The sequence below is a fragment of the Paenibacillus sp. EKM206P genome, from assembly GCF_011066155.1.
Classification (GTDB): Bacteria; Bacillota; Bacilli; order Paenibacillales; family Paenibacillaceae; genus Paenibacillus; species Paenibacillus polymyxa_D.
Map to the genome: position 1 here is coordinate 288,358 of NZ_JAAMNQ010000003.1, position 57,671 is coordinate 346,028.

General features: G+C 44.0%; 51 protein-coding genes and 3 pseudogenes (2 of these 54 only partly in view). 10 read left to right on the forward strand and 44 right to left on the reverse strand.

Annotated features, from left to right (window positions below):
- Together G9G53_RS08020 and G9G53_RS08025 are read left to right on the forward strand one after the other, a co-directional pair.
- On the forward strand, positions 1-834 hold the 3' portion of the coding sequence (locus G9G53_RS08020; RefSeq protein ID WP_029517852.1) for a Ger(x)C family spore germination protein. 393 nt of this gene lie to the left of the window's left edge; the window shows 834 of its 1,227 coding nt (coding positions 394-1,227); its start codon lies beyond the left edge, outside the window; it ends in the stop codon at positions 832-834.
- Positions 835-863: 29 nt separating this feature from the next.
- The gene (locus tag G9G53_RS08025) at positions 864-1,961 is read left to right on the forward strand and encodes a GerAB/ArcD/ProY family transporter (RefSeq protein WP_165146704.1); all 1,098 of its coding nucleotides are present in this window, start codon (positions 864-866) and stop codon (positions 1,959-1,961) included.
- Between the two features lie 895 nt (positions 1,962-2,856).
- On the opposite strand, the gene G9G53_RS08030 is transcribed toward G9G53_RS08025, so the two are convergent.
- The gene (locus G9G53_RS08030) at positions 2,857-3,609 is read right to left on the reverse strand and encodes a BclA C-terminal domain-containing protein (protein WP_165146707.1); all 753 of its coding nucleotides are present in this window, start codon (positions 3,607-3,609) and stop codon (positions 2,857-2,859) included.
- A 239-nt stretch (positions 3,610-3,848) separates the two neighbouring features.
- Between G9G53_RS08030 and G9G53_RS08035 the strand changes: the two genes are divergently transcribed.
- Positions 3,849-4,283, forward strand: a complete 435-nt coding sequence (locus tag G9G53_RS08035) for a hypothetical protein (RefSeq protein ID WP_029517855.1) — start codon at positions 3,849-3,851, stop codon at positions 4,281-4,283.
- A 714-nt stretch (positions 4,284-4,997) separates the two neighbouring features.
- Here G9G53_RS08035 and G9G53_RS08045 read toward each other — a convergent pair.
- The 9 genes and pseudogenes from G9G53_RS08045 to G9G53_RS08085 form a co-directional block, all read right to left on the reverse strand.
- A pseudogene (locus G9G53_RS08045) lies at positions 4,998-6,076 on the reverse strand (IS3 family transposase).
- Between the two features lie 376 nt (positions 6,077-6,452).
- Positions 6,453-6,896 (reverse strand): hypothetical protein, encoded by a 444-nt coding sequence (locus G9G53_RS08050; protein ID WP_165146710.1) that lies wholly within the window; start codon positions 6,894-6,896, stop codon positions 6,453-6,455.
- Positions 6,886-7,275: a hypothetical protein gene (locus tag G9G53_RS08055; RefSeq protein ID WP_165146713.1), complete on the reverse strand. Its 390-nt coding sequence runs from the start codon at positions 7,273-7,275 to the stop codon at positions 6,886-6,888. Before G9G53_RS08055 ends, G9G53_RS08050 begins: the two co-directional genes overlap by 11 nt.
- 17 nt (positions 7,276-7,292) lie before the next feature.
- Positions 7,293-8,306, reverse strand: coding sequence for a major capsid protein (locus G9G53_RS08060; RefSeq protein ID WP_165146716.1), 1,014 nt, complete (start codon positions 8,304-8,306; stop codon positions 7,293-7,295).
- A gap of 15 nt (positions 8,307-8,321) precedes the next feature.
- Complete coding sequence (locus G9G53_RS08065) at positions 8,322-8,699, reverse strand: head decoration protein (RefSeq protein WP_238794826.1); 378 nt, start codon at positions 8,697-8,699, stop codon at positions 8,322-8,324.
- 5 nt (positions 8,700-8,704) lie between these two features.
- On the reverse strand, positions 8,705-10,009 hold the full coding sequence (locus tag G9G53_RS08070) for a hypothetical protein (RefSeq protein WP_165146719.1): 1,305 nt from the start codon (positions 10,007-10,009) through the stop codon (positions 8,705-8,707).
- 5 nt (positions 10,010-10,014) lie between these two features.
- On the reverse strand, positions 10,015-11,475 hold the full coding sequence (locus G9G53_RS08075) for a hypothetical protein (protein WP_165146722.1): 1,461 nt from the start codon (positions 11,473-11,475) through the stop codon (positions 10,015-10,017).
- Positions 11,476-11,685: 210 nt separating this feature from the next.
- Positions 11,686-14,112: an S-layer homology domain-containing protein gene (locus G9G53_RS08080; protein ID WP_165146725.1), complete on the reverse strand. Its 2,427-nt coding sequence runs from the start codon at positions 14,110-14,112 to the stop codon at positions 11,686-11,688.
- Positions 14,113-14,959: 847 nt separating this feature from the next.
- Positions 14,960-15,136 (reverse strand): hypothetical protein, encoded by a 177-nt coding sequence (locus G9G53_RS08085; RefSeq protein WP_165146728.1) that lies wholly within the window; start codon positions 15,134-15,136, stop codon positions 14,960-14,962.
- A gap of 43 nt (positions 15,137-15,179) precedes the next feature.
- On the opposite strand from G9G53_RS08085, the gene G9G53_RS08090 reads away from it, so the two are divergent.
- Complete coding sequence (locus G9G53_RS08090) at positions 15,180-16,433, forward strand: hypothetical protein (protein WP_165146731.1); 1,254 nt, start codon at positions 15,180-15,182, stop codon at positions 16,431-16,433.
- Positions 16,434-16,702: 269 nt separating this feature from the next.
- Here the strand turns inward: G9G53_RS08090 and G9G53_RS08095 are convergent, their stop codons facing one another.
- From G9G53_RS08095 to G9G53_RS08140, 10 genes are all read right to left on the reverse strand, one after another.
- Positions 16,703-17,329 carry a hypothetical protein gene (locus tag G9G53_RS08095; RefSeq protein WP_165146734.1) on the reverse strand — a complete coding sequence of 209 codons (627 nt, stop codon included), beginning with the start codon at positions 17,327-17,329 and terminating at the stop codon, positions 16,703-16,705.
- A gap of 74 nt (positions 17,330-17,403) precedes the next feature.
- Entirely contained in the window at positions 17,404-17,763 is a 360-nt protein-coding gene (locus tag G9G53_RS08100; protein ID WP_165147162.1) for an ArpU family phage packaging/lysis transcriptional regulator, read from the reverse strand.
- Positions 17,764-19,221 carry a DEAD/DEAH box helicase family protein gene (locus G9G53_RS08105; protein WP_165147165.1) on the reverse strand — a complete coding sequence of 486 codons (1,458 nt, stop codon included), beginning with the start codon at positions 19,219-19,221 and terminating at the stop codon, positions 17,764-17,766. It lies immediately after the preceding gene.
- A complete protein-coding gene (locus tag G9G53_RS08110) occupies positions 19,157-20,446 on the reverse strand; it encodes a terminase small subunit (RefSeq protein ID WP_165146737.1) in 1,290 nt (429 codons plus the stop codon). Before G9G53_RS08110 ends, G9G53_RS08105 begins: the two co-directional genes overlap by 65 nt.
- Positions 20,447-20,535: 89 nt before the next feature.
- Positions 20,536-20,748: a hypothetical protein gene (locus G9G53_RS08115; RefSeq protein ID WP_165146740.1), complete on the reverse strand. Its 213-nt coding sequence runs from the start codon at positions 20,746-20,748 to the stop codon at positions 20,536-20,538.
- Positions 20,749-21,175: 427 nt separating this feature from the next.
- A complete protein-coding gene (locus G9G53_RS08120; protein ID WP_165146743.1) occupies positions 21,176-21,883 on the reverse strand; it encodes a stalk domain-containing protein in 708 nt (235 codons plus the stop codon).
- Positions 21,884-22,039: 156 nt separating this feature from the next.
- The gene (locus G9G53_RS08125) at positions 22,040-22,756 is read right to left on the reverse strand and encodes an NPCBM/NEW2 domain-containing protein (RefSeq protein WP_165146746.1); all 717 of its coding nucleotides are present in this window, start codon (positions 22,754-22,756) and stop codon (positions 22,040-22,042) included.
- Positions 22,757-22,959: 203 nt separating this feature from the next.
- Positions 22,960-23,211, reverse strand: coding sequence for a hypothetical protein (locus G9G53_RS08130; protein ID WP_165146749.1), 252 nt, complete (start codon positions 23,209-23,211; stop codon positions 22,960-22,962).
- 361 nt (positions 23,212-23,572) lie between these two features.
- Positions 23,573-23,827: a hypothetical protein gene (locus G9G53_RS08135; RefSeq protein ID WP_165146752.1), complete on the reverse strand. Its 255-nt coding sequence runs from the start codon at positions 23,825-23,827 to the stop codon at positions 23,573-23,575.
- A gap of 329 nt (positions 23,828-24,156) precedes the next feature.
- Positions 24,157-24,663, reverse strand: a complete 507-nt coding sequence (locus tag G9G53_RS08140; protein ID WP_165146755.1) for a MerR family transcriptional regulator — start codon at positions 24,661-24,663, stop codon at positions 24,157-24,159.
- Positions 24,664-24,837: 174 nt separating this feature from the next.
- On the opposite strand from G9G53_RS08140, the gene G9G53_RS08145 reads away from it, so the two are divergent.
- Positions 24,838-25,695, forward strand: coding sequence for an SDR family NAD(P)-dependent oxidoreductase (locus tag G9G53_RS08145; protein WP_165146758.1), 858 nt, complete (start codon positions 24,838-24,840; stop codon positions 25,693-25,695).
- Positions 25,696-25,893: 198 nt separating this feature from the next.
- On the opposite strand, the pseudogene G9G53_RS08150 reads toward G9G53_RS08145, so the two are convergent.
- The 3 genes and pseudogenes from G9G53_RS08150 to G9G53_RS08160 all read right to left on the reverse strand — a co-directional run bounded on the left by G9G53_RS08150 (position 25,894) and on the right by G9G53_RS08160 (position 27,673).
- Positions 25,894-26,522, reverse strand: a pseudogene (locus tag G9G53_RS08150) (hypothetical protein).
- Positions 26,523-26,715: 193 nt separating this feature from the next.
- Positions 26,716-27,327: a DUF421 domain-containing protein gene (locus G9G53_RS08155; RefSeq protein ID WP_165146761.1), complete on the reverse strand. Its 612-nt coding sequence runs from the start codon at positions 27,325-27,327 to the stop codon at positions 26,716-26,718.
- A 199-nt stretch (positions 27,328-27,526) separates the two neighbouring features.
- Complete coding sequence (locus G9G53_RS08160) at positions 27,527-27,673, reverse strand: hypothetical protein (RefSeq protein ID WP_165146764.1); 147 nt, start codon at positions 27,671-27,673, stop codon at positions 27,527-27,529.
- Between the two features lie 613 nt (positions 27,674-28,286).
- On the opposite strand from G9G53_RS08160, the gene G9G53_RS08165 reads away from it, so the two are divergent.
- The 3 genes and pseudogenes from G9G53_RS08165 to G9G53_RS08175 all read left to right on the forward strand — a co-directional run bounded on the left by G9G53_RS08165 (position 28,287) and on the right by G9G53_RS08175 (position 30,088).
- Positions 28,287-28,436: a hypothetical protein gene (locus G9G53_RS08165; RefSeq protein ID WP_202984580.1), complete on the forward strand. Its 150-nt coding sequence runs from the start codon at positions 28,287-28,289 to the stop codon at positions 28,434-28,436.
- A gap of 70 nt (positions 28,437-28,506) precedes the next feature.
- Positions 28,507-28,845 (forward strand): ImmA/IrrE family metallo-endopeptidase, encoded by a 339-nt coding sequence (locus G9G53_RS08170; protein ID WP_165146782.1) that lies wholly within the window; start codon positions 28,507-28,509, stop codon positions 28,843-28,845.
- A 78-nt stretch (positions 28,846-28,923) separates the two neighbouring features.
- A pseudogene (locus G9G53_RS08175) lies at positions 28,924-30,088 on the forward strand (tyrosine-type recombinase/integrase).
- A gap of 66 nt (positions 30,089-30,154) precedes the next feature.
- Here G9G53_RS08175 and glnA read toward each other — a convergent pair.
- The 16 genes from glnA to G9G53_RS08255 all read right to left on the reverse strand — a co-directional run bounded on the left by glnA (position 30,155) and on the right by G9G53_RS08255 (position 50,430).
- On the reverse strand, positions 30,155-31,483 hold the full coding sequence (gene glnA, locus G9G53_RS08180) for a type I glutamate--ammonia ligase (RefSeq protein WP_013310575.1): 1,329 nt from the start codon (positions 31,481-31,483) through the stop codon (positions 30,155-30,157).
- Between the two features lie 117 nt (positions 31,484-31,600).
- Positions 31,601-32,014 (reverse strand): MerR family transcriptional regulator, encoded by a 414-nt coding sequence (locus tag G9G53_RS08185; RefSeq protein WP_007430683.1) that lies wholly within the window; start codon positions 32,012-32,014, stop codon positions 31,601-31,603.
- An 83-nt stretch (positions 32,015-32,097) separates the two neighbouring features.
- The gene (locus tag G9G53_RS08190; protein WP_165146785.1) at positions 32,098-33,351 is read right to left on the reverse strand and encodes a methionine gamma-lyase family protein; all 1,254 of its coding nucleotides are present in this window, start codon (positions 33,349-33,351) and stop codon (positions 32,098-32,100) included.
- Positions 33,352-33,462: 111 nt separating this feature from the next.
- Positions 33,463-34,749: a GTPase HflX gene (gene hflX / locus G9G53_RS08195; RefSeq protein ID WP_029517891.1), complete on the reverse strand. Its 1,287-nt coding sequence runs from the start codon at positions 34,747-34,749 to the stop codon at positions 33,463-33,465.
- A 113-nt stretch (positions 34,750-34,862) separates the two neighbouring features.
- A complete protein-coding gene (locus G9G53_RS08200; RefSeq protein ID WP_039271232.1) occupies positions 34,863-35,846 on the reverse strand; it encodes an AAA family ATPase in 984 nt (327 codons plus the stop codon).
- A gap of 115 nt (positions 35,847-35,961) precedes the next feature.
- The gene (locus tag G9G53_RS08205) at positions 35,962-36,657 is read right to left on the reverse strand and encodes a YdcF family protein (RefSeq protein WP_029518114.1); all 696 of its coding nucleotides are present in this window, start codon (positions 36,655-36,657) and stop codon (positions 35,962-35,964) included.
- The gene (locus tag G9G53_RS08210; RefSeq protein WP_069010609.1) at positions 36,654-37,211 is read right to left on the reverse strand and encodes a DUF402 domain-containing protein; all 558 of its coding nucleotides are present in this window, start codon (positions 37,209-37,211) and stop codon (positions 36,654-36,656) included. Before G9G53_RS08210 ends, G9G53_RS08205 begins: the two co-directional genes overlap by 4 nt.
- A gap of 165 nt (positions 37,212-37,376) precedes the next feature.
- Positions 37,377-40,037 (reverse strand): PBP1A family penicillin-binding protein, encoded by a 2,661-nt coding sequence (locus tag G9G53_RS08215; RefSeq protein WP_165146788.1) that lies wholly within the window; start codon positions 40,035-40,037, stop codon positions 37,377-37,379.
- Between the two features lie 190 nt (positions 40,038-40,227).
- Positions 40,228-40,473 carry an RNA chaperone Hfq gene (gene hfq, locus G9G53_RS08220; RefSeq protein ID WP_029518117.1) on the reverse strand — a complete coding sequence of 82 codons (246 nt, stop codon included), beginning with the start codon at positions 40,471-40,473 and terminating at the stop codon, positions 40,228-40,230.
- A gap of 20 nt (positions 40,474-40,493) precedes the next feature.
- Entirely contained in the window at positions 40,494-41,474 is a 981-nt protein-coding gene (gene miaA / locus G9G53_RS08225) for a tRNA (adenosine(37)-N6)-dimethylallyltransferase MiaA (protein WP_069010611.1), read from the reverse strand.
- Positions 41,458-42,306, reverse strand: coding sequence for a class I SAM-dependent methyltransferase (locus tag G9G53_RS08230; RefSeq protein WP_165146791.1), 849 nt, complete (start codon positions 42,304-42,306; stop codon positions 41,458-41,460). Before G9G53_RS08230 ends, miaA begins: the two co-directional genes overlap by 17 nt.
- Positions 42,307-42,318: 12 nt before the next feature.
- Positions 42,319-44,490 carry a DNA mismatch repair endonuclease MutL gene (gene mutL / locus G9G53_RS08235; protein ID WP_165146794.1) on the reverse strand — a complete coding sequence of 724 codons (2,172 nt, stop codon included), beginning with the start codon at positions 44,488-44,490 and terminating at the stop codon, positions 42,319-42,321.
- 63 nt (positions 44,491-44,553) lie between these two features.
- Positions 44,554-47,373 carry a DNA mismatch repair protein MutS gene (mutS, locus tag G9G53_RS08240; RefSeq protein ID WP_165146797.1) on the reverse strand — a complete coding sequence of 940 codons (2,820 nt, stop codon included), beginning with the start codon at positions 47,371-47,373 and terminating at the stop codon, positions 44,554-44,556.
- Between the two features lie 110 nt (positions 47,374-47,483).
- A complete protein-coding gene (locus tag G9G53_RS08245; protein ID WP_185156335.1) occupies positions 47,484-48,716 on the reverse strand; it encodes a putative amidoligase domain-containing protein in 1,233 nt (410 codons plus the stop codon).
- A 133-nt stretch (positions 48,717-48,849) separates the two neighbouring features.
- Positions 48,850-49,407, reverse strand: coding sequence for an outer spore coat protein CotE (locus G9G53_RS08250; RefSeq protein ID WP_013310588.1), 558 nt, complete (start codon positions 49,405-49,407; stop codon positions 48,850-48,852).
- A gap of 126 nt (positions 49,408-49,533) precedes the next feature.
- Entirely contained in the window at positions 49,534-50,430 is an 897-nt protein-coding gene (locus G9G53_RS08255) for a LysR family transcriptional regulator (protein ID WP_029518123.1), read from the reverse strand.
- A gap of 115 nt (positions 50,431-50,545) precedes the next feature.
- Between G9G53_RS08255 and G9G53_RS08260 the strand changes: the two genes are divergently transcribed.
- On the forward strand, positions 50,546-51,862 hold the full coding sequence (locus tag G9G53_RS08260; protein ID WP_029518124.1) for an amino acid permease: 1,317 nt from the start codon (positions 50,546-50,548) through the stop codon (positions 51,860-51,862).
- A 21-nt stretch (positions 51,863-51,883) separates the two neighbouring features.
- Here G9G53_RS08260 and G9G53_RS08265 read toward each other — a convergent pair whose 3' ends face one another.
- From G9G53_RS08265 to G9G53_RS08285, 5 genes are all read right to left on the reverse strand, one after another.
- Positions 51,884-52,840 (reverse strand): aromatic acid exporter family protein, encoded by a 957-nt coding sequence (locus tag G9G53_RS08265; RefSeq protein WP_029518125.1) that lies wholly within the window; start codon positions 52,838-52,840, stop codon positions 51,884-51,886.
- Positions 52,841-52,959: 119 nt separating this feature from the next.
- Positions 52,960-53,793, reverse strand: a complete 834-nt coding sequence (locus G9G53_RS08270) for an ABC transporter permease (protein WP_013310592.1) — start codon at positions 53,791-53,793, stop codon at positions 52,960-52,962.
- Between the two features lie 8 nt (positions 53,794-53,801).
- The gene (locus G9G53_RS08275) at positions 53,802-54,614 is read right to left on the reverse strand and encodes an ABC transporter ATP-binding protein (RefSeq protein WP_165146800.1); all 813 of its coding nucleotides are present in this window, start codon (positions 54,612-54,614) and stop codon (positions 53,802-53,804) included.
- Positions 54,611-55,702: an ABC transporter substrate-binding protein gene (locus G9G53_RS08280; protein WP_165146803.1), complete on the reverse strand. Its 1,092-nt coding sequence runs from the start codon at positions 55,700-55,702 to the stop codon at positions 54,611-54,613. The genes G9G53_RS08275 and G9G53_RS08280 overlap by 4 nt, the downstream gene beginning before the upstream one ends.
- A gap of 127 nt (positions 55,703-55,829) precedes the next feature.
- Positions 55,830-57,347 carry a carboxypeptidase M32 gene (locus G9G53_RS08285; RefSeq protein ID WP_165146806.1) on the reverse strand — a complete coding sequence of 506 codons (1,518 nt, stop codon included), beginning with the start codon at positions 57,345-57,347 and terminating at the stop codon, positions 55,830-55,832.
- Positions 57,348-57,520: 173 nt separating this feature from the next.
- Here G9G53_RS08285 and G9G53_RS08290 point away from each other — a divergent pair, with 173 nt between their 5' ends.
- Positions 57,521-57,671, forward strand: partial view of a beta-class carbonic anhydrase gene (locus G9G53_RS08290; RefSeq protein WP_029518130.1) — the beginning only. Its footprint extends 413 nt past the window's final position; 151 of the gene's 564 nt are visible here — the first part of the coding sequence; the start codon lies at positions 57,521-57,523; the stop codon falls past the right edge of the window.

Here is a 57,671-nt window from a genome sequence, read left to right on the forward strand (position 1 = left end):
GAGATGGTAACTATGATTGTAACGGACGGCTTAGCATCCGATCTATTAAAGAAATTACTGCCGCCTGAAAAACTTCAAGGCGTCGCCATGGCTGAATTAGTCGACAAAGAGAGTGATATTTTATCGGTGTTTCCGAAAGTTAGGGTTTATGATTTCGTATTAAGCATGAACTCGGATTCCAAATCTATTGGAGTACCGGTCGCCGAGTTGACCGGAGAAGGGGACTATCAGGATGTGAAGGAAGCAGAGAGTCTGGATGTCTTCAAAAAAACCTCGGCCCCGCTCAAACTGGCATTGACTAAATTGGCGGTATTCCAAAAAGGAAAGCTCAAAGGGTTTCTCAACAAGGAAGAGAGTCTGGGTGTATCTTATCTGTCTCAAAAGATTAACAACAGCGAAATTTCGTTCCCATGCAGCAAACAGCCCGGTAGGGAAATGTACTCTTCCATACTAGTAAACTCTGCTAATGTAAAGCTTACACCCAGAAAAACCAGTTCTCATTACACTATGCAGGTTGGAGTGAAAATTAATGGGACTTTAAATGAAACTACATGCACTAAGGATATTTCCAAGACGAAGACCATACATGATCTGGAAGAAGAGATTGCAAAAGAAGTGACCAGTACGATAAATAAGGGCTGGGCTAAACTTCAGGAACTTGGTGTAGACGCAACTGGTTTTGCTGACCGGATTCACCGGAGGTTCCCAAGGGAGTGGGGAACGGTGAAAAAAGACTGGGATCAGGAATTCAAGAAGATAGAACTGGACATTCGAGTGGATGCACGGATTCAGCGTCCTGGCCTCCTACAGAAGCATATCGGAAGTCAAACCTAACCCATTTTGTATAAAGGGGCTTAAAAAGTATGAATAAAACCGTCACCAGGGTATCCGGGTTAGCTATCGCTTTTTCCTTGTTTCAGGTTGGCAGTACAACCTTATTCCTCTTGGGAGCTACAGCCAAGCAGGATGCATGGCTAGCCATGCTGATCGGCGCACTTGTAGGCTTCGTCTTGCTAATCATGTATTTATACATGCATAAACTTGATCCACATCGAGATTTGTACGAGCTCCTATGCCGTTATTGGGGAAAATGGATAGGTAGTCTGGGTGGTCTTCTGTTCATCAGTTACTTTGCTTATGAAGCTTCCAGGAGTGTCAGGGACATTGGTGAGCTCGGCGCATTGACATTACTTAACAGAACTCCTACCGAAGTTATTACGTTTATAGCGTTAATTGTCTGTGCCGATGTAGTGTGGTTTGGACCGAGGGTCTGGTTCCTTCTATGTCATATCTTCCTTCTTCTATTGGTTTTTGGTTATGGCATTTTATTATTGCTTACTCCTTTTACAGGACTCATTCACTTTGAATTTTTATTTCCTGTATTGGAGAATGGTCTAACTCCCGTAGTGAAGGCTGCCATTCCCGAGATCGTGTCTTTTCCCTTCGGGCAGACGGTTCTTTTTCTTGTGCTGTTCAAGATTGTTACGGATAAACGTAAATTACAGCGGTCAATCGTCATTGTTTACTGGATCACTGCTGTGTTCCTCATTGTAATGAATGAACTAACAATCCTGGTTTTAGGTCCGGAATGGGCAGCATCAAGCACCTATCCCTTATTTGAGGTTACACAACTAATTCAGCTACCGAAGATCGTTGAGAGAGCTGATGTCCTGTTTTCGATGATTCTATTTATTGGAATCGGAATCAAAACGGCTGGTTTTATGTTTGGTGCCGTCATTGGGCTTCAAACGATAACCCCCTTTAGATATAAGCCTGCTTTACTGTTGCTAAGTATCATCATATACGCCCTTACGTTTCTCTCCTCTAGGTTAACCGAATTTTTGTGGTTCGGTCTTCATGTAGCCTTGGTTCGAGTTTGGCCTATCTTTCAGATTGCTCTGCCTGTCCTCCTTTTCCTGACCATGCTAATTCGGAAGAAAAAGAGAAGGACTTATAGTTAGCTATAGCCTTCTCAACACTGTCTAATTTCTTCTTTGTCTTAGCCACATTGGATTCTCTAATGACTAATGTTGAAGAACTTACTGATGTTTTCGACAATTTGTCAGCAATCTTTAGCTTCATGATTCGATTGCCTTTGCTGTTTTACTATGCTGTGCCTTTACGCTTACCACTATGGCATTTTCAGAAAGAGAATTTCCATTTACCTTGAAGGTGTCTTGGTTTATCTCACCAATGGGCCATATCCCCTAGAGCCCCAAGGGGTTTCACTATTTAGTAAAGTACAGATATTGATCACGTTCCCACTGGTGAACTTGTGTGCGATACAGATACAAGTAGCTCCGGCAAATCTCCATTAGTGTGATTCAGGTCAATTATTTACGCCCGCTGATGCTTTTTTGACAGCCAGTTAAAAATGCCTCACTGATTGGAGTTACTTGGAACTGTTCGCCCTACCAATGTCCATCTTTGACGCTAACCGATGCCGGATGGACTACATTCGCAAACTACTATAAATACAGAATAACGTCTGACTTATCCAGATTTACTATTGATCTTCGTGCGAATAAATTTCTTTTTTAAATGCCACAACAAAAAGAAGGTAGGAAAAGTTTCCTAACCTTCTTAGCATTCATATTTCAATGTTTGAATAATATCATTGTTTTTTTACAATGTTACTGCGGATTTACCATTTTAACTTTAAAGATAGGCTTTGGAGTAGTGATAGTGTTTAATGGATCTTATTACTGCCACTACGTTCTCTTGCCATGCTATACAATCCCTCCCCCATAAATTCGTCTGCTTACTATAAGTGAATTAGACAAACTGACGATATGAAATCGTACAGTCTTTTCTAAAGCGGCTACATATAATGTTCTATATATCATTAAAAATGGCTTAAACGGTCAACTTTAATATAGTAAGAGTAGTATTGGTAAAGTTATGAAGTTGGGCTGGGGTTGCATTTGCATTTACCAATTGAATAGTTGTAGGAACGACCCCTACAGTAATAATGACTTCTGCCGAAATTGGTCCGCCACCGTTACCCGTGAAGGGAACAGGAGTAACAGGGATTCCATTTACGGTAAGGTTAAAGGCAGCATCACCTTGGTTATGAATTGTAAAATCTATTAGATAGCTTCCCGTTTCGTTGATTGTTATCGTTGTAGATGGAGGAGTGAAAGTAAATGCACCACCAACATTAGCCAAAACTCCAGTAAAGGTAATTGGTGAGTTACCCGGAACTGTGTCCGTTCCCGTACCAGGATCTGCTCGGAAGACACTTAAGAAGTCTGATATCCCGCCGCCTGCTGGCCCTGCTGGCCCTGCTGCCCCCGTTGCTCCTGCGGGTCCTACCGCTCCTGCCGGTCCCACTGGTCCTGCTGGCCCCACTGCTCCTGCTGGCCCTACTGCTCCTGCGGGTCCTGTTGGTCCGGGAATTCCTTGAAAACCTTGTAGCCCTTGCTGGCCTTGAGCACCTGGAACTCCCTGTGGACCCGGCAGTCCCTGCGCTCCCTGCGGTCCCTGAGGTCCTTGAGGTCCTCGGATCCCTTTAACAATAACTTTCGGTAAAACTTTGACTTTTTTAACTACACATCTTCTAAATTTTCTCCGATGCATTTTCTTTTGCCAATAATAATGTCTAAACATAATTAATGATCACCTCCAAAGTCTAGTCAAAGTAGCTTATTGTGCAATTAACCAAAAAGATTGGGCTGTTGACTTGATCTTGGGAAAATAGGCATAGGTCTGACCCTATCGTGTTAGATTATTACTGCTTATCCTTCTAAAGCTTAATAGCCCTACTATCAACCGATCCAGCCCCTGCACAGTATGTATCTTTCTATTTCCAGCTTGCAAAATCTTTACCCAAAAAAGGAGATGAGATAATGACTAGATTGTTAGATGCTCGAACATCTCAAAACGCAAGTTACGGTAATACGATCTCAATCTCCATGCCAGCCAATACTCCTGTTGCCATCGCAGAGCTTGGCTTAGACGTGACGGGCGCTGGGGAAAATATGCGTGTACAATTATCAGGGATTGCTGAGCTTTCATTTCCCACTACTCCACCTTTTGACTCCGTTATTGCTATTTCTATTGTTAGAGGCACTCTCGACTCTCCTGTTGCATACGCCCTTTACTCTGTTAGTGTCTCCGAAGCAAACCCAAACGCTGTACAGGTCGTTACCATTAATGCATCCGATTACAATGTCCCTCTACCACCATCAAATGAATTGGTGTATACCTTATATTTATTTTGCACAGCGGATGCCACCCGAATAGGAATAGAAAGTTTTAATGCGGTTGCCTATTCAGATTAAAATTACACCATCATATGGAGGGCAAAGCCCTCTTTTTTTTCCATCTGTCCTTGAGGGACGACACTTTCCATCTGTCGTTCTTTTTTTGGTATAGTTTACTTAAGGAGTTGATCAAATGGGATTCATGCTTATTTTTATTGCGATTATTTTTTTCTCACTTGGTATTTTGAGTAAATGAAACCCCACTTGAGGATGGCGTGCAAACGAAGCCTGGAAGATCAAAGGTGACTCAGAACCAAGCGACGCTTACATTGACGGCATGAAATTTAGAGGCTCTGTATCTATACTCTTTGGGTCCTTCTTTTAAGTATGTGGACTTTTGGTTATCTTCCTATAAGTTCCACTACTTGTTACCAATCACCAAAATACCATATCGAAACGGAATTTGCTGTTTGGCTGATGCTCCTCAAATATCATTTAGCATATTTTCAAAACAGAAATCTGTCTCTCATCCAAAGCTTCCAGTAATCGATTTTCCTTAATCTTCTGAGACCGACCTGCCGCTGTAGTAAGCTGTAGTAAGTAGTAAAGATCATTTTTCTCGCATAGTATTTAGTCATCAAACCAGCCATCCTATAAGGAAGAACAATGTAAAACTCGACTCGTCACTCTTGAGAGTGAGTGGTTTAGAAGTGCCAGTATACCCGGGTGTAATGACTTGTTTTCTTTCTAAGTCTTCAAGGCATCCAACACATATGGATTGTCAACACTAAACTAGACAATTTTTTTGTGGTGTCTCTGCTTGAACTCAGCTGGACTCAAGTAATCCAGAGAACCGTGAATCCGAATATGGTTAAACCAGTGTACATAGCCATGTAATTCTGTGGTTAGCTCAGCAAGACTTTCAAAATGACGTTTCTTCACAAATTCCGTTTTGAAAATTTTAAAAGTAGCTTCCGCAACGGCATTGTCATAGGGACAGCACTTCATGCTCAAAGAACGCTCAATCTGAAAAGCCTTTAGCGCATCGTCGATGAGCTTATTCTTGAATTCATTGCCTCGGTCGGTATGGAAGAGTTGAATGTCATTCAGGTTGCCCTTAATTGAAGCCAAAGCACGGTAAACCAGCTTGGCCTCCTTGTGAGGGCCTGCACTGTAGCCAATAATCTCGCGGTTAAACAGAACTACAAAGAAGCATACGTAGTTCCAATATTAACCCACTCGGACGTACGTCAGATCGCTTACGACGACAGACAACGCTTGCTCTTGTTCAAATTTCCGGTCCAGTACATTCGCTTGCTTGGCTTCATTGCATCTCGTGGGATGAGGCTTGTACTGAGCAACCGTATACGAGGAAACCACCCCGTATTCCTTCATGATTCGTCCAATACTCCGCCTGAATACCGTAGAGCCTTGCTGGTGTAACGCTTTTTTGATCTTACGCGTACCGTAGTTTTGACGGCTGCTTTGAAAAATGTCCATAATCAGGGAGGGAAGCTCACCCTCCGATGTCACTTCTACTTTGTTTTCTTCATAATAATAGGTGCTTCTCGGGAGTTTTAGGACGTCGCACATTGCTGATACCGAGTATTTATGTTTATTCTGGCGAATGACATTTACTTTCGTCCCATGATCAGCGCGGCTTGCTTTAATATGTCATTCTCCATGAGCAGTTGCTTGTTCTGTTTTCGAAGTTCGAGCAGTTCTAATTCCTCTGGAATCCGGTTGTCTTTCTCTTTGAAGGATCCAGATGTGGAACTCTGTTTCACCCATTTATCCAACGATGAAGGATTCAAATCATATTCTTGAATGATATCCTTTCGTGCTTTGCCACTTTGATAGAGCTGAACCATCTACGCTTTAAATTCAGCGCTAAAGGTACGTCTTTCTTTTTTAGTCATGATCCGTTTGCTCCTTCTAGGTTGGTCTGTAGTCTACTATATTAGACCACAATTTTTCTGTCTAGAAGAGTGTAGCCGATCCAGTTTGTATCATAGGACTGCTGAAGCGCTGGACTTCAATTAAAACGTTCGTTTTAATCAGAGAGCAGTGGTTGTCCTCCTCAGTTGTTGTACGTAGAGTCTGTACCAAATACGACGATTCGTTCTGAACTATATCTCCCGGCTTTACAAATGATTTCCGAAGAAAACAAACCATTGTACATATACTCTTTTAACGACATCAGGCTCACCATTGACAGTACAAGGTGAATGCCTATGAGCGAAGTCTTTAAACATTAGTTTGCCGCCTTTCTCTCGCCCGAGTCGGCCCAGCTACACCGAATACCGGAACATCTGTCCCATGCTGTACTGTTGATATGGACTCGATTAACTCATAGGCTTCATCAACAAGCTGAACAGCGTATTTATTCCAATCAACAGCCTGATTTTCAAAAGAGAAGTCAAAGTCCTTTTTAGACTTCTTGATTCTCGCTGTCATGGAAGGGACCAGTATGGCAGCAACCATACAAACGGCTGCTGCATACACATAAGTTTGATCCTCACCAGTTAACTCAGCATAATCAGGAACGGCTTTTACAATCCTCGATTCTCCAATGGGCAAAACAGAAAGAGCGTCTATGTCAGCATCGGATATTACATCCTCACCAACGCCTAGACGCCCTCTAATCTCCTCGTGATATGTTTCTGTAGTGAGTATCTTATTAGTTGCCATCTGCTGCACCGCCTGCAGCACTGATAGCCTGTTTCAATTCTTCAATACTCATTTTGGTGTATCCGGGTATTTTCAATTCCTTAGCTGAGGCTTTCAATTCTTTCAACTCACCATCGGACTGAAGAATATCAATTTGCTCAAGTAATTCTGCTTCTCGCGCTTTGGACTGTTCTAATTCGGGCTGAAGTTGCAACTCCCGTTCTGAAGGAGAACCATCAAGAGCCCCATTACCATCTACAATCTCCGCAAGCAATTGCCCAGTTGCGGCATTACGGATTTCATTCTTTGCGATATCTACAAGACCATCAGGGGCATCTGTTACGATGTCCCCCGAATTGTATTGCCCAACAGCATCAACCAATACTCTTACAGTTGTCATAAATTCGATCTCCTCCCTTACGCCACTGTTGCGAAGATATGCCAGTTAACGTATTTCAGACGCGGTAGCACTGTTGCACCATTGATGGCTTGCCATTGATCGGGGTCTCCTTTGATCAACTTAGTCAGTACAAACTTTCCTGTATGACCGGTGAAAATGTCTTCATAGTTATTCGGGCCGGTCACAAGATCCATAATTGAGCCTGTCATACCTTGACCGATTATGATTACTGCATTATCTGGAATGAACGGATAGAATACGCCAGAGTCATCAATGTAACCACCATCGTAAACTTCATACTTAAGACCATTCAAATTTTGGCTGACAATTTCAGCAAGCGAACCGTCAGTGACAACATCTTTACCAAAAGTGTACTTGATCAATTCGCGGATTTTAGCATTCTGCTTCAAATAGATATCGACTTTCTTATTAACAATAATTTTAACAGGACGAGCCCCACTTCCTCGGAATCGAAGTGACCAGCCATCTAAGTCAGCCAATGGATCTGCTGTTTCGGTATTACTCCACAATACGGCTGCTGTTGGCTTGTTATTAGCTGGAACACCATAGTCAATCGTTCTGGCTGGTTTGGTGGATGTGGCTGGTACAATAAGTTTTCCCGTTAATGACTGCCATCTCATCCACTCAAACCGTGTCTCAAGGCGAAGGTTCAGACCGACCATTTTCTCAATCATGTATTCTTCGCCCCACTTTTGCTCAAGACTGTTGCCTGGCTTTCTCAATGTAGCAATCTTTTCACGGTCAATAACAACCTTTTCTCTCCATTCTTGGTTCGTGAAGTTCATGTGTTTCACCACAGGTGGAGTATGAATAGGTGAAGGATCATTCAATCCTGTAGGTGGCGTCATACCCGTATCGTCATAGGTGATGTCGTATTCAATAGTGAGTCCAAGTTCCGGTTTGAAGTCAACTCCATTGGTTAGCAGTTGAGCCCCTCGAAAGCTGTTAATATCTGTTCGGATGTTCTGAACGACTTCCGTAAGGAAATATGGATCAAGTACGTTTGCCATGTGTGTTTATCCCCCTTATACAAAGTAGCAAAGCTTCAGCACTGTTTTAGCTGCTGTATCTAAGCCAGTCAATTTGGATGAATCAAAAATACCTGCAATCCACGCAGATGCCCCGATATCAGAAAGTGTTGTGTCATGATCATTATCAAGGATACACAGTGCCACTTCGGAGCCGTTGGTTGCTGCGGAACTATAAGCTACCGCTTTATCCTTATCCGCTCCTACTGCTGTGATCTTGCCTATAATCGTCCCTTTTTTCAGGATTCCTTGCCCTTGTTTCAGCAAGATCCCTCCCGGTAGGTTAGCCTGAAGGTCAGTAGACGCTAGAGCTTCCGTAAACTCTTGAGTAATAACCTGACCGGGACCAGGAGCGCCATTATACTGAGATTGCACAATAATTATTTATCCTCCTTCAGCAGATTACCCCTGCCTGTATTCTTAAGTGCCGCCCGAGCTTCTTCACGAGCTAATGCTTTAAGTTGTTCTGGCGTTTTCTCGCCACCATCATTTTGTGAGTTGGTTGGTGGTGTTCCATTCAGTGCTCCCTCAGGAAGGTTTACATCGTCACCTTGTGTATGGCGACCACCGCCACCCAAAGCAGCTTGTGCCTGTGCCTCATACGTTGCGCCGATCTTTTCAATTTCAGATACTGGCAGATGAGATAATGCCGTTTTCATGGCTTCTACATTAAAAGCTTCACCAAGAGCACGGACACCAGCTCCACATGCTTGCTCAGTAACTTTGATCTTGTATGTCGCTCCATCAGCAGCCTGAGCGCTCAATGATGTAAGCTTGCTCAGAATATCGGAATCATTATCTACACTCAATGCAGCTCGAATTTGTCCAAGTACACTATTAGCTGCTGACAATGCAGTTGCTTGGGTTTGTGCTACTGCCAACGCAGCTTTTTGTTCGTCTGTCACAGTGTCATCTCCTTGGGCCAGTGTGTTGGCCTGTTCTTTTATTTGATGCTGTTTAGATACAAAAGCGGACATGCCGCCTTTGTTGCTGAAAAAATAAAAGACGCGTTCATCACCATCAAGCGACTTCGCATCTAAAAGTAGCGGTTCATATTCAGTTTGTCGCTGTTGCTCAGCTTCACTATGTTGTTTCATCGACAGAAATTCACGTGTTATTCCAGCGCCTTCATATCCTCCATCAAATACAATGGAGTTTTCCATGATGTATCCGTCATCAGCTAAAACAAGACATTCTTTGTCGTCATACACTTGTCCACGGATGTGAGAGCATGCCGAAGGTCCGTAGTAATCACCGCCGCAGATACCACACACATGCTTCGTTGTTACAAAGCCTGCCGAGGTGTCAAATATAGTTCCTGAATCAATTCCGGCAGCCAGTTGATCCGTTGAGATCCCATTAGCTTCTAGCCCCTTTGCCATGTAATGATCACCGTAAAGTTCCAGTTCCCCTCCCTCTTCGATAATTCGACTGTCAAAAGTTCTGCCATACGGGAAAGATAAGGCTTCCCACTTCTGCCACGGATGGTCAACCAGCAAGACAACTCCCTCTTTAACTTGATCTGCCATTTTGCGTAGGAAGTTTGGAGTAATCTTCATTTTGTACTTATCAATACGCTTGGTTCCAATGATTCTCGCTTGAAACACATGAGTCTGTTCATCGGTTAAAGGGACCAATGCTTTTTGATTGATCTTCGCCAATTGTTCGGGTGTAGGTTTAGCCATATTGTTTATTCACCTCCCTCCGATGGAGTATTTTCTTCATTCGAATCAGATTCATGCTTCTTTACAAGCAGAGGAAGTAATTCAGCAGGAATTTTGGCATTAATACCAAGAGTCCAACGTATTTCCTCAGCAGCTTCCAAAGGTGTGATGTAAAAATTCTTCTCCGCTATGATGTAGTTATCGATCTTTGAACGGCAGTCACGTTCAATTTCATTTTCAGAGCGTAGATCTATGGGGAGATAGTCAGCTTCAACCTTTGTTTGAGTCCCCTTTACTCTTGCAGACAACGAAAAAGCCCGCTGCCAGAAACGTTTGGTTACGCTCCGCGCGGACTCTACATTTTTGATATATATTTGAGTGTCAATCGAACTGTATGTTTCAGTTGATCCTTGATGCCTGGAAAGGATGGTAAGCAGTGTTTTTAGTGAAGTAGCCATTTGAGTATCAATGATATCAATCAGCTTCTTAATATCAATCATTGGCCCAGAATTACCGCCTTTGAGGTATTCCACCTTTACACTATCCCAGTGGACAAGGGCATCGTCTGGATTGAGTGAGTTGAAATGGTTTATCATCTCTTCCATTCGCTCTTTAAGCCATTTCTGTTGACCATCGGGATTACTTTTCAAGTTGTTCGGCATATTCTTCAGCATGATTTCTTCCAGCATGGAGATATCAAGCCGTGGATACCCCTGGTTATGGACCACTGCTTTTAGATCCGCTAACACCTGAAGATGAAAGAATACTACTTGCAGCACTGGAAGCATAGGCGTTCGTCCATAAGGATCATCAACCATAGGATCAAACTCTTCAAAGATGAACGTTGGTGTGTCAATCTTCTTGTAATTACCGAACCACTCCTCATTTGGGTTCCTTCTCGGATTCTTTACGTATTGCCAGGGTATAAGTCTATTAGTTTCTGGTTCCCTACGGAACCAAATTAACGCCGGATCAACTGGTACGATATCAATTACATCATTACATCGCTCATTCAATACGATTTCACCAGCACAAGCTCCGCGAACCATAATCATCATACGCTGAATTGTATCCAGTTTGTTCAAAGATCGGCCATGCTGGTATCCCGTCGAAGGTAGAGGTGTGTTAAGCATAGCTTTGAGTTCATCCAGTACTCGTTGCCCGCCCTTATCTACATTCCCATTCAGCTTCTTAGCTGTAAATGTTAATTCGGTATCTCCCATACGTAAGTATGTGTATAAGGCATAGGATACATCTGGATGAACTGATATCAGAAGTTCCAGTAATTCCTCTGCTGTATAGCTCTGTAACTTGGTAAGGTCAATATTGTGAGCCTGCTGATGTTTCTTGGGTAGCCAGTTAAATATGCCCCACGGGTTAGCGTTATTAGACACTGTCACTCTGCCAACACCCATCATCTGCCGTTTTACTGCTGTCGGTAAAACAGAGTTCACAAATGAATATATGGCTTTATGATACCATTTCAAAGTTTCACCGCCTTTCTTGCAAACTTCTATGAATACAGAATAACATCTGCATTATTCGGATTTACTACTGATTTTCGAGGGGATCAGCATTATGCATACCATAAATCCTCTTTTCAAGACGAAATATTGGAGCAAAAAAATGGTCAGGAAAAGTTTCCTGACCACTTATAATATCGTAATGTTTAATTCACTTACCTAAGGAATTCAGTTTTATTCTATAATTTCCAGATCCAAATCTTGTCCATCCCAAACCAGAAGTTGATACTTTCCTGACGGCAAATCGCCTGTAAAGATAGTAACTGGTTTATTCACTTCATCATCCGTAACAATTATCTTTTTACCCCAGTTTTCTGCAACCAAATCGTCGTAGTTACTTTGGCTTCCCAAAACAAATGTATTTAGCAGATACACATCTGAAACATCTGAAAGAGAGAATGTAAGAGCGTCTCCTTTTTTCACCTTTAATATATCCCCGATAGGTTGAATCATTGTAATTCTAACCGTTCTTCTATTCCCCCATGTCTGAAACTCTTTATTGAATTCACCATCTGATGTAACCACGGAGTCTGTGACTAAACGGAATTTATAAACCAACCGATCCTCCAAGTGTTTAGGCAATATATAGACTTTGTTGTCCTCGACTCTTACAGACCCATTTTCCTTTGCGAAAGGCGTGAAAGGACTGTCACCAACAGACCACTGAACGATATCCTCAGTCGACTTCCCGTCCGCAAGCTGTAATAAGCGATTATAATCAATAGAGAATTGATCAAGTCTATCCTTTCTTTCAGAATAATGAGAATATATTGGTGACCCAACAAGAGGCTCACTCTCATCTAAAACCGTTATTTCCTTGCTACGATAAATACCATTTTTGTCATAAACCGTAAGATCAAATTCAAAGTTATTAGGATAATTCCAATGGTTAATATCATATGTCGAGAAACTGACAGTTTTATTGGCCGGAACCTCCATTTTAAGCACCTCACCACTTTCGACACCTAACTCAAGAGATTGAAGATTACCGAAATCTATTAAATCACTTGAAAAGTAAGCAGTGCCATCATAAGAGCTAGTAAAATAAACGGACTCTCCGATCGTCACTATTTTTTTAGGGACAGAAATGTTAGCGTCCCCATTATGCTCCGGTGCTTGAGGTATATCATCTTTCTTGTCGTCACTTTTTTTATGATCATCTTTTTTGGAATTATCGGATTCATTAGAGTTACTGGAAGAACCCCCACCGCCACCTGATGTTGTTGTGCCCTGTAATCCCAAAGTTTTTGCCGAATCACCTATTGTGACTTTAACATCACTACTTACCTTGTCGCCATTTGTCAGAGATTTTGGTTTTGTTTGAAAGGAAACATTTTCAGCATTAACTACGGCTTTATCAACAGAACCTAATCCTATTACTTTGGCAGCAGCATTAAGAACTAATGAGAGAATAGAAGACTCTTTTGATGTATCTATGGTTGTACCCGTAGCGTTATCAGCTACGTTTAATGTATCAATCTGTCCATTTGGGATATTTACATTAATAGCGAATGCTTCTACATTCACAGTGTGAAAATAACCTGTAAGACTCACATTAGATTTTGCGGGGAGCTTATTTGTTAGAGTAACTCGATCAACGCTTGCTCCTTGTGAGACATCGAGGGCTGCGCCCGTCTTAATTTTCACTTCGCTGATGGACGTTGCTCCTTCTGCCACCAAACGAACAGTTCCATCCACTTTGTTTACAATGATGCTAACCAGCACAGAATTGTTCAGATGAACGCTATGCTCTCCGCCCCCATAAACATAAGTTTGACCGTGGACTTTAACATTTTTCAAGAATACGTCGCCGTTCCCAACGGCTTTCCCGATAATTAAATCACCCGCGATTTCCGTATTTTGAAGCGTTACACCCGTTGTATTGATGACAACATTGCCTGCCTGCTTGGCGAGTCCAGTCGAAGGCCCATATGTTCCAGATTCTCCATACCAAGCACCAAAATGATTCACAGCTCGATCTAGAATCGTAACCGCCTCAGCACGAGTCAATGATTTTTGAGGCTGAAATGTACCGTTCTGGTAACCTTCAATAATACCCGCTGCCACTACAGAATTAACGGCCTTTTGGGACCAATTGTGCAGAGATGTGCTATCTTTAAAGGTTTTAATTGTATCGGAAGAAGGTATTTGAAGTAATTGGTTTACAGTCACTGCCGCCTCTTCTCTACTTAATACTTGTGTAGGGCGAAAGCTGCCATCTTTGAATCCTTTCATATATCCAGCATAAACTGCATCAGTAACGGTTGGAGCAAACCAATCATCTTTATTTACATCGGTAAAAGATGCTGCTTGTCCTGGCTGTATTTGAAATGCACGATTTAGTAAAGCAGCCCATTCACTTCTCGTAATCGGACGGTTTGGCTCAAAACGAGCGTTTTCTACACCCGAAACCACACCTCGGTGGCTCCATTTTGTAACGTTATCCGTTGCCCAATGGTTCACCATATCCCCATAAGGTTGAGATACAGTAGAACTTTCTTCCTTTGTTACTTGGTGTAAACTATCGGCTGCGAATATGGGGCTAGCCCATACAGAGGTCGCTAAAATTCCAGCCGTGAAAACATTAACCCACTTCTTCATCTTTTTTGTCCTCTCATTTATGTAGTGTTAAATCAAGACTATGTACCTAATATTTTAGGTATATAGAATCACTTGCCTATTATTACAAGATTAATCGATGATGTCACTACCTTTTAATCCATAAGAGGATTTTCCTTGAATAAATATCAAAAGGAAGACGCATATTCATATACCAGTCAACATGATCACGAAACGCGTACATGCCTTCCCTGAACTCCTTACAGCATTTCGTTCATAAACAGAAGTAAAGCTTAAGACATACATTCAATCTACAAAATTAAAAAAAGAGCCCCCGAGGGTTGCCCCTAATTGAGAAACAGCTTAGCCCAATAATATAAAATAACCAGAACACCTACACTTGCTAGGATTCCAGTAAATCTTTTTCCAAGTATTTTTTTAATGGGAATGCATACTACACACCATAAGAATGAGACTAAAATAAATATTAATAGTTTGTTTCCTCCTACAGCACCCCACATATCTACATATGCACCTTCAAAAACATCCGAAAAGATTCCTCCCTAGCTTTTGACTAATTCCAAGGAGAGGAATGACAAAACGATTTTTCAAATTATTAGAATACCCGTCAAAGAGCAAAAATCATGTAGCAACCCGAGAAGGAACTTTTAAACCAAAACCTGACTTTTGCTCTATTTATCACTATTAATCTTCTCAAACAGTATGTTTAAATCCCTTATATGCAACTAATCACAAAGACTTATACACATATAGATCCAATTACTCATTTTTTTTTTTCAAAGGGAGGATTTTATCATTTTTTGTAGAAAATTGTTAATGTCACTCAAATTCACCTAAGAACGGAGATGATTTATATTTAACGACAAAACTATACTGTTAGTCTCGCATTACCATCCTCTCTAACTAAGATGTCTTTTATGCAATATTTTTTATCATTTATAACTATCAGTGTCCCTACAGCAACGATACTCACTTCGTTATTAAAGATGTCGCTTATATCGTACACACCAAGAAAACGATTTGTAGTAAAAATTTCAAATTTCATTTTAGAAAACCTCCATCATTTTTTTAATAAGGCGGGATAATCGATGAATTACGATGATATATTTGATAATTTAATGTACTTTAAGCCGTACATTAATAAATCATCCATTCATAACCATTTACAGTTGATGAGCAAGTATCCAGATTTTCATCAAGTTTACTTTAAGAATAGACAAGAAAACGATAATTTAGACACAGTCAAAAATGTTTGCATGACTTTAACTTCAGGATTAAAGGAGGAAAAAATTTCTGAAAATGATTTAGATGAACTCCTCTTTCTCTCAATTGAAGACAAATTATTTAATTCTTTTTTATACAATTTAGAAAATACAAATATTAACTTTAGGGATATTAATTCACTCTACAAAGTTTTAGAAAGTTGGGGAACACCTCAAGAAAACAAAATACTCAATGGATTAGCTTCAAATCCTACATTTGAGAAATTTGTTATAAGTGGATTTAGAATTAATGGAACGGATTCCATTAGGCTTTTGCTATTTGATAAGGAACTAGTTGAATTAAAAGAGAAAAATAAAGACACAGAATTTGCTGTCTACGCAACATTGATTGAGTTCGACTTTAGAAGAAACTTACTTCATATCAGACTAAGGGACGTGGATAATATTCAAAATAAATCTGTCGACGTTAGAACAATGGAGGGCCGCGTTGAAAGAACATTAAGGTTTATCAGTAACCTCACACCTTCTATTGGATATAAAAAAATTTCTTATTTTAGAGATTCATTATTTTTACTTGAAGAACATGTATTGCAGCCTAAAAGGGATGTAGCTTATTCCAAGTTAATGGATTTCCAAGATCATATTGACAATTTTTCTGCGCTAATTGATTCGAACTTTCCTACTCAACATGAAAATAACGTAACTACTTCAAACTATGTTGCCAATACAGTTCTAGCAATTATTGCTTCTTCGTTAGATTTATCACAGTTAGGTGATGTTGTAGGAATAAAGTTTAGAAATCAAAGAACTGAAGATACGAATAGTTTTGCTGAAGTGGCTATATCAGATAAAGCCTTTAAGTGCATATCAACTGATAAACTCTACTGGAGTAACTTATCAACTCTACTTGAACAAAGAAAGATAGAATTTTTAAAAATTGGTACGAGTTTAGATTTGGGGTTCGTTGATGTTAACTTAGAATTAAAATTAGGAACAGCTAATGTAAAGCTTAACCAAAGTTCAAAGGGAAATCCGATTGAAGGCAATAAACAGCCTTCCGATGAAAAATACATTGATTTTATAGACTATCTCCTCCCCTTTATTAAAAAAAATGATTGAATAATTTAAAAGCGGCGATGGAAGCCGCTTTCTCTTTTTGTAGGGTCACTGTGGAAAACATGCTATGGTTCTGCGATTTGTATGTCATGACTAATGTCATTACCAATACCTGGTGTAATGAAAAAAGGTCGGCACATTTGCCGACCTGATTCACCGAGGCTTGAAAGCTGTGGTGTGTTCCTTATTCGACGTTCCATGATATAAATTTACCACATCAAAAGTCCAATGAGTGGTCATAAAACGGTCAATTTCCATTCAAATAACAATCACTATTTTTTTCTTCTATAATTATTTCGAGGATTATTAACGGCATTATTATTGGGCTTGGGCTTAGTCTTTGACTCAGGACCTTTAAGGTTATTATCTTTGTTTTCCTCCAATTTCCCTTTTAATTCATAAGCACCTTCTACAATATAATTGATCCTTGATATCCACATAAATCTACCCATATAAAGAATTAGTAATGCAACAATTAGAGAAATTATAATATATATAGGAGTAAAAATTGTATCTGTAAATAAACTACCTACTACTTCAAAATACTTTTCTGAGCTGGGATTTTTCCCGTTAATATCTATTACTCTGAGTGCCAAAGTTATCATGAACGTTAGAAAAACAAGAACTACGGAAAGAAAAGATGTCATAAGTGAAAACACAAAACTGAATGTTTTATGAAAATCATATTGAGCGTTGATGTCTCCCTTCAAGTTTTGCAAATCCATTAAATCCAACTTAACCAGTTCTTTCTTCATCTCTTTAGCACTCTCTAAGTTGATAGAACCTAACCCTCCACTAAATCCATATTTCTTTCCGTAAGTTTTTCTTATGAATTTACTTGCAGAATTGAAACCCATGAAGCCATTCCTCTTAAAGAAAGCCCCCCACTTGAATCTCAACTTAATCACCTTCCTTTTCAAAAAAATATGTACATATTACTTATCGGGAAAAGTATTCAAAAAAAATAGACCGGCTAATACACCGATCTAAGAAAACTGCTACTCACTTGCAATACAACCAATCTTAGTGCCGCCGCTAGTATTCCAATTGCATCAGTCTTAATTTGTCTAAATGAACTCTCACAAATCCCCATCTCTCCGCAACTGATGTAGTCAAACTTGCCTTCATCATTCAAGTAACTCCGTTGAATGACCTCACGTTGCATACTGGACAGATTCCCCATCGCCATATCAAGCAACTGATCTTTCGCCTGAAGCTTTACTTCCTTGTCAATATTGTAAACAACGATGTTCTCTGTTTGCTTGCTGATCGCATTTGTAGATTGATGGTCTCTATATGAATAAGCCCGATAATCGCACCTCCCAAAACCAATTTACCTTTTTACTACCACACTGCTTATTGAAGGAAGCATAATATGTGTATCTGGTTCCATTAAATATTCCCCAAATGTCAAAACAAAAGCGTCAACTCGGTCTGGTGACTTGAGCCCACGCTTTTTCATATCCTTCTTACTTTCAAGCAGCATTTTACCCTTGCTGGTCATGTTCCATTTACGTGCTGTAAGTTGGGTTATTAGTACATCATCATCAGGCAATTGCAGAACGCTTGGATCTCCATTCATAAAGTTGCTCATATTTTGTTCTAATTGTTCCTTAATGGATGCCCACATTTCAGTAACTAGGTTTCCATAGTGTTCATCTAATGAAGAGGAACCGTTGTTAATTGGTATGATTTCATATGGTAGTCCTTCTTCAGCTACGATTTCATTTAGTCGATCCGTTACTCCTCCACCTACACCACTATCATCAACTCTTATTCTGATTCGGTTTAAATATGGGTGAGCTTCATTTAGTTCTTTAGCCAGGCTGATCACCCAACCAGCAGTTACCATTGTGTCTTTCTTGAAATGATGGTGTTCTCCTACAACTCTTGGCCCTATACCAGCAAACATTGAGGTTTCATCATCACCAAATCGTGCAACGTCAACACCTATGGTTAGCATATCTCCGCTGGGTTCCAGCTTCACTTCTTTAGCTGCAAATTCAGCCACTTCCAACGAAATAAATGTATCCGATTCTCCACGGGGGAATTCACCTTCAACCCGGACTCTCCATACATCACTGCCTTCGCCATACTTCCGCTTGAGCATAGCGATATTATCCTTGCTAGTTCTCGGACTGTCCAAACATGAAACCTTGCGTGTTTTATAATCCGCTCTGTCCTTATTGTGTGAATCATAAAAAACACCCGACGTTTTTGTCGGGTTGCCACACATTAATATTTTATTGAATTCACCCGACAACGTACCTAAAATAGCTTCCATGATTGGATCAGCAACACCCGATGCCTCATCCACAATAAATAGCATGTAATCCTCATGGAAGCCCTGCATGTTCTCTGGCTTGGTTGCTGTCCGAGCTGTAGCGAACCAGCGTTCCTCATAGTTCTTCATGTATATTTTAGTCTTTGTCCACTTAAGGATTCGTTTCAGCACCGGACTTTTAGATTGCCATTTATTAATCTCAGCCCATAACACGTCATGTAGTTGCTGCCTTGTAGGAGCTGTACAAATCACCTTTGGATATGGAAAACACGACAAGAACCATAATGCAGTTGCCGCTTCTAATCCTGTTTTTCCTACGCCCTGACCTGAACGTACTGAAACGCGCGGATTATTAGCTAAATCCATTAGTGTACTTGCCTGCCAATCATCAGGATAGAACTTAAGCATCTCTTGGCAGAACAATATGGGATTCTTGCGATACTCAGGAATCCGTTTCTTGAATGCTTGAAGTCTCCGTTTCGTCTCCGGTGAGTCCTTCTGCCTCATCACCTACCACCGCCTCTACCCAGTCGTCAATTAAATCGTCTTCTGTATTGCCTTCTCCAGTGACCTTTGCCCTTTCAAGCTCAAGTTTCTCACGTTGCATCTTAAGTTTCTCGTCTTCAACCATCCGTTTATGTTTGTCTGGAAGCAGATCCATGTATTTAGTTAGCACGTCCAATGCCTTGGTTTTGTCGTGTAGCTTTACGCTCACTCCATCCTTACCCTGCTTGACTTCTGAAACCAGAGTTCCATCAATTTCATCACTATTTTTAAAAGAGACATAATTGTATCTGTACTTTTTCGTTTCTCCAGTGTCAGGATCAAACACGGGATCTCCTTCTAAACCAAGAACATCCTCTTCCTTTTGACCGAATGTCACATAGTCCGTTATGTCTGCAAAAGCAATTTTCATGTACTCCATTAGAACGCGCTGAGCATTTAAACCAACCCCATCCATCAGGGATTCGTTGTAATTCTGTATCGCAGCCTTAATCTCAGGTTTCCTCAATAATTCCCATCCAATTGAATATGCTGTTTTCTTACTATATCCAGCAGCCATTGCCGCCCTTGTCGCGTTGAAATCTCTGAGGTATTCCATTATGAAGATCCGCTGTTTCGGCGTTAACCCCTCTTCGTCTGGAATTTCCGGCTCCGGCTTCTCCTCGATTACTGGAACGTTCTTTTTTGTTTTGGAACGCTCCATATCATTAGAGCGTTCCGGTATTTTTTTCGGAACGTTCCGTATTTCTGGAGCAGCGACTTTTAGCTCTTTAGAGAGCGCATCAACTGTTAGCAGGGTAGCATATACCTCTCTTGGCTTATCACCTTGAAATGAACCGACAAATTTACGCCGCTCCATTTCATCAATCAGTCGGACCGCTCTGCTATAACCTATCCTCATTCTTCGCTGCAATAAAGAAACCGAGGCTTGTTTGGCCTCGGCTACAATTTGGACAGCTTTTAGAAAAAGATCGTCAGGATATGATGTTGTATCTTCCTCTTTCTTTGCAGGTTCATTTTTTTGGTCAGTTTCATCTTCATCGGAACGTTCCGTATGTTTCGCTTCTCCAGCAATCAAACTCCCCCACTTATCTTTAGCCTTCCATCCTCTTACCGTACCTTCAGATACACTAAGTTGAGAGGCTATTTCTGTGAGACGTATGTTGCCGGAACTGGCTTTGTATAAATCGAATGCTTCATCCCGTTTCGGATCTCTCTTTCGTCCCATGTTTATTATTCCCCCCTTTTGATAATGTATCTGAAGCTAAGGAAAAGTTTCCTGACATACAAAAGAAGCCGCCTATTGGCGACTTCGACTTAACTGATACCCCACCATATTCGACTGCTAATATAGGTCGCAGCTACTGTACCGATCACTACCACAACTATTAAAAAAATCCTATATATTTCTCTTGTTAGACCCCTCGGTATGAATGTACACAAAATTTCACCTAGAATATAAATCACTACCGCTGTAATCGCTCCAATAATGAACGGGCCTGCATTGTCCCATATTCCTGTCCAAGTCATCACTTTTCCCCTCCTGTTCTTTATTTCGTCAGGAGAGTAATAATTCATTAGTTGGTTATTAATTCAATAAAAAAGCCGCCTATTAGTGATCCGTATCTCTAAACATATCATTAGTAAAATTATCGACTGCACTTGATCTGCAAAAGTCTTTGTATCTTGCTGGACTTCTATCCAATCATTCATAAAGTTCCCTTAATTAATAATTTGCTCTGTGCCATTATGCGTAATTTGAATCCCCTCGTAAGCCGCAGGACTCCATTCATCGTAAGTAACCGAAACAATTTGCAAGTCCATCAAAAATTGCTCAACGTGATAACTAACTTAGCTTCATATCCCCCCTCTTTCTGTTTGTTTGTCACCAATTATTTGATGAACTTTGAGTAACAAAAAACCACCCTGCATCGGGTGGCTTAAGATACTGTTCATTCTATTTAATAGTAGGGTTAATAAAATCTATGACACCAGAACCGGTTCCTGTTATCTCAATAACAAGTTTTTGAACTCCTGTTAAATTAACAGTTATATTTTCTTGGACACTTCCTCCACCCAAGGAAACTTGCTTTAAAACTTCTCCGTTTTCATTTTTAAAAGAAATATTCCTCAGCAATCCAGATTTACTTAGATCCTTATCATCAATGCCGACAGATAATTTTAAGTCAGAATATTGATTATTTAACGCATAATTTAGCTTAATATAATCAATTCCTCTTCCGTAATAATAAGTGCTATCTATTTTAAAACCCAAAGATCCGTACGATTTTCCGTTTATCACCATGCTTTCGTTACTACTAAGAGAAGGCTTATTCGAATAAGAAAGCTGGGAGTCTAAAAAATCAGGAGTCCCTAAAGGTTTACCCTCGCTTTTTTCTCCTATTATTACACTTTTATTATTAGAATCCCACGCAGTTTTAATTCCTACAAGATCACTAACAACAGACAGAGGAACATACGTATTTCCATTTGCAATAAATGGTTTTGCACTCCCAGTAGGAGTTTTGTCGATGCCATTCTGTATTAATTTAATTCCGTAGTTGACCTCTAGTTTTACCGTATTAGAAGCTGCATAGGCAACCCCTCCGGTTAAGAGCGTGGCACAAGCAAGACCCAACACAAATCCTTTAATTTCTTTTTTCAAAAGAATTTCCTCCCATTTAAAAAACATCGGAAAATAGCATCTTTTTCCAGATCGTTTCCAGCAATCATTTGCACCCCGAAGGATGCTCATAGGTATTGCAGTCTAATCTTCGTAAATCACTAACAAATTAAAAAGCTCTCTCAGCGATTCTTTTTCTTAGTCGAAAATCTTTGCATCTCCAATTGCCCCATAGACGAAATCACTAGATTTCGGATCAATTTCAAAAACAATTCTAAATTTCAGTACACCCGTTAAATCTACCGTAACTGGTAAAGGATTATCTCCACCTTTAACAGAAAAACGAGATAGTTCTTTATCATCGCCTATAAAAGTGATTGTCACATTCTCTGGGGCATTCTTAGTCTTATCATCAACACCCAATTCACCTGTGAACTTTTTGAACTTACCGTTCAAGTTATAATCCAAACTCAATTTTTGTGTTAACGCATAGGGACTAATATAAGTGCTAATCCCTTTCTGATATTGCTTGCCAGCAATAGTTATCTTTTCTCTATCATAGTTTTGATTTAAATCCAAGTCATTCACAGATCTTCCATCCATCCGGGCGTAAGGAATATCACTTAAGTATTTGAATGCAGAATCTTTTTTACCAAACCATATGGTCTTGTTTTTGCCATCCCATGTTACTTCTTTACCAGCCGCTTCCCCAGCAAAACGAAGGGGTACATATGTTGTTCCTTGATAAATGAAGCCCTGACCTGATGAAGGTACTTTTTGATTTCCATCTACCATATATTTTAAATTATCGTATATGACCTCAATTTTCGCTGTGCTAGCAGCATATGCTGATACACCTGTAATCATTGTCCCGATCGTTAAACCTAATACAAGCCCTTTTACTTTGTCTTTCATCAAATATACCGTCCCTTATATAGTTAGTTAGACCTAGTCTCATAGTCATAATATAGGTTTTCCTCCCTATCTGTACAGGAATATTTTAACATGTTTTTTCTGGTAACCCTTAACGTAAGTAAATGACACACAGCGGAATCGAACCTCTATCATCCTGTATGTGTCAAATAAGGTAAGGTGCGTTATGCACCCGACCTTTAGAGTTACTTGAGTTGATCAGCCAACTGTTTAATTACAGCCAGTGTACTGATGCGTTGTCCATCTTTACGGTTGCCCTTGATGTATGCTGCATCCTCGTTGCTGTAGTAGACTACTCCGTTGCCCTCTACAACTGGATAACCACTCTCATCTGCTTGCAGCTCAGTAGCAACATGTTTGCCGTGCTGTTTGACATGCTCCTCATCGTGTAGATGCAGAATGCCGTATTGATCAAGATATGCGTAATTCTGTCCCATCGTTTGTTTCCTCCTGTACATAGCAAAAAGGACACCGTATACCGATGCCCTCATGCTTGCTTATATTAGTTGCGCTCTAACCCTCCGTCAGGCGCTGCGCTGTCTGCAGCCATGCTCTACACAGTCCAGTTCCCTAACGAATCATAATTCCTCACCTGATAACCTGAACGGCCGTGTCAGATTACCAGGGCTTACAGGTTACATTGTCCGCATTACGTGCGGAACAGTCTGGCGCCCTTACCGATGGGGTATTATGACCCTCTTTACGGCTGTTTCAAGTTAGTTGTAGTTAGTTTCGATGTGGGCGAGGCATGTATCACGGCCTTGCGTCTATTCCGCCACCACATTTAAATCTTAACGATTACCGAAGTTGACCAGCTAGTGCTCTAAGCCCACTTGGTACAGCAATTTGTTTACCATCATGTTCATTGCCGTTTACATAAGCTGTGTCTTTGTCTACATAGTAGATTACACCTTCGCCCCCGATAACCGGATAACCGCTTTCGTCGTAATCCAGATTTGTACCCACATACTTGCCATGCTTAACTGCTTCATCTTCCAATGGATGGAGATGGAGAATTTTTTCCTTGTCCAAGTAAGCGTAACTATGTGCCATGTTTATTGCCTCCTAGAATGGATTTAATTTGTTCCTGAATAAAGTGTAAATCCTTTCTACTCCGTACCTACTACGGATTTGCTAGTTCCTACTATCAGCAGAAAATAAAGTAGTAGACTGAGCCTAGAAATTGAAACAGCGACAACCAAGGACGAAAAAAAGTCCTAGACTGTCGCTGTTCCATTGAACTAACGTACCCGATAGCTTAACGGTTTGCGGTAGGAAGTAGGCGCCTCGCATCGAAAACTAGAACACTTTCAAACAGACATTTTCACTAACGTTTTCCAGTGGTGTCAAGCCTCGTTGGTACTCCCTTAGGTATTGCGTGCTTATCTTACGGAAATCGGTGACTTACCCCCATTAGCCGATGCGGAAAAATAACTCATCTCAACAGGTGAGACGGGCTTCGCTTTCGGTTCTCCCATCATTTTCTCTGACATGCCGTCCTGAAATTCTTCCGAGCAGTCCCCTCGGTATCTCCCCTCCTCCAATTTCATGTCGATAAAATCGACGACTTGCTGCAGAGAGGCGATTTGGCTGACCATATTCTCCCGGTGGCTCCTTAAGTGTTCCACCAGTTCGGGATATTCCGCGGGATCTGCATCAGCGGAGACCGCCAAAAAAGGCCGCATTTCTTCCAGTGGCATACCCGTTTTTTTCAGGCAAGATATCAGCCGGATCGTATTGATATCCTCCTTCCGGTAGATGCGGTGCCCGTTATCCTTCCGGTCTGCCCGAGGCAGTAAAGCGATCTTTTCGTAATAACGGATCGTATCTTCAGAAATTCCGGTTTGCTTAGCGGTTTGCTTTATCGTAAAAATGTGCTCTTCCTTCATCCTGTCCCCTCCCAGAGATTTTTTTATGTGCATTATACATCTTGGTGCTGGCTCTAAGTCAAGTCCTTATCCTTAGGACAAAACATCTGTTTTCCCAGCTTGACTTGGAGCCGACTCTAAGTTATAGAATGTGCAATATCAGTGGAAATACCCGATATCAGGAGGAGACGTGCAATGAACAAGAGACAACATGAGAATATCGCATTAATTACAGGCGCAAGCGCTGGAATCGGGTTGGAATTAGCCCGGAAATTGTTGTCGGAGGACTGGCAGGTGGTTGCTTTAAACCGTTCCGACTTTCCGCCGGACGATATGAGAATCCAAAAAGCAGTCAAGAGTGGATGGCTTCGAATTTATAAAACGGCCGATCTTGCCGATTATGCCAGCTTGAGACGGACTTTGGAAGAAATCAAAAGCAAGGAGCAGCGGATCGATATTTTGTTCAACAACGCCGGCGGGTCCTTTCCCGAGCTGAGCTATTCGAAACAAGGACGCGAAATGCATTATGAACTGTTGACGATCGTTCCATATATCATTCTGATGGAATTGAAGGGACTTATAAAAAGCGGTCACTTTAAAACGGTAATCAATACCTCTTCTTCAGCGCTAAATTTCACGAAAAAGTTTAATATCGAAATCCTCGAGCGCCCCAAAATCTTCCGCAAGCTACTTGGTCCTTACGCTACCTCAAAGCTAGCGCTTTCACTGTGGACTCAGGCCATCGCGCTGCAGCTTTCCAAGGACGACATCAAGATCCGCAGTGTTGACCCGGGTAGCAACAATACGCTAAGAAAAGGGAAAAATTCCGGACTTCCCATATTGGTTAAAACGTTGATGAAGCTGTTTTTCTCTCCGCCTACTCACGGCGCCAACAAGCTGTATGAGGGTGCTCTCGGGGAACACCGTAATGAGACCGGCGTCTTTTTACTGAAAGGTCAGGTTGCGGAATTAAAATTTAAAGATCAAGCGCGGAACGTTTTGGAAAGGATTAATACGATTTACGAACACGAATTTTTACAACGTAATTGTTAACCTTACGGCTGTATTAACCTGCTGCCCGTTACTTCAATAAAAAAGGAGCAGCTGCCGGCCCCGCGGTAAACTGCTCCCTTACTTTGAACTAACGTACCCGTTAGCTTAATGAAGCATTGTCAAGAAAATCACTTTATTTTCCAGTCTAGAACTCTAGACACCTACAATAAAGACCGCAAAGGCTTAAGCCCTTACGGTCTAATTTACTTCTGGCATCCTCAGTCCAATTTCACCCTCTTTGTTTCGCCCCCGACCATAGTCGATGGTGACAAAATCCAATGTACGGTTTGTTTTTAGGCTGTTTGCTATGTTGACAATAACCCTACGCCGTTTATCTGCAAATGTAGTTGCTGAGATAGGAGGAATGTCCTTGCGATAACCTTTTTCCAAATATTGTTGAGCTTTGAGATATTTCATACCATCCATAAATAACAGCTTTGCTATCAATCCCTCGTGCTTATCACGCATATTATTTATTGCAAACTTAATGTTATTCGTAAGGAATTGATAGAATTTATAGTTCACATGTCGCTGGTCTTTGAGTAGCACGGCATTTGCTGTCACATCTGCTGTCAATTCTTGTCCCGTAACTCGTTTAGCAACCGATCCCTCTGCCGAAAGCAAATCATATGCAGCCATACCGCTTTCCAATTGTTGAAGTGAGTATTCATAGTTTTTGATTACATCTATTAAATCGGTGTATTTGTTCAGTAACCACTTGGTTTTCTGATATCGTCCTTTTGGATATCGTCGAAAAAGTTTACCTGAATAATTTTGTTATTGTCTTCAATTTCACCTTTTGTTTGTAGTATTTCATTACGTATCATCACAAAATCACTCCAATAGGATTAAAAACAATAGAAAAATTTTAACCAATATAATTTATTGCTTCATTCAGCAGGGACACCCGGGACATTATTCTCTATGTTCTCTACTGTAAGACTGGACAGGCACCGTGCGGACGCGGCACAGACGTAAACCGTTATGATTTTCTTCTTGTTTGGAGGAGGCTGTAAAGTTTTACTGTAATTCCTCAGGTGGGCGAGAATCATGCCCTCCTTTAATTACTTCGGTAAACAGATTATTAGTGTTTTCCTTCTGACCTTTCTCTATAACACCATCACCGTGCTCCCACTTTGTTTCGATAAGATTGATAAGTTTCTGAATATCTGCTTTAGTCGCTGGCTGTTTTTCTGCATTCAGTTGATACCCAAGCTGTCCACTAACTTCTAGTGTCGCCCACTCTACATCTGTGATATTGGCTATACCAGCTTGTCTAAGTCTTTGCTCCAGTTTATCAACTGATAATTTAACTTTCTTCATATTTTCCAGTATTAACTGTCCGTCTTGAATTACTGCTACCGCTTTACCAGTAACTAGTGTTTCAAAAGCATCAAATTTAATTTGCGTATACTCTGTCACGATTAATAGCAAAGTTAATAATGCAGCTGCTCCAAACGTTACCCAGAGACCTTTCCCAGTTACAGGCTGAATGAGTAATGTTCCAATTGCAATCATCATTACAGTTACTGGTATTGACATTTGTGAAATGGACCTGCGTCCAGTTATACGTAAGAGAAGAACGCCTACAATAAAGATTAAAATTGTCTGCCATATCCATTCGTATTCCAAACCTGAAGACTCCTTTTTCATAAAATCATGTTTCCAGATTTATCTTTACCGAAATGGAGAAAAAATATCCTCAGTTTGGCTTTAAACATACACAATTTAGCCCAATCGTAATTGTCCATAGCTGTTTTCTTCCACTCATTATGAGAGTTCTCAAGTTGCTCATAAGTCATTTTCGGATACTTCTGTGGTAGTTTATCTGTCATTGTTGTTCCTCACCGCGCTTTACCAGTTCCAAAAGCTCTTTAAGCTCATTCGTTCCAAATACGTTTCCAAATTCACTCATTTCCGTTTCCCCTTCTTCCAGATCATGAATAAACGATTCTAGCACGCTGATCACCTGTGGCATCTATATATCCTCCCTTAGTGGGTGTAGGTCCTACACCCTGTATTGGTTTAATCCTCAAGTAAATTTATAAATCTAAGCCCCAAAATCAGGTCATTATGGTTAACACTAGTTTCAACGGAAGTCCATTCAGTGCTATAACCATGAGCCATCAATATAGACTGGATTTCCGCTATAAGTCCTCCTTGTTTATCTTGTGAGTTTGACATATCTATCATCCTTCCTTAGGCTTAATCCTTACTATCCAAATGCCTGAAATAATCAGGGTAGCTTTTGAATTTACCGTTCTTTATCAAATCATCTATTGCATCCCACCGCTCTTGCGTCAGGGTTATTGTAACGGATTTCTTGAGTCCAAGAGATTTGCGCCCTGCTCCTTTTCGGGCGCCACCTCTTTTTTCAACCTTTGCATCCTCCGCCTTGCGCCTTTTGTTGAATCCTATTGGATCAGCGCGAAAAACAGCGTAGTCTTTAAAAAACTTATCTTTTTGGCTTATTAAGTTGGAATACTTTGAACGAAGCGAATTAATCTTTACATCTTTATTTTTTACTTGGTAGAGACGAAAGCATTATTCCAGCATGGGCATCTTCCAAAGACAAAAGAGATTTTAAAACAATGCTGGAGGAAGATAGACCTGTAATGTTTGATGGAGTGCCAATCTCGGATGATGACAAAGAGAAAATAAAACGAGTCATGGAGGCCATGTTCTGGGACGCTAAGAAGAAAAACAAAGAAACCTACGGCCGAAAAAAGACAGAGGACTGACGTATGGACAAAACCATACAGACTCATTCGACGCCACAAAACTAACTGCCCTTTTGAGATAGCAGATAGGATGAATATACAGATATGGCATTGTGATTTAGGGGATAGCACACGCGGCATGTATTACCGTAAGCTGCGCAGGCGCTTTATAGTAATTCATTCGAAGTTGAGTGAACCTTGGCAGAAATTCATCTGCGCACATGAACTTGTCCATGATCGACTTCATCCAGGTATCAGCCGATTCTTTCTGGACGAACGGTCGTTTTCCAATGCCGGAAAATACGAGAGGCAAGCAAAACAATTTGCTGTCAAGTTACTCACGGCTACGTCCTCACCAGATCCGGGCGAGACTATAGAGCAATTCTTACGCAGATGCTCTATCCCACCTGAACTACATACATTCTTATGATAACTTGCGCTTATACCGCTGCGAGGCGGTTTTATATACGCAAAAATAGGAACACACGTTCTTATTAGAGGTATAAAGATGGCTAATTACAAGAAGCTGAAAAGTGGATGGAGATATCGGTTAAAATACACCGACCCTTTCACACAGCAGCAACGAGAAAAATCAGCTAAACCTGAAGCGGAATTAGCGGCAGCTGATTTTCTAAAGAAGCTTAATCAAGGTTATGAACAAACCGATGTTGCTCTGACAGATTATATACGTAATTGGATTGATAACTATAAGAAAGGAGTTGTAAGAAAAAATACTATTAAACAGCACGAGAACAGCCTGAATACACACATTAAGCCTTATTTCAAACAACTAATGCTAAAGGACTTGAAACCGGATATGTACCAAAAGTTTCTAGACTCATGTCTCGAAAAAGGACCAGAGCAGAAGATCTGTTGAAATTATTAATTCAACGGTATACGGGGCGATGGAACACGCATTGATACAAGGCAAATTAGAGCGCAACCCTTGTAAGGGATCAGTCATCAAAGGAAATAAGAAAAAGAACTCTATTGAGTTCATTGATTCAGGGGACATCCCTAAGTTCCTGCACGCCGCTAGGGGGTACGGATACGTGCACTGGATTTTTTATAAGACGCTTATTGAGACGGGGATGCGAAAAGGAGAAGCCGCAGCATTAAGATGGTCTGACATTAATTTTGATGAGAAGACAATCCATATTGACGAGACTCTCGATTTTCAACCGGATAGTGAAGATGAAATGTTTGGCGATACCAAAACGTTCAGATCAACTCGCACAATTACTATCAGTAGTACACTTGTTAACGATCTTAGGTATCACCAGGAGTGGCAGCAGCAAAACAAAGCCAATCTAGGTGAAGCTATGTACCGGCATGATCTGAATCTGGTCCTTTGCCGCAATGATGGAAGTCCTATGCCCAAGTCAACGCTGTTTAACTCATTCCAGCGTATTTTGAAGCGGGCAGAACTGCATGACGATTTACGCATCCACTCACTCCGCCACACTTATGCTGTACTTATGCTTGAAGCTGGTGCAGACATTAAGTTTGTTCAGGAGCAACTGGGTCACGGCAGCGTACAAATTACATCCGATGTGTATGCACACATCTCTAAAAAGTTGGAAAAGCGCAGCATGGATAAATATGAGCAATACACAGCGTCTATTCTCGGTTCAGAGTTGGGGGATAAAAGGGGGACGCCTCAGAAGAATTAACACTCACTTCTAAAACGTCCCCCGAATTAACCCTCCAAAATCCCTGTCACTACAGCATCTTGCATTTTAGTAAAGCGTCAGATATTGATCACGTTCCCATTGATGAACTTGGGTTCGGTACATATCCCATTCAATTTCCTTAAGCTCATAGAAGTAGGCCAATGCATGGTCACCCAGTGCGTCAGAGATAACTTCGCTACGAATAAGTTCAGACAAAGCTTCTTTCAAGTCTGCAGGCAGACTTGGAATGCCTTCTTCAATCCGCTCTTCTTCAGACATCACGTAAATGTTACGATCAATCGGAGCTGGCAGAGCCAACTGACGTTTGATCCCATCCAAACCAGCTCTCAGCATCACTGCCAAGGCCAAATAAGGATTCGCTGCCGGATCAGGGTTACGAACTTCGACGCGAGTGCTCAGACCACGAGACGCGGGAATCCGAATCATTGGACTGCGATTGCTTGCAGACCAAGCCACATAACAAGGCGCTTCATAACCAGGTACGAGACGTTTGTAGGAATTTACTGTTGGATTCGTGATCGCTGCCATTGCACGTGCATGTTTCAGAATACCAGCCATATAGTGGCGGGCCGTCTGGCTTAATCCGAGTTCGTCCGTTTCATCATAAAATACGTTTTCATTGTCCTTAAACAACGATTGATTGCAGTGCATACCAGAGCCATTTACACCAAACAAAGGTTTTGGCATAAAGGTAGCATGCAAACCATGCTGACGAGCAATCGTCTTAACAACGAGCTTGAACGTTTGAATCTGGTCCGCAGCTTTAATCGCGTCTGCATATTTAAAGTCAATCTCATGCTGACCAGGTGCAACTTCATGATGGGATGCTTCAATTTCGAAGCCCATCTCTTCAAGCTTAAGTACAATTTCACGACGGCAGTTTTCACCCAGATCCATCGGAGCCAGGTCAAAATACCCGCCTTGGTCATTCAGTTCTGTAGTTGGCTCGCCTTTTTCATCCGTTTTGAACAAGAAGAATTCAGGCTCGGGTCCGACATTCATCGAAGTGTATCCCAGCTCTTCGGCTTCCTTAAGTACACGTTTCAAAATGCCCCGCGGGTCACCTGCAAATGGGACTCCATCCGGCTTGTAAATATCGCAGATCAAACGAGCTACACGATCCGAGGTTACCCAAGGGAATACAACCCAAGTGTCCAAATCCGGATATAAATACATATCAGATTCTTCAATACGCACATAACCTTCTATGGAAGATCCGTCAAACATCATTTTATTATCCAATGCCTTTTCCAGTTGACTAACCGGAATTTCAACGTTTTTAATAGTGCCCAGCAAATCTGTGAATTGCAAACGAATAAAACGAACATTTTCCTCTTTCGCAATCCGAAGGATATCTTCTCTGCTATAACTCACTCTAACCTCTCCCTTTCTGTAACGACTATATACGAATCAGTTGTTCTATAAATTACTTAAATGATGAGACCTGGTTTTAAAGTAAGGCAACCTTATACCAAGAGGTAAGTCAAAGCATTATCTCTTATTGAAGAACCGTGATAATTCACCTTGGATCAGGGATACCTGTCCTGGTCTTTTGCCTGCAACAAGTTGTTGTTTCAGCAAGCGGTGAAGCTGAGTATCAGACATTTCACGGCGTTTAACTTCCGTATCTGCAGTAATAACCGTAGCTTCCTCCGATTCCTTGGTAACCGGATTCATGACTTGTTTAATTCCCGCAATGTTAACACCTTTCTCGATCAACGCCTTAATTTCAAGCAGACGCTCTACGTCATTAAAAGAGAAAAGACGTTGGTTTCCCGATGTACGGGCAGGAACTATCAAGTTATGCTGTTCATAATAACGAATCTGACGCGCTGACAAGTCCGTTAGCTTCATGACAATACCTATTGGAAATAAGGCCATATTTCTGCGAATTTCGTCGCCCATTTGTCATCAACCTTCCAGTGATCTATTATACACCTTATTGTACATTTAGCTGATGCAAAGTGTCAATGACATGTTAGAAAAACTCACAATAATTTACGTTCTTTCATCGTTTGCAGAGCCATAAGTACTCCAAATTTAACATGAGAGTAGGTTAACCCCCCCTGCATGTAACCAATATAAGGCTCACGAATAGGAGCATCTGCGGATAATTCCAAACTTCCCCCTTGTATGAACGTACCTGCAGCCATGATAACTGGATGCTCATAACCCGGCATATCCCACGGCTCCGGCACCACATGACTATCCACGGCAGCCGCACGCTGAATGCCCTGTACAAAAGCAATTAGATGCTCTGGTCCACTAAAAGAAATAGCCTGAATCAAATCCGTACGCTCTTCATGCCAGGCAGGTTTGGTCTCAAATCCCATCTCTTCAAAGACCGCAGCTGCGAATACGCTCCCTTTAACCGCTTGCCCAACCAGTGTTGGAGCAAGGAATAGTCCCTGAAATATGCCTCGTGTAGTACCTAGCATGGCTCCTACTTCTCCACCAATTCCAGGTGCAGTTAATCGGTAGGATGCCAGTTCTACATACTTTTGTTTGCCGCAGATATATCCACCCGTTTCTGCAATGCCACCACCGGGATTTTTAATCAACGAACCTGCCATCAAATCGACACCGACTTGAGTAGGTTCCAGCTTCTCGGTAAATTCACCGTAGCAATTGTCAACAAAGACAATGACGTCAGGTTTTATTTCCTTCACACGTGCTGTCATTTCTTCAATATCTGCTACACTAAACGAAGCTCTCCAATCATAACCGCGTGAACGCTGAATACCGATCACTTTGGTATTGGCATGGATCGCAGACTCCACCGCTTCCCAGTCCACTTTACCTTCCGCTGTTAGTGCGGTTTCCCCATAAGTAACGCCAAAATCCTGCAATGATCCTGTTCCGTCGCCGGGCTTACCAATCACTTTGTGCAGTGTATCATAAGGCCTCCCAGTAATGTATAACAGTTCATCCCCTGGACGTAGCACACCAAATAAAGCAGTGGCAATTGTATGAGTACCCGAAGCAAAATGCGGACGCACCAACGCTGCCTCCGCACCGAACACTTCCGCATAGACTTCTTCCAGCACCTCACGTCCCCGGTCATTGTAAGCATATCCCGTCGAACCCGCAAAGTGGAAATCGCTCACTTGCTTCCGCTGGAATGCCTGAATTACCTTCCACTGATTTGAATCTACAATATGATCTATGTGCTGTATACGTTCTTGTATTTTATGTTCTGCCGTTTCCTGAATTTGCTGTATTTCTGGACTAAAAACTACCATTTACTTTCTTGACCCTCTCTCTTACGCAGCCTTAGGCTATTCATGTTATATTATTGTTCACTTTGAACGATGAGCATTATCATTTTATTGACCCAAAAACATCATTAGATGTTAACCTTCTGTGAACTCGCTGAGCGCATGACCATACTTTTCGTACTCGCCTCTTTGAATTTCAACTTCATAAATGACATCATTGCCATCATACTCTGTCAGTAGTACATCTCCAATTCGATAAAGCACCGATGTTAAATCTCCACGTTCCGCAGGAATGCGAAATCTCAGCGTATCACCACTCAGATGCTCTTGAATCAGTTCACGAATGCCCAGCAAATCCCCTTCATCAAAAGCGCTGATTTTCAAATAACCCTCCCCGGAAGGAAGCATTTCGAGTTGCTCAGGGGTACAGGCATCTTTTTTGTTAAATAATACGATCTGAGGCTTGTCCGCAGCCCCTAGCTGCTGTAAGATCGTCTCTACAACTTTCATCTGTTCGTCTCGCATATCCGAAGACGCATCCACGACATGCAAAATGAGATGTGCCTCATTCGCCTCCTCCAAAGTAGCCCGGAAGGAAGCCACCAAATCATGAGGAAGATTTTGAATAAAACCGACCGTATCCGTAAGAATAACTTCTTTTCCACTCGGAAGTTCCATTGTTCTGGAGGTAGGATCCAGCGTCGCAAACAGTTGGTTCTCAATATATACATCGGCTGCTGTCAGTTGCTTCAACAGCGTCGATTTGCCCGCATTGGTATAGCCAACAAGTGCAACCTGAACAATACCGCTCTTTTGTCTGCGCTCCCTGTGCAAATACCGGTGACGGGTCACTTCCTCCAGTTGGCGTTTCAGATCACTGATTCGGTCACGAATATGGCGACGGTCTGTCTCCAGCTTGCTTTCACCAGGACCACGTGTTCCGATTCCGCCGCCAAGACGCGAGAGGTTTTTGCCATGTCCAGACAATCGGGGGAGTAAATATGACAACTGTGCCAGTTCAACCTGAATAATACCTTCCCGGGTTTTTGCACGTTGAGCAAAAATGTCCAGAATCAACTGTGTACGGTCAATAATTTTGAGATCCAGACTTTCTTCCAGATTCCGTACTTGGGCCCCCGAGAGCTCCTGATCAAAAATAGCTGTATTCGCTCCCAATTCTTCAGCAACTGCACGCAATTCCTCTACTTTTCCTTTACCAATAAACCATTTTGAGTCCTTGGCTTCCTTATTCTGTGTCAGGACGCTCAGTACCTCAACTCCCGCTGTCTCAGCCAGTTTCACCAGCTCATCCAACGAGTATTCCGTATTAATGCCAGATCGTTTGACTTCATCCGTAATCAGACTGACCAGAACCGCCTTGTCCTGCATTTCGGTTTGTGTATCATGAGTGGAGTTCGCCATATTGTTTGCTCCTTTATTTTCATGTCAACTCTCGAACAGAGACCGACCTGATGTTCAGGCCGGCCCCCGTTCGATGTCATAGCATTCGATGTGATTCAGATTCCTATTATCGCCTATCTTTTATCCATTTTCAAATCCTCTGGACGCAGCGTCATCAATTCCTGTTTGCCGGGTTGCCCGCTCCTGTACTGATTAAGCAACCTGACAGCTTGGTGCCGAATCGCTTTTTCAATCACATTACGAACATAGCGTGCATTACTAAATGCATGAAGACTGTCATTACGCTCGTTTAGCAAATGCTCCTTCATTTTAATTATGGACTGAGGCATGAGAATATAATCCCGCTCCTTGGCCATCATCTCGGAAATTTGGATGAGCTGATCCACAGTATAATCAGGAAAATCCAACTGGATTGGAAAGCGAGAAGGAAGACCAGGATTCGTTCGTAAAAAAAAGTCCATTTCCCCCGAGTATCCAGCGAGAATCAAAATAAATTGATTTTTTTGATCTTCCATGGACTTTACCAAGGTATCAATCGCTTCTTTTCCAAAATCCTTTTCCCCTCCGCGTGCCAAACTGTAAGCCTCATCAATGAACAACACGCCGCCAAGAGATTTCTTTACCAGATCTCGCGTTTTTTGCGCCGTGTGGCCAATATACTCACCGACCAGATCAGCCCTCTCCACCTCAATCAGATGACCTTTGCTCAGTACCCCCATTTTTTGCAGCATTTTAGCGATAATGCGGGCCACTGTCGTTTTCCCTGTACCTGGATTTCCTTTAAAAATCATGTGATACACGTGGGCATTGCTCAACAGTCCTGCATCCGTGCGCATATGGGCGATCTGCAAAAAGGCATATACCTCAAATACCAGGTCTTTGATGTTATCCAAGCCGACGAGATGATCGAGTTCTTTCTGAATTTCCTGATAAAGACTGAGATACTGCGGTAGCGCCTGTGACTTGGTTGAAGCCACTACTTCCGTCTCGTCCACAGTCACCGAAGCTATCGGCTCCGGGCTACGCAGCACGACATTAATTTGTCTGGAAGGTCTCTCCTCCGACCGCTTGCCCGCGGCGATTCCCCGTCCGTTCATGCATCCATCACCTCAACATTTCTTCAGGCACAGCTTACCCTATTAATGTATTCGGTCTGGCATGTCCTTATTAGCATAAAAGCAACGGGAACGTGCACAAAGCCTTTTCTTTAATTCAGGCAACCCAAGTTTGAGCGCTGATCCACCACCGTTGCAGCGTCCATTTAGCGTATGCCAATACTTCTCTTGATTGATGAATTGGCATATTCAGCACTTTAGATTCCGTCAGAGCCATCTGAGGATGATCAAACTTTAAGAATTGAGCAATCTCCATCGCCCGAGGGCCATGATAGCTATGTGTGATGATCACGGTAGAGGTCCATCCATATTCCTTCATAATGCGCTGGCTATAGAGCAGATTTTCGTAAGTACTGGTCGCATGGTTTTCCAACACAATATGCTGTACAGGGACCCCTCTATCTACCAAATAGCGTTGCATGCCCTCAGCCTCCGTATACGGAAAATCGGGTTTATCCAGTCCACCACTTACAATTAGATGCTGTACCGTCCCGTTGCGGTATAAGCGCAAGGCTTCTTCCAGCCTTTCCTTCAATCCAGGACTGGGCTCAGCCCCCCACATAGAAGCACCTAATACGATACCAATTTGCACTTGCTGGAGCGGAGTGGTAGAGGCGGCCGTATTCATGTTCCACACTCGGATTCCTGCCCATACCAATCCGATCAAAATGAAAATTATCAAAGAAAGTACAAGACGCTTGGTTACCATAGATATTTTCTTAAGGCGACTCTGCCTGCTTTTCAACTCAGGGCGTTGGGGCCCGATGTCTTTAATCCACTGCAAAACTTTCACCGTTCTCTCTTGAAATCACCGTTGTGAAACCATTCTGATCGGTGTTTCAGCGACATTTTAAAATAAGGGAACACGTGGGCATCTATCTGATGTAACACATCAGCCGCTGTACGGTTAGCCAATTCTGCCTCTTGCGTTGAGATATGCCCCCGTTGTAATGCCTCCTCCAATTCATCCTCATCCACCAGGAAGATTTCACCGTTTTTAAGCACCACAACATCCAAATACAGATCGTCAAACCAAGGGACTCCTTGATCAGTCACACCCTGATTTCGGCAGGTATCAATATACCATTCAACGATTTGCTCCCGATTGTCAAACATAGCAGTCACCACATAGTGCTCACCTTTTGGATAATATTGCAGCCAGGAATATCCTTTATCGGCTATGCAAAACGTATGACCACCGTAACTCTTCCATAACGGCTCCTTGAGACTCAAAATGGTATACAGGGTCATATATCCTGTAAACGCGTCACTTTCTACATACCGGCAAGCAAACTTGCGATTGGTGATTCTGCGCCAGTTGGCCCGGTCTCCGAATTTGCGCTTCATAAATGATGTTCCTCTCCAACATTGGTAAAACCAGCTTACCATATTTAAACTGTACACTCAAAAAGAACCCCTGTATTACAGCAAAAAAGGTATTTTCAGACTGTCAAAACAGTCCGAAAATACCTTTGATTTGAAGCCAATATCATCTTACATAAAACATATTTGCTAATCCCGGTTGTGACGTCCACGATTGGAGTTTGAATGACCGTTGGATTTGCTTTCCTGACTTCCATCCATAATAGCACCTGTGGTAGATGCATCTGTATTTTCTGGATTGGTCATAGTATTTTCATCAGTTATACCTGAATCCGGCGTAGTCGTCTGACCATTCCCCGTATTTGTATCGTTTCCGTTCCCAAAATTGTCGTTACTGTTGCCTGTGCCTCCAGTACCATTTCCATTGTTACCTCCAGGAGACGTTGGTACTTGGTCAGAACCAGTACCGTTATCAGTACCTCCAGGAGTCGTATTCCCCTGGTCTGTGCCGTCCTGACCATCTATATTCTCGCCATTATCCGGTACAGTTCCATCCTGATTAGGATCATTTCCTAGCTGCGGATCTATCGGAGTAGTCTCTGTCGGAATTTCTACACTAATCGTATTCGAAGCTGCGGATTCTTTACCATCCGTTCCATAAGCTACGACATAGTATTGATACGTTTTTCCAGCTACAGGAGACGTATCTTCGCCACTCGTGCCTCTCATCGCCTCCATAATCGTCCTGAAGCTTCCTTCGGAAGACTCTTTACGATAAACACGGTATTGTACATTGTCTCCCTCTGCCGCATTCCAGGACAACGATACAATTTGGGTGTCCTGACTATAAGACCCGCTCAGTCCGCTTGGAGCGGTAGCCTGAACCGGCTCTTCTGGCTTCTGCTCAACTGGTGGTTCATATCCCTTCGGCTCGCTGAATTGCGTAACCGGATGCCCCTTGAGAGCTTCACCCATGACCCTTCCGAAAAAGGCTGCCGACTGCCCACTATAGTTTCTGAGCATATGTTTACTGTCCGGCTTATCATAACCCATCCATACTGCTCCGGTATATTCTGGCGTATAACCGACAAACCAGATGTCCCGGTTACCACTATTACCGCTAATTCCACTTTGGGTCGTACCCGTTTTACCGGCTACAGGCCAGTCAATGCGTGCTTTGCGACCTGTGCCGCTATTGACTACATTTTGCATCATTTTTGTCATTTCATAAGCCGTTTTTTCACTCATTACAGATTTAGTTTCCTCTTCATGAGTATAAACTACTTGATCATCACTATTGTTAATTTGCTTAATAGAATAAGCCTTTTGGAATTGTCCTTTATTGGCAAATGAGCTGTACGCCTGCGCCATTTCAAGGGTATTCGTCCCTTTGCTTAATCCACCCAATGCGATAGCAAGTGAGTGATCGTTTTTGTCCATCGGAATGCCTACGCTCTCGGCAAATTGAACCCCTTTTTCCACACCGATTTGGTTCAGCAACCATACAGGCGGAATATTTTCAGACTTCGTAATCGCGTCGAGCATGCTGATGGTCGACGAGTAACCATGCAAGTTTTTCGGACTGTATCCGTTAAAGCTCTGGCGTTCGTTACTCAAAGGAGTATCCATCGTAAATTTACCGGATTCGAGAGCTGGCGCATAGGCTACAATCGGCTTGAAGGCCGATCCTGGCTGTCTGCGGCTCTGTGTCGCACGATTGAAGGTTCCCTTTTTGTAATCCCGTCCGGGTGCCATAGCGGCAATTCCACCTGTCTGGTTGTTAATAATGACCATCGAAGCTTGAACTGGCTGATCGTCAGGACTTTTTTCGAACATGTCATCATCTGCCATCGCCTGATCCAGCGCATTTTGAGCCTGGGCATCCATTGTGGTATGAATTTTGTAACCGCCAATAATCAGATCATTGCCGCTAACTCCTGGCAGTGCATCCTCTGCCTCATCCATGACGTATTCCATAAAATTTTGATACTTTTGAACTTTTTCTGGTTGTTTGTAATTGTAATTTACAGCCTTGGCCTCTTCCATCTCTTGCTTTCCAATCATCCCCTGCTCAAACATCAGCTGGAGAACCACCGCACGTCGTGCCTTCGAGTTCTCCGGGTTACTGATCGGATTATACTTGGATGGTCCTTTCGGAATAGCTGCCAGTGTAGCAATTTGCCACAATTTTAATTCTTTTAAGTTGGTTTGCCCAAAATAACCTTCCGACGCTGCCTTAATTCCAGAATAGGAGCGTCCAAACCAAATCCGATTTAAGTAGAGAGTAATAATTTCATCTTTAGTCAACCTCCGCTCCAGCGCCATTGCGATGGACACCTCTGTCGCTTTACGGAAAAAGGTTTTGTCGCGTGTCAAAAACAAGTTTTTGGCCAGCTGCTGAGTTAGCGTACTGCCGCCCTCCACTGCCGAACGGGCCACGATATCCTTAACGGCTGCCCGGCCGATAGACCAAATATCAACTCCTTGATGTTCCATAAAACGCTTATCCTCGGTTGCAATAAAAGCTTTTTTGAGCAAGTCTGGTATTTCTTCACTTTTGACAGGATCACTTTTTTGCACAGACAACTCACCCATGAGCACACCGTTGCGGTCATAAACCTTTGATGTCTCATTCACTGTGATTTTGTCCTTGTTCGCATCGTAAATTTTTTCGCCATTTACCATGACAAATAAATAGCCACCAAGTGCGCAAAATATAGCTACCGCCGCGGTAATAAACAGCGTCCATCCAATTCGCTTACCTGTAATTTTCTTTTTCTTGCCCTTCGGCTTCTCTTTAGATGTGTTTCTATTGCGATTGCCGGATCTGGACAATGAATCGTTTGGCATTCCCCTGACTCCCTTTCGCGAATAATCATATGGTACCTAACATAAGCTTAAAGCTTGCTGTCGGCAGCTTGAAAGTAAACGGAATGAAAAGAACAACCCTGATCAGGTTGCTCCCGGTCACATTCCTATACAGTTAGACGAGACGGACGCCTGAAAAGTTTCATGAACCCGGACGACCGTCAAGCCGTAATCAGTTATCGCTAGCGCTATCCTGTTGCTGTACAAGCGATACATTGCGTTGCGGTGTAAAGGTGGAGATGGCATGCTTGTAAATCAGCTGCTGCTTTCCATCCGAGTCGATCACAATCGTAAAATTGTCAAAAGCTTTAATCGTCCCTCGCACCTGAAATCCATTGATGAGGTATACCGTTACAGGTATAGAATCCTTGCGCAATTGATTCAGAAACGTATCTTGGATATTAATGGACTTGTTCATTTTAGCCGTACCCCCAATAATCATTTGGATTGTTTTGAAGTATATTCAAGGTCTGTCCGGAACTTTCCTGCTATAATTTCGTGTATTTGGGCTGCATGAGCAGAAAAATTTCCGAAATCAGTGACATCTACCCACTGGATATCCTTCATATGGCGAAACCACGAGAGCTGTCGCTTCGCAAAATGACGCGTATCCCGTTTTAGCCAAGTCACCGCCTCTTCCAAAGACACCTCTCCCCGCAGGTAGGAGGATATCTCTTTATAGCCTAGACCTTGCATGGAGATGGCATCGCTTCGCACTCCCCGTTCCATTAAGGAGGTTACCTCAGCAACAAGCCCTTGATCGAGCATCCCGTCAATTCGGTCTTCAATACGTTTATATAGCATTTGCCTATCCATTGTCAAACCTACGATGCAGAGTTGGTAGGGAGATTCCTTTTTTTGACTGGCAAGTTGAGAGCTAAGTGTCGTTCCGCTAACATGGTAAATTTCCAGTGCCCGAACGACACGACGACGATCATTAGGATGCAAACGAAGTGCACTTTCGGGATCAACCGCCTGTAGTCGCGCATGAAGCGCGTCAGCTCCAAACTGTTCGGCATAGTCCAGCTGCTCCTGACGAAAAGCTTCGTCAGCCCCTACCTCGGAAAACTGGTATTCATAGCAGACTGATTCTACATATAAACCTGTTCCGCCTACGATAAACGGTAGCTTTCCTCTAGATTGAATATCAGGTATGAGACGACGACAGTCCTCCTGAAATTGGGCTACTGAATATGGGTATTCAGGCTCATGAATATCAATTAAATGGTGCTTGATTCCTTCCATTTCCTGTTCGGAAATTTTGGCAGTTCCAACGTCCATATGACGGTATACCTGCATGGAATCCCCGGAAATAATTTCCGCGTCAAATTGTCGAGCCATCTCAATGCTTAGTTTCGTCTTGCCAACCGCAGTCGGGCCAACAAGAACGAGTAGTTTAGGCTTAGGTGCCACTGTCAATATCGATCACTCCGTACACTGTTTTCGTTGTGCCCCGCTGCTCTACACGGAAGCCGAGGCGGGCAAATTCCCCGCTACCCCGTTTTTCTTTTAATACAATTGTTTTTCGTGCAATCCGTTTCGCATGAACAATACTTTCCTCACTCAACGCGTCTGGATTTGCCAACCCTCTCAATGGACCAATTGCGCTGGAATCGAGCAACGGATCACGAAACATAGGGTCAAAATAAATAATATCTATACTGCGATCCGGCAAACTACGCAAATAGTCCAAATGATAACCAAAACGAACGTCAATGTTGGAAAAGGCTTTATCTACTTCAGCGTTGCCGGAACGGTAATGCCTCATTCCATCCTTGATTAAAGCGTAGACGGGGAAAGAACTCTCCACAGCCGTGACTTGTCCAGAGCTTCCCGTTCCAATTGAAAATAGAAGAGAATCCGTACCAAGTCCTGCAGTGCAATCCAGCACGGTATCACCCGGAACGATCCGGGCAGCCGTCAACATCGGGTCAGGTTCACCCTTTAATACCCGTTTGGCGCGAATGAAGCCCATACTGGGGTGAAAAGCCATCGGTGGTTGTTCTGGGCTAATCAGCCTTACTCCGCCCTGCACCAGAACCAACGCTTGACGGGCTCTGTGAGCCGCAATTAGCTTAGCTACCGATATGCCACGACGAGGGGCATACAGCGCCCCTAACTCGGCTGCAAGCAACTTCGCTCGCTCCACAACCTCAGCCGAGGGGGAATCCCCTGTCGTGACGAGTAATTCGACTTGCTTTTCCCGTAGGCTCGACTGCTCTTCTTCACGGTTTTCCCGATCCTGCAACATATATATACTCCCTTACATTACTCTTTTAAACAGCTTCTCTAAATCATATGTGGAAAAGGAAACCACAATAGGTCGCCCATGAGGGCAAGTATAAGGTTGTTTGCACGCTGCCAAACGCTCTAGCAGCACAATAGCCTGCCGATCAGTCAGCTTCTGGTTTGCTTTAATCGAAGCCCGGCAGGAGCACATGATTGAGGCTGCTTCCCGCAGCTTAGCAAGATCAATGGCTCTTTCCTCCAGCACCCATCCGGCCATTTCCTCAATGACATCCGCTTCTTCCCCTTGGGGAAGCCAGTACGGGTAAGAGCTGACACGGAAGGTTTGACCGCCAAAATGCTCCAGATACACCCCCGCCTGTTCAAACCAGTGCAGCCTTGTTTTCAACTTTTCCGTTTCGGAAGGCGTAAAATCCAGTGTAATTGGCAGTAGCAGCTCCTGCGATACTGACTCGGGATTGCCGAATTTTTCATAATAAAATTCATAATTGACTCGTTCATGTGCGGCATGTTGATCAATTAAATACAAGCCCAGGTCGTTCTGCGCAATCAGATATGTCCCATGGTGCTGACCGATTAAATTCAGTTCAGGAAAAGTAGGCAGCTCTGGAACTTCTCCCGACACCGCTGCCAATTGCTCCGCATCCAGACGTTGCTGGCGCGGCTTCTGATTCGCGAAATGACGGGAATCCGTAGCTTGTCCTGCAATCGGCGGCATAGAAGATGGGTAAGCAGCAGAAGCAGCTGTTTCCTGTATCCCTCCGCTGTATAAGGTAGTTGTGCCTATTGCGGCATTATGTCCTTCGGACGACTGTACGTTCGCCCCATCAGGAAGCGGCACTTCCCCTTTAACTTCACTCCCGTTGTTTTCTTCCACAAAATCTGCATCCAGTTCATCATCATTAATACTTTTACCTGAAAGATTGTTTGCCCGTCCAACGGCTGAGAGACTATCCCTGCTCGGACGTTGCTCACGCTCCTGGCTGCCCCTGTTATTCTCTTCGTTCCTGTTCAAGTAATTGGATTGGCGCGATTCCTGGCTCTCCGGCGAAGTCACGGAAGGGGATGCTCCCCCCCGGTCTTTGCCGGAAGGAGCATCCCCTTCCGCACCATTTCCCTTCGAGAAGTGAAACTGCTCCTGCACAAACGAGCCACTGTCCTTGCCACCGATCTCGCGCTTGACTGCCTTCGGAATCAGCACTTGCTGCCCTAAGACAGCTTTTACCGAATCTTCAACCAGCTGAAACAGTTCAGCTTCTTTACTGAACCTTACCTCCAGCTTGGCAGGATGAACGTTAACATCCACCAGAGAAGGATGCATTTCCAGTTGGATCACAGCCAGCGGAAAACGATTGATCGGCAACAAGGTATGATACGCCTTGAGCAACGCCTGATTAAGCCCGTAGCTTCGTACAAAACGTCCGTTCACTACCGTCGAGATCGCATTGCGATTTGATCTCGTCCACTCTGGGCGACTGACATAGCCACTAATTCGGTAATCCAGGCTCTCTCCTTCTAGCAGCAGCATGGATTTCGCCGCAGAAGTTCCGTAAATAGCGGCAATCACCTGCAGCAAATCACCATTGCCCAGCGTTTGCAGCAATGTATTGCCATTATGCCGCAATGTGAATGCCACTTCCGGGTGCGAAAGCGCCATTCGGTACAATACATCCGAAATGTGTCCCAGCTCGGTCTGGATTGTTTTCATATATTTCAGCCTTGCAGGTGTATTATAAAACAGCTCCCGTACGGTAAAATCCGTCCCTTGCCTACTAGCAGCATCCTCGTGAAGCAACAGCTTACCGCCTTCAATCACTAATTTACGGGCACGCCCGTCATCTCCGGCTGCTGTAAGCAACTCTACTTTCGATACTGCCGCAATACTTGGCAACGCCTCTCCCCGGAAGCCGAGACTTGTGATCTGAAACAGGTCGCGACCATGTCCAATTTTACTTGTCGCGTGCCGATAGAATGCCGTTTCCACGTCTTCAGGCTCAATGCCACTTCCATTATCCGTCACCCGGATACTTTGCAAGCCGCCCTCTTCTACCCATACGTCCACCCGCGTACCGCCTGCATCAATCGCATTTTCCACCAGTTCCTTCACGACGGAGGCTGGACGCTCCACGACCTCACCGGCAGCAATCTGGTTCGCAATATGTTCATCCAGTACCCGAATTTTAGACATCCTTTTAACCTCCTCCTGACTTCAAAGTGTGATGAAAAATAAGAATAATGTCACTTATTTTAACTACAGGCCATTGGCCTTATTTTTAAGATCATTTAATAGCTGCATTGCCTGTAAAGGAGTCATATTCATGACATCAGCATTCTTCACCTTGCGCAAAATTTGGCGCACAATTGGATTCGTCTCTACTGTCTCTGCGTGGGGCTTGGAGGTGGCAAGCTCCTGCTCTCCAAAAATGGACAGCTGTACTACTTCGGTTGCTCCTTGCTCCAACCTGCTGGAATCCTCCACAGTCTGTAGAGTATCTTCTTTTACCAGGGTCGCCTGCTGTGATAAAGACTGAGCTGATGATGCAGTTTCTCCGCTTTCTCGCAATGTCTGGCCTGAATTATATTCGGTAAAAGAAGAAATATCCTCTGTCCCTGAAACTGTACGAAGATCAGTCCCTTCCTTCCCTCCTACTACTATCTCGGTACCTGCCGTTACTTGAGCCGCTGCCTGTTCAAAACCATTCAGCAGTCCATTCGCTCGCTCAATAATGTTATTGGGCAAGCCTGCAAGCCGAGCACAATAAATACCATAGCTACTGCTAGCCGCTCCCGGTATGAGCTTGCGCAGGAAATTCACCTTGTCGCCGCTTTCCTGCACGGCCATAGAGTAATTTCGCAGCGAAGACAGGCCTTGCTCCAAATGCGCCAGCTCATGGAAATGCGTGGATACCAGTGCCTTACAGCCGATCGTGTCATGGACAAATTCGATGACTGCCTGTGCAATTGCCATTCCTTCACTGGTAGACGTACCTCGTCCCAGTTCATCAATAATGATCAAGCTTCGCGGAGTTGCCTTGTCCGTCATTACTTGGATATCTGCCATTTCGACCATAAACGTACTCTGCCCGCCAATGAGATCATCCGCTGCGCCGATCCGTGTGAAAATGCGATCCAGCATCGGCACCTTGGCACGTGCAGCAGGGACAAAACAGCCAATTTGAGCCATAATTGCAATAAGTGCGACCTGACGCATATACGTACTTTTCCCAGCCATGTTCGGCCCGGTGATAAGTAGAATATGCGCATCCGCTTCCTCCAACACCGTGCTGTTGGCGATAAAACCGCCATCTTTCATTACGGCCTCCACCACGGGATGACGACCTTGCTCCACTACGAAATCATATCCTGTAGTCAGCTCAGGTTTCACGAATCCCCGTTCCGCGCTAACCGATGCCAGCGACTGATACACGTCAATTTCAGCCACTTGCTCTGCCAGCTTTTGCAAACGGGGAATTTCAGCGTTTAGTTTACTGCGAAGCTCAGAGAAAAGTGTGTACTCCAGATCAACCATTTTATCCTCGGCTTCCAGAATTAGAGATTCCTTTTCCTTCAACTCCGGTGTAATATACCGTTCCGCATTCGCCAACGTCTGTTTGCGTTCATATCGACCTTCTGGTAATGAAGCCAAATTGGATTTGGTCACCTCGATATAATAACCAAATACTTTGTTATATCCAATTTTAAGTGATCGAATGCCGGTTGCTGCACGTTCCTTGGCCTCTAGCTCAGCGATCCAACGCTTACCGTTGACACTCGCCTCCCGCAGTTCGTCCAGACGCTGATGGTAGCCTTCCTTAATAAGACCTCCATCCCTTACGGAAATCGGCGGTTCATCAGCCACCGCTTCCTCAATCAATGTACACAGGTCTGTACAGCTATCCAACGTTTGTGCAATCCGTCTCAGCGTCTTCGAAGGAGATTCAGCACACAATTCGCGTAAAGAAGGAATTCGGGCCAACGACAGCTTGAGAGCGATCAGATCACGTGCATTAGCACTGCCAAAGGCGATCCGCCCAACCAGACGCTCCAGATCGTAAATCTCTTTAAGCTGAGCACGTACATCCTCTCGGAAAATAAACTGGTGGTACAGCTTGTCCACTGCTTCCAAGCGTTCCTCAATAAGACTGCTGCTCAACAACGGTTTGTCGATCCAACGACGCAACAGACGCGCTCCCATGGAAGTCTCTGTGCGATCCAACAGCCACAGCAGCGAGCCTTTCTTGGAGCGTTCACGTACTGTCTCCACCAGTTCCAGATTCCTGCGGGTAAATGGATCCAGAATCATAAAATGGTTTGGCTCATATACGGAGATTTGGGTCAATTGGCCTAACGATCTTTTTTGCGTTTCATTCAAATAGGAAATCAAGCGTGATACGCACCGTCTGCGTTCCTCCGTAAGCCTTGCCCACGTGGCTTCGCCAAATTGATCCCGAACCAAATCATCCTTGGATTTGTCCCAGGCCGTATACACAACACGCCGTCCAACGGGGGACATACGGGAAGCCACAAAATCAAGCAGATGACCATCCCCCAACATTTCGGACGGCTCATAAATGTTTATTTCATCTAGTAGCCATTCTTTCGAATCAGGCACAGAGGTCACATACAATTCACCTGTTGACAAGTCGCACGCCGCAAGAGCCAGCATCCCGTCCGTCTCTGTGACACATACCATGTAGTTGTTGGATTTATCACCCAGCACCTTGCCTTCCATTACTGTACCCGGGGTCACAACGCGGACAATATCCCGCCGCACCATCCCCTTCGTAGCTGAGGCTTCCTCCATTTGCTCACAGATGGCCACTTTATAACCTTTCTCAATGAGGCGCTGTATGTAATTTTCCGCTGAATGATAAGGCACGCCGCACATCGGAATTTTTTCCGTGGCGCCACCCTCACGACCCGTAAGTGTAATTTCCAGCTCCTTGGATGCAAGAATTGCATCATCGAAAAACATCTCGTAAAAATCTCCCAGACGGAAAAACAAAAATGCATCTTTAGCCTGCTCTTTTATGGATAAATACTGCTCAATCATCGGTGTATATTTAGACATACCGTTTACTAACCCCCACACTTTGTTCCGTTTAAACTTATAATTATCTCTCATTATATCAAAAATGACAGTCGATAACATGAAACCATTCCTGGTGTCGACACTTGATTTTACGTAAGCTTCCAAAAGGGGCGCAAATCCCGTGATTCATCCCACTGCTTCCCCTTGCGGAGGCTGTCCAGCAATGGCGCTACATAAGCTTCATATTGCGAGTATATTTCCAGTGAAACCATATCCAAAATAAGAGGTTCCATATACTCCTTAAGCACAAATTGATTTCCTTCATAAAAGGCTCTGTGAGCCTCCTCTTCACCCAGCGGCCTACGTTGCAAACGCGGATATTGAGTAGCAATGAGAAACGCCATACCAATCACCCCTTTAGCTAGCTGTGGCGAGATAAGAAAACTGGGCAGTGTACGATATTCAAAGCCTCCATACGACTGACGTCGAAAATCACCCAAATTGCCATAATGCGGTCTGCGCCGGGCCGCACGCTTGTCTTCCAGTAGCGCCAAAGGCAGTGCCAAATAGTTATCCAGTGCCCGGAGCAAGGCACCGTTTAGCGCAACCCCGCTGAAATGCAGATGTCCGCCCAGTGGAAAACCCGGTTGCGGCATCCCCCCCGCCTGCCAGATGAGTGTGCGGTCGGTAATGCGCCGGGCTGCGGTTGCAAAAGCTTGACGCAGGTGCTTCAGCAGACGGTCCGGATCTCCACTCGGCGCTGGACGAAGCTCAGCGACTGGATACAGCGTTCGTCCTCGACGCGTAACAGCATCGCAGCCGGCTATGCCGAGACGACCCAAATATCTTGAGGCCGGCACGACCCGTCCCTCTGGCATACGAATCAGCACAAATTCAGGGTCCATTCCGATGAGTAGTCGATCTCTCCCTCGTTGCGCTGAAAGATTCTCACCCTCAACATCCCCTTCGCGCGCAGCAATTTCATATAGCGCGGCCAAACGTCTATCGTTCAACCATGGCTGTGCCGAGACTTCACGCACCTGACAGCTGCGCTCCCCCAGCGGCGTCAGTATCACCTCACCACTGTCCAAACCCAGTGTATACAACGCACGTACAGCTAGCCGCTCCATCCGGACATAGAGCGGTGAATGTTGATCCAGTTCAGACAGATCGTATGCGCGGACTTTGGAAGGGCCTTCGATGGCACGCCTACGAATCTCCAACACTCGCAGTTGATGGATTTGCACCGCGTAGCCTATCGCAAAATCTGCTATACTGCTATCCATCCACTGCACCGCTATGCCTGAACGCTCCAGTCTACGCTTTTTTTCATCATTTGGCATCTGCCTGAAGCGTATGAGCGCCTGTCCTGGCTGCTGCATTATATCCCCCCTACGAACTACGTACGGATTTCAATCCAATTTCAACCCGCAACAACAAAAAAGGAGGGCCTTTGCCCCCTGCGCAGAATCAGCCGGCGCAAGAGTAAAGCGGCCCTCTTTTTGGTTGCTTCTGTCAGAGCTCGTCGTCAATGAGGTCGGGGTCGAGCTCCTCATAGTCCCCCTCTTCCGCTCCAAAATCAAAGTCTTTGTCAAAATCATCGCTGCTGCCATTCGGGAATACTTCTACAACAATCTTCGTTTCCGCCACCAGCTCCACCGCAAATTCCCGCTCGACCCGGATCATTACGCTGCCACCTCCAGAAGACACACTGGCCTCGACGCAACTCGGCTCCTGTGTAGCTTCGGCGGATACTTCCACTGTAGACGCCCGGTGCTTCGGATCAAGATACGAGAGCGGCACATTTTCTACGTACGACACCGTTTCCTTGGCAACATCGGTCTGCGAGTTTTTATCGTATGAGTACCAAATATTGATATCATACGTCCCGACGACCTCAATGCCGTCCCCCGCCGCCACAGCTTCATACTGGTGGTTAATAATCCATGCCCCTAAAATGCTCGTCGGATTATTCGGCGGAGTTACGGTATGGGTTACGGTAGAGAATCTGCGACCTTTACCACAGATCGCTTTGGTAATAATCTCTCTACGATTTTTATGACTTAATGCCATTCTTGAACCTCCTCCATACAATCAATCATTCCATACATATGTATGCAGGTTGTGGGCGAATGTTGAGTGAATAGGCGAAAAGGAAAAAATATTATTTGTATAAGCATATGCCGTGATGGCTTGAACTCATGCACGCCAATGTGTTACATGCTGCTCAACGATCTGTAAAAATTCGCTAAGAGCCGGGGATTTCCACTTTTTCGTGTGATAAGCGACCTGAGTAGCCACCTGCTGTTCACTGTCATCCCAGGCTAAACGCGCCATTTTACCTTCTCGCAGCTCATTTTGTACCGTTACTAGCGGGAGCAACGCAATACCCAGCCCAGCCATGACACACTGCTTGATGGCTTCAATACTCCAAAATTCCAGGCTAGGGTCTGAAAAAATACCGTGTTTATTCAGATACTGCTCAAAAAGGATACGGTACGTACATCCTGCCTCTGTATGCAAAATGGTTTCATCCTTCAAGTCGGCAGGCTCTACCTGGGTATAGGTAACCAGCGAATGCTCGAGTGGCGCAACCAAGGCCATCGGCTCGTGAATAAGCGTGGTGACATTCAGTTCTCTATCCTCTGTCTCGGGCTGAAGCAAAAAAGCCAAATCCAGCTCACCGGAACGGATCAAATCGCGTAATTCCCAGCATTCGCCGGGTTTGAGGACAATTTTAACCTTCGGATACCGCTCCCTGTACTCACGGATCAAACTCGGTAGACGAAAAGCGGCCAGAGACTCTGGTGCTCCTATTTTCAGCGTGCCTGCCAATTCCGTTTCTGAACGAAGCGCATCCTTAGCCATAGCATGCATCTTGGAAATTTCCTGCGCATAGGGCAGCAGACGTCGCCCGGCATCCGTCAGCATGATTTTCTTGCCAATGCGATCAAAAAGCGGCGTACCCAACTCAGTCTCCAGCGTTTGAATTTGAGCAGTGATACTCGACTGTGCATAATCCAGTATACGCGCTGCTCGCGTAAAACTGCCTGCCTCAACTACATTTAAAAAGGTAAACAAATGCCGCGATTCCATAATCCGCTCCTTCAATCGTTTTTTTCGATGCAAGCAATCGTTATATTCCGTTTTTCCGATAGATTGATTATCTGATAAGCTGGAGAAAATAACAATAGAAAGAAGGCTTTTCTGCATGACAAGTGAAAGTAAACTTCAATCCACCATTGGTCTTCCACAGGCCATTGCACTCTATATCGGAGCTGTACTGGGTTCGGGAATATTGATTGTGCCTGGTCTTGCCGCCCAAATGGCGGGACCGGCATCGCTGCTGGCATGGGGTTTTATGACCCTGCTCATCTTGCCAATGGCACTTTCTATGGGTCTTCTATCCGCCAAATTCCCGAATGCGGGTGGAGTATCGCATTTTGTCACGTTGGCCTTTTCACCACGTGCCGGTGCTTATATCGGGTGGTTTTTTCTCATGTCAGTTCCGATTGGGGCTCCTGTTGCCGCACTCACCGGAGCCGGCTATATGACCGCAGCCATGGGCTGGGGAGAGGAAAGCCGCATGATGTTAGCCGCTGCTATGCTGGCGGTGGGCCTGATCATCAATTGGATCGGCATGAAGGTCGCGGGACGTATTCAGATCGCAGTCGTCATAGCTATCGTTGCTGTCCTTATATTCGCCATTGCCGCAGCACTTCCTCAGATGAAAACAATCCACTTCACCCCGTTTGCTCCACATGGCTGGCTCTCCGTCGGTCAAGCGGCCGCGATTCTGTTTTGGTGCTTTATCGGTTGGGAGGCCGTGTCCCATATGTCAGAGGAATTCACTAATCCCCGGCGGGCGGCCGTTAGAGGTGTGACCATTGCAGCCGTCATTGTTGGTTTGCTTTATTTCTTAACAGCGCTGGCTACTGTGGGCACACAAAGTTACCTTGCAGGGGGTTCGGATGCTTCGCTCGTATGGGTGATTAGCCGGGCTATTGGGCCATGGGGCGCGATAATTGCAGGCTTGACGGGTATCTTTATTTGTACCGCTACTATTATTGCTTATGTGGGTGCCGCTTCACGTGTCGCTTATGCTTTATCCCGGCAAGGACAGGCCTTTCGCTGGATGGGCATGTTATCCCAACGATTCCACACCCCTATCGGAGGCATTGCTTTTCTTAGCGTCTGCTTCGTGATCATTATGGTGTTGTACGGTAGTGGTACTGTTTCACTCACTAACCTGATCCAGTTCCCGAACGCCACCTTTATTCTGACCTATCTCGGCGGTTGCGCAGCAGGAATTAAACTTCTACGTGGTAGTCGCTGGGGCGTTGCCATTAGTTGGATATCGTTTATCTCTACAGCGGTCGTTTTCCCCTTTGTCGGATGGGCTATGCTGTATCCTTGCCTGATCACCGCTGTCTTATGGATCACAGACCGAATTCGGCACAAACGGACTTTAAACCATCCGGCTTCTACCGACACTGAACAAGAAAAGGCTACTGTCCGTCATGGATAGTAGCCGCTCAAGGCCTTTACTCTAATTTCTTACTGGAGTAGGGGCCTTGTCCTTTTTCGCAATTTTCAAATACTGATGAAGCTCATGTGTAAGCTGTAATAATGCCGAACGAATCTCAAATTCCTCCCGGGTTGCGGGAAGCTCCATGGCTTTAAATTCTTCACGAACCTGCTCCAGCAGCTTCTCGGTCTGTCCCGTATAATGTCCAGCCAAAACGTCATTGCTAAGCTGGTCGAACAGCTCAGCCAGAAGCTTGGCCTGCGGCATATGCTGATACATTTGTGCGATCAACTGCATCATGTTTTGGATCGAATCCAGCTGTTCTTTTCGCATATAAAAATACACATTCCAGCCCTCTTGGGGACGAAGCATCTGATTTTCCAAGGAACGCCCCGCCTCAGTGACCCCTTTGGCTATCACGCTGTTCGCTTCAATAACTTCCTTGCCATCCCATATGTATGCTGGACTACGCAGCGTATTGGCCATATTTCTGAATATAACAGAAAATGTCCGATCTACCTCCTGCCGAATTTGTTGCATGGTATTATCAGAACCCGGCATATAGGCTAAATTGACAATCATTGCGGAACCCAGTCCAATCACTAGCAGACCTAGCTGGGTCAGCAGTACCTCCATATCAATCACGCCGCCGCTGAATACGCGAAAAACCACGACCGAACCGGTGACAATCCCTTCTTTAAAGCCCACCCGTACAATGACTGGAAACGCCGTTAAAATATATAATGCCAGTACCCAATCATGGAATCCGAATACTACAAACAAAACACAAGCAAAAAGAAGCCCCACGACGGATGCAAAAAATCTCGCCGAAATAGTACGGAGACTTCTCTTGCGTGTGACATCCACCCCCAAAATCGCTAAAAGCCCTGCTGAGGTAGCACCATGAATGCCAAAACCCTCCGCAATAAGTACGGCCATTAATGCGGCAATAGCCGTTTTAATCGTACGAAAGCCCATGAAAAAATTCTGTCCTCTCTGGATGAAATCTGTTTTAGCATTTTCATAAATTTTAAGTATTTTCATTTTTCATGGTACTTTATTTTCACGTTTTACACAAATGTTCAGAACTTTTATTATTACCGATGAGGACGACCCGAAAGCAGGCGATGCTCCACATACACGACCGCCTGATACATCAGAGTAGCTACGACAGCAATGATCAACAAACTGGACATAACCAGCGTGAAATTGAATACCTGAAAACCATAGATAATCAAATAGCCTAAGCCGTTTTTAGCCACCAGAAATTCACCAACAATCACGCCAACCCATGCCATACCCACATTCACTTTCAGTGTAGAGACAATTGCAGGAAAGGATGCAGGCAAAATCACCTTTTGAAACGTATCACGGCGTGATCCGCCAAACGTGCGAACCACTTTGATTAGATTCGAATCGACTTCCTGAAAGCTGTTGTATACGACTAGTGTCGTAATGATGACCGTAATGGAGAGGGTTGTCATTAGAATAGCAGTAAATCCCGCCCCAAACATAACGATAAAAATTGGACCTAGCGCCACCTTAGGCATACTGTTGAACACGACCATATAGGGGTCAAGCACCCTCGACAAAAACGGTGACCACCAAATAAGTACAGCCAGCAACGTACCTAACAGTGTACCGAGTAAAAACCCCGCCATCGTCTCTCCCACGGTGACACCTACATGTCCCCATAATTCACCACTGACCGCATCCTTACCGATCTGGGTGAAAATTTTGCTCGGATAGCTGAACAACAGTACATCAATCCACTTCAATCGACCTGCAATTTCCCATAATACAAACAAAAGCAGTAAAATAGCTGTCTGTACCCCTGTCACTAACCATCGTTGCGAACGCCTGCTGCGTAAATACGCCTGATGTAGTCCTTGAATCCAACGTTGCTCAAGCTGATCCGCTTCGTCCTTCATACGTTAACTCACTCCTTTGCTCCCGAAGCCTCCAGTTCACCCCATATTTCATGAAAAAGCTCATTAAAACCCGGCTGCTCGCGTGCATAAAAAGGCTGAGCTTCTCGGATGCAACCCGGAATCTCGAAGGTACGTCGGACATGACCAGGATTTCGACCCATCACTATAATCCGGTCACTGACCGCAATGGCTTCGGCCAAATCATGTGTGACTAAAATAGCCGTCTTCCTCCGCTCGCGCAAGGTTTCCGCAATCAGATCTTCCAGCTGTAGCTTGGTTTGATAATCCAGCGCGGAGAACGGCTCATCCAGCAGCAGCAATCCCGGATTGGTCGCCAGCGTCCGTACCAGCGCCACGCGCTGGCGCATTCCCCCAGACAACTGGGATGGATGCAGATGCTCCTTCCCTCCCAGACCCATGCCTTCCAGTAACAGCCTTGTCTGCTCACGTGCAGCTTCATCTACTCTGTTGGCTAGTTCCAGACCCAACAATGCGTTCTCCATGATCGTCCGCCACGGGAACAGATAATCCTGCTGCAGCATGTAACCGACTTCTGGACTCGGCCCACTTACCGGCTGACCTTGCAACATGACTTGGCCTGCCGCTGGACGCAGTAGCCCTGCGATCATGGACAGGATCGTCGTTTTGCCGCAGCCGCTTGGGCCGACCAAGCTGACAAACTCCCCTGTCTCTATGGAAAAATCAATATTCTCAACCGCCAGCGAAGCTTCACGATCCGTTACATAGACATGCGTCACTTGCTCCAGTCTCACCATCGGGCTTGTCGCGTCCGAAGTTAGATCACTCCGTTCCTCCATCATGACGTACCTCCAGCATCGACACCTGCATCCGTAGATTCAGTTGTGCTCTTTTTCACAGGCGGTTCAGTTTTCCCGATAGAGTTTGACGAAATCGCTTGTTGTGCAAAACTTGGGTTCACTAGCTTATCCAGTGCAACTGGATTTTTAAGCTCCCCTGCCGAGGTCATGACATCCTGTAAGTTCTTCCATTCCTTTTCCTCAATCATCGGGTTCAAAGCATAGGTGCTCTGTTCCTTATATCGCTTGATACTACTTGTCAAAATAGCTAAATCTGTATCTTTAAAATAGGGCGTGATTGCTTCGGCAATCTGTTCAGGTGAATGCGTAGCAATCCACTGTTGTGCCCGATATACAGAATTTGTAAATTTCTGTGCAGCCTCGCTATTTGCCTTCAGGTAGCTTTGCTTAGCCATATATACCGTATACGGCAATTCGCCGCTCTCCACACCGATAGAGGCAACTACCCGCCCACGACCTGCCTTTTCAAAAATAGATGCCTGTGGCTCAAATAGCTGTACATAATCCCCTGTACCCGAGCCGAAAGCAGAGGCAACATTAGCAAAATCAATATTTTGAATCAGCTTCAGATCCTTATGAGGATCAATGCCGTGTTTGCGAAGCGTAAATTCAAGTGACATTTGTGGCATTCCGCCCTTGCGTTGCCCCAAAAAATTTTGTCCTTTCAGCTTTTTCCATGCAAAGTTATCCTGCGTTTGACGGGCAAACAAAAAGGTTCCATCCTTCTGTGTCAGTTGGGCAAAATTAATGATAGGGTCCTCTGCTCCTTGCTGATACACATAAATAGATGTTTCCGCGCCGATGAGCGCGATATCCGCCTGGTTGGACAACAACGCCGTCATCGCCTTGTCCCCCCCGGGAATCGTTGCCAATTGGACATCCAGTCCCTCCTGAGCAAACATTCCCTGGCTCAAGGCTACATACTGCGGCGCATAAAAGACCGTACGGGCTACCTCGCCTAGTCTGATCTCAATTGTCTGCTCCCCCCCTTTGGGGGTGCACCCACTGAGCAACAGTAATCCGAGTAGTGCCGCAGCCACCACAGCTTTGAAACGAGCGCCGTTTTTCATCCTTATTCCCTCCCCACCTTTTTACATCCGTTGACTTCATATATTGTTATGCGGTTGTCGATATATTGGTTAATTGCACAAAAAAAAACCACGTTCGCCCGGGAACGTGGGGAAGATGGCATATGATTTACAGCTTGTATATGGAGGTATATTTCTCTTCCAGGTAGTCGGCGAGATAATCCGGGTTCAGATCTTCACCTGTAATGGCTACAATCAACTCGGAAGGCGTCCGGCTCTTGCCGTAACGGTAAATACGTTCGGTCAGCCATTGCTTGATCGGCTCAAGTTCTCCAGCAGAGATTAATTCATCTAGATTTGGTAACTCTTTGCGTAATGTCGCCAAAATTTGTGCTGCATACATATTGCCAAGCGAGTAGGAAGCAAAATAGCCAAAATCACCACCGGACCAGTGAACGTCTTGAAGTACGCCCAGTCCATCATTCGGTGGAAGTAACCCTAGGTATTCCTTATATTTCGCATTCCACACCTCAGGGAGACGCTTCACATCCAGCTTTTCATTAAACAACATTTTTTCAATTTCATAACGGATAATGATATGTAAATTATATGTTAGCTCATCCGCTTCAATACGAATCAGTGAATTTTCCACACGGTTGACTGCCCGATAGAATTGATCTGCCGTAACCTTTGCCAAGCGATCAGGAAAATGCTTTTGCAAATCATCGTAATACCGATCCCAGAAAGCACGACTGCGTCCGATTTTATTTTCCCACAAGCGGGACTGGGATTCATGAATCCCCATAGAGGTTCCTCCCGACAGTAGTGATCCTGCTAGCTCAGGAGCAATATTTTGTTCGTACAGCGCATGGCCTCCTTCATGCAACGAGCTGAAAATAGCACTAGTTACATCATCTTGCAGATAATGTGTTGTTATACGCACATCACCTGGATTTAATCCTGTTGCGAAAGGATGTACGCTCTCATCCAAGCGACCTGCGTCAAAGTCATACCCCATCTGACCTAATATGAACAGGCTGAACTTCTCCTGCTGCTTCACATCAAACACACCATCTAAAAAGCTCTTATCCGGCTGGTTCGGTGAAGCCTGAATTTTAGACAATAGTGGCACAAGGCGCTTTTTGAGACGATCAAACACAGCATCCAGTTTTTCAACCGTCATCCCCGGCTCATATTGATCCAAAAGCGTGTCATACTCTGTATCCTTAATCCCCCAGTAGCCGATAAATTCACGCTTCATGTCTACGATTTTAGACAAGTAGGGTTCAAATCCGACAAAATCGCTATGTTCCTTTGCGTCCTCCCACTTGCTCTCTGCCTGCGCTGCGAGAATGCTATAATCCCGGTATCGGTCTGCCGGAACCGAACGATTCAGGTCATAATTTTTACGGCATTCCTCCACCAATCTGCGATCATTGTCTTCCAGTTGCTCCAGCTTATCTACTGTGGAAAAAAATTGCAGCAATTGTCCCATTTCATCCGAGATCATCAGCTTGAACATTTCAGTGGACAGCATACCCAACGTCTCCGACCGAATGTCAACACCCTTGCGCGGAGCACCAGTTCGTAAATCCCAGTGCAGCAGACCTACTGCTTCGCCATAACTACTGATTTTGTGTGAAAGCTCCTTTAAAGCCGTCAATTGATCCAACGTCTGTTGCGCCATATTTGAGGTCACCTCTTTAACTTAAAATGGATAAAACTTTACAATACCTATACTTGATGATACTTATATTAAAAAGTATAATCAACACACAACATGTACGACCAGCTCCTAAGACCTAAAATAAACGTTGGGCTGTACATATCAAACTTTAATAGAATCTGGAGGGAACAATCGTGAATCACATCAAAGAAATTTTAGAGTACAATCGTGTTTTCGTAGAAAACAAAGAATACGAGGCCTATAGAACGGGCAAGTTCCCCAATAAAAAAATGGTCATTATCACTTGTATGGATACACGGCTAACGGAGTTACTCCCGAAAGCCA

Coding starts and splice junctions, on each gene's coding strand:
- G9G53_RS08025 (WP_165146704.1), top strand. CDS start 864: ATGAATAAAACCGTCACCAGGGTATCCGGGTTAGCTATCGCTTTTTCC.
- G9G53_RS08030 (WP_165146707.1), bottom strand. CDS start 3,609: ATGTTTAGACATTATTATTGGCAAAAGAAAATGCATCGGAGAAAATTT.
- G9G53_RS08035 (WP_029517855.1), top strand. CDS start 3,849: ATGACTAGATTGTTAGATGCTCGAACATCTCAAAACGCAAGTTACGGT.
- G9G53_RS08050 (WP_165146710.1), bottom strand. CDS start 6,896: ATGGCAACTAATAAGATACTCACTACAGAAACATATCACGAGGAGATT.
- G9G53_RS08055 (WP_165146713.1), bottom strand. CDS start 7,275: ATGACAACTGTAAGAGTATTGGTTGATGCTGTTGGGCAATACAATTCG.
- G9G53_RS08060 (WP_165146716.1), bottom strand. CDS start 8,306: ATGGCAAACGTACTTGATCCATATTTCCTTACGGAAGTCGTTCAGAAC.
- G9G53_RS08070 (WP_165146719.1), bottom strand. CDS start 10,009: ATGGCTAAACCTACACCCGAACAATTGGCGAAGATCAATCAAAAAGCA.
- G9G53_RS08080 (WP_165146725.1), bottom strand. CDS start 14,112: ATGAAGAAGTGGGTTAATGTTTTCACGGCTGGAATTTTAGCGACCTCT.
- G9G53_RS08085 (WP_165146728.1), bottom strand. CDS start 15,136: ATGAAATTTGAAATTTTTACTACAAATCGTTTTCTTGGTGTGTACGAT.
- G9G53_RS08090 (WP_165146731.1), top strand. CDS start 15,180: ATGAATTACGATGATATATTTGATAATTTAATGTACTTTAAGCCGTAC.
- G9G53_RS08105 (WP_165147165.1), bottom strand. CDS start 19,221: ATGAGGCAGAAGGACTCACCGGAGACGAAACGGAGACTTCAAGCATTC.
- G9G53_RS08110 (WP_165146737.1), bottom strand. CDS start 20,446: ATGGGACGAAAGAGAGATCCGAAACGGGATGAAGCATTCGATTTATAC.
- G9G53_RS08115 (WP_165146740.1), bottom strand. CDS start 20,748: ATGACTTGGACAGGAATATGGGACAATGCAGGCCCGTTCATTATTGGA.
- G9G53_RS08125 (WP_165146746.1), bottom strand. CDS start 22,756: ATGAAAGACAAAGTAAAAGGGCTTGTATTAGGTTTAACGATCGGGACA.
- G9G53_RS08130 (WP_165146749.1), bottom strand. CDS start 23,211: ATGGGACAGAATTACGCATATCTTGATCAATACGGCATTCTGCATCTA.
- G9G53_RS08135 (WP_165146752.1), bottom strand. CDS start 23,827: ATGGCACATAGTTACGCTTACTTGGACAAGGAAAAAATTCTCCATCTC.
- G9G53_RS08140 (WP_165146755.1), bottom strand. CDS start 24,663: ATGAAGGAAGAGCACATTTTTACGATAAAGCAAACCGCTAAGCAAACC.
- G9G53_RS08145 (WP_165146758.1), top strand. CDS start 24,838: ATGAACAAGAGACAACATGAGAATATCGCATTAATTACAGGCGCAAGC.
- G9G53_RS08160 (WP_165146764.1), bottom strand. CDS start 27,673: ATGCCACAGGTGATCAGCGTGCTAGAATCGTTTATTCATGATCTGGAA.
- G9G53_RS08165 (WP_202984580.1), top strand. CDS start 28,287: ATGCTGGAGGAAGATAGACCTGTAATGTTTGATGGAGTGCCAATCTCG.
- G9G53_RS08170 (WP_165146782.1), top strand. CDS start 28,507: ATGAATATACAGATATGGCATTGTGATTTAGGGGATAGCACACGCGGC.
- G9G53_RS08185 (WP_007430683.1), bottom strand. CDS start 32,014: ATGGGCGACGAAATTCGCAGAAATATGGCCTTATTTCCAATAGGTATT.
- G9G53_RS08190 (WP_165146785.1), bottom strand. CDS start 33,351: ATGGTAGTTTTTAGTCCAGAAATACAGCAAATTCAGGAAACGGCAGAA.
- hflX (WP_029517891.1), bottom strand. CDS start 34,749: ATGGCGAACTCCACTCATGATACACAAACCGAAATGCAGGACAAGGCG.
- G9G53_RS08200 (WP_039271232.1), bottom strand. CDS start 35,846: ATGAACGGACGGGGAATCGCCGCGGGCAAGCGGTCGGAGGAGAGACCT.
- G9G53_RS08210 (WP_069010609.1), bottom strand. CDS start 37,211: ATGAAGCGCAAATTCGGAGACCGGGCCAACTGGCGCAGAATCACCAAT.
- G9G53_RS08215 (WP_165146788.1), bottom strand. CDS start 40,037: ATGCCAAACGATTCATTGTCCAGATCCGGCAATCGCAATAGAAACACA.
- hfq (WP_029518117.1), bottom strand. CDS start 40,473: ATGAACAAGTCCATTAATATCCAAGATACGTTTCTGAATCAATTGCGC.
- G9G53_RS08230 (WP_165146791.1), bottom strand. CDS start 42,306: ATGTTGCAGGATCGGGAAAACCGTGAAGAAGAGCAGTCGAGCCTACGG.
- mutL (WP_165146794.1), bottom strand. CDS start 44,490: ATGTCTAAAATTCGGGTACTGGATGAACATATTGCGAACCAGATTGCT.
- mutS (WP_165146797.1), bottom strand. CDS start 47,373: ATGTCTAAATATACACCGATGATTGAGCAGTATTTATCCATAAAAGAG.
- G9G53_RS08245 (WP_185156335.1), bottom strand. CDS start 48,716: ATGCAGCAGCCAGGACAGGCGCTCATACGCTTCAGGCAGATGCCAAAT.
- G9G53_RS08250 (WP_013310588.1), bottom strand. CDS start 49,407: ATGGCATTAAGTCATAAAAATCGTAGAGAGATTATTACCAAAGCGATC.
- G9G53_RS08255 (WP_029518123.1), bottom strand. CDS start 50,430: ATGGAATCGCGGCATTTGTTTACCTTTTTAAATGTAGTTGAGGCAGGC.
- G9G53_RS08260 (WP_029518124.1), top strand. CDS start 50,546: ATGACAAGTGAAAGTAAACTTCAATCCACCATTGGTCTTCCACAGGCC.
- G9G53_RS08265 (WP_029518125.1), bottom strand. CDS start 52,840: ATGGGCTTTCGTACGATTAAAACGGCTATTGCCGCATTAATGGCCGTA.
- G9G53_RS08270 (WP_013310592.1), bottom strand. CDS start 53,793: ATGAAGGACGAAGCGGATCAGCTTGAGCAACGTTGGATTCAAGGACTA.
- G9G53_RS08275 (WP_165146800.1), bottom strand. CDS start 54,614: ATGATGGAGGAACGGAGTGATCTAACTTCGGACGCGACAAGCCCGATG.
- G9G53_RS08280 (WP_165146803.1), bottom strand. CDS start 55,702: ATGAAAAACGGCGCTCGTTTCAAAGCTGTGGTGGCTGCGGCACTACTC.
- G9G53_RS08285 (WP_165146806.1), bottom strand. CDS start 57,347: ATGGCGCAACAGACGTTGGATCAATTGACGGCTTTAAAGGAGCTTTCA.